Below are 57,671 nucleotides of genomic sequence, written 5' to 3'. Positions count from 1 at the left end.
TTGCAGCGCCGCCCCGACCCGAAAGATATTATGATACGATCCAATCACCCAAATCGCGCCGTTCGGCTTCAGAATTCGGCGCGCAGCGGCCAGCCATTTCTGGGTGAACTCATCATAGCTTTCAAAGCTAGCAAATTGGTCCCAAGCGTCATCAACCGCGTCGACAAGACTGTTGTCGGGGCGATGCAAATCGCCGCGCAGCTGAAGGTTATAGGGCGGATCGGCGAAAATCAGATCGACCGAGCCTTCCGGCAACCCATTCATCACATCGATGCAATCGCCGCGCACAATCTGATTGAGAGGCAGCGTTGCTGCTCCGGATTTGGTCTTGGTCATCTTAGCTGCCTCTGGTCTCGACGCTTTGTGCGTCGTTGATTTGGCCCTAAAATGTGTCAAAGGCGAATCACAGTCAATTTGTTTTTTGTAATCAGGCAGTTAGAGATTTCTCTGGATACAAGATATTGTGGACAGGTCGGAAGCTTTGTCTATGGTGTGGGGTCACCCCCAGATCAAGCAGTGCTTTTTTATGCACAGGCGTCGGGTAACCGGCGTTCTTCTCCCAGCCATAGCCGGGATACGACTCGGCCAACGCACACATGATCCGGTCGCGGGCCACCTTCGCCACGATGGACGCCGCAGCAATCGACAGCGCCCGCGCATCCCCTTTCACGATCGTCTCTGCTGGCACGGTCAACCCGGAAGGCGCACGATTGCCGTCGATCAACAAATAATCCGCAGGCTGTTGCAATCCCGCGATGGCACGGCGCATGGCCAGAAATGACGCCTGCAAAATATTGATCTCGTCGATCTCAGCGACCGAGGCATGAGCGATGGAGACATCCGCGGTCTGCATCAATATGTCGAAAATTTGCTCGCGCGCGCGACCCGTCAACTTCTTGGAATCGTTCAGACCCTCTGGGCAAGCCTGAGGATCAATCCAGACCGCCGCTGCGGTGACCGGCCCCGCCAAAGGGCCGCGGCCGACCTCGTCCACCCCGACCACCCGGCAAGCCCCTCGGGCGATGGCGGCAGTTTCAAAACTGAAATCGGGCTTCAGAACTCCAGCCATGGCAGCGCGTTTCCAATCATTCCCGGCCCAGCAATGAAAACCGCCTTGGCCATGCCGGGCTTGGTTGCAGGTGGTGACCCCGACAGGATTTGAACCTGTGACCTACCGCTTAGGAGGCGGTCGCTCTATCCACTGAGCTACGGGGCCATCCACCGGTCTTTTCACCCGTTGCGACCATCTGCGCAAGCCATTCACGCCCGACTTCGGCGTTTCGCGGCACGCTGGCGCGCAATTGGCGCAATGGTTCATTGAAGATCAACCCCGAAGGGCGCTAGATACGGTATAGGATTTGGAGAAGACACCAAATGACAGCAGATCTACGGCGCCCCCTAACCCTTCGTGACGTTTCGGAAGCCTCAGGTGTGAGCGAGATGACCGTCAGCCGGGTTCTGCGCGGCCAAGGCGAAGTGTCCGCCCAGACCCGCGTACGCGTGCTGGAAGCCGCCCGTGCCCTTGGCTATGTCCCCAATAAGATCGCCGGGGCGTTGGCATCTCAGCGGGTTAATCTGGTGGCTGTCATCATCCCCTCCATGTCCAATATGGTCTTCCCCGAAGTGATGATGGGCATCAGCGAAGTTTTGGACGAGACGCCGCTGCAACCCGTTGTGGGCCTGAGCCATTACAAGCCCGAACGCGAAGAGGCCGTCCTGTACGAAATGCTATCCTGGCGCCCGTCCGGGGTGATCATGGCCGGATTGGAACATTCCGAGGCATCGCGCGCGATGATGCGCAATGCGGGCATCCCGATTGTCGAAATCATGGACACAGATGGCGAACCGGTGGATGCGATGGTGGGCATCTCGCACCGGCGTGCCGGACAGGAAATGGGCGAGGCCATTGTTCAATCTGGGTATAAGCGCGTGGCCTTTCTCGGCACAAAAATGCCGCTGGATCACCGGGCCAGAAAACGCTTCGAAGGGTTTACACAGGCTTTGGCCAAGGCGGGTCTGGAAGTGGTCGATCAGGAATTCTATTCTGGCGGATCGGGTTTTGAAAAAGGTCGCGAGATGACCAAGGCCGTGCTTGACCGCACGCCCGATGTAGATTTCCTGTATTACTCCAATGACATGATCGGTGCAGGCGGGCTGCTTTACTGTCTCGAAATGGGATTTTCCGTGCCGAATAGACTGGGACTGGCCGGGTTTAATGGCGTCAACCTGTTGCGGGGCCTGCCCAAGCACCTGACCACGATGGATGCCTGCCGACACGAGATCGGCCGCCAAGCGGCCCAGATCGTCGCCAGCCGCACAGAAAACCCAAAACTTCCCGGCGGCGAACGCATCATCCTGACGCCAGCGATCACGCGGGGCGACACGTTGCGCGTGGCGGACCAATGAGCGCGCCCAGCCCGGACCAAGTGGCGGCCCTACCCTATCGCCCTTGCGTCGGCGTGGTCCTTATCAACGCCAATGGATTGATCTTCGGCGGCCAGCGGATCGACACGCCAGAGGCATGGCAAATGCCGCAAGGCGGGATTGACGAAGGCGAAGACCCCAAGGCTGCGGCGCTGCGCGAATTGCAAGAAGAGACCGGCGTGACGCCTGATCTTGCCTGTATCGAGGCCGAGACCCCCGATTGGATTCCCTATGATCTGCCGCCGCATTTGCAGGGCAAGGTCTGGAAGGGCCGCTATCGGGGACAAACGCAAAAGTGGTTTTTGATCCGGTTTCACGGTCGCGACGATCAGATCAATATTGCCTTGGAGCATCCGGAATTTTCCCGCTGGAAATGGATGTCCGCACCGGCGCTTCTGAACGCAATCGTGCCTTTCAAGCGGGCTACCTATGCGCAGGTCTTTTCGGCATTCCAGACCCAACTGACCGGACCGGCCACACGCTAAGCCCATCGGTGTCCTTGGCGTCAGGACACCGGGATCCAAACGCTATGCCCGACCAGCGCACAAGACGGTACGCTGAGTGACAGCATTTCGGGCTCCGGTGCCTGCGCGGTTTGTATTGTGGCCTTAAGGCTTCGACCGCAGGTGTCTTGTGTGATCGGCACTGACAATCCGATCTCGTCGGCACCGGTCACCAACAGGTCCAGACCAGGAAGATCCGCGCGGCCGGGAAAGCCCAGCTGGCGCGAAGTATTGCCATCGTTATCCTGCAATACGCCCCAGCGCGGCTGATCGGTCCAAAATACCGCGACAGAGCCAGATAAAGAAGCTGCGCCATTCGGCACCGATCCCGTTAGCTGCTGAGGTCCGGTATCAACGCGGATGTCTGATATCCCCGCAATGCGTGGAAGGGCCAAAAACAACGTGCCGTCCTGCGACAGTTCTTCGGGGATCAGAATCGGCCCGTATCGCACATCGATCGCGGCATAGGGACGGCATGGAAATGCCACATGCAAGTCAAGATCACTCGCGCCGGCAGCCGTGATCACAATCTCTTCGGCGCAATCCATGTTTTCGGATTGGGCCAGAACCGGCGCACCTAAGCCCAGCCAAATGAGGGCGGCAAACGCCGCGCCTCGCATCGGATCAGGCCAAACGCCCATGGCAATGCTTGAACTTCTTGCCAGAGCCACAGGGGCAAAGATCGTTCCGCGCCGGGGTGCCCCACGTCTCGGGCTTGGCTTCGTCAAAGCCTTCTAACGGGGTGCCAGAAGCAAGATCAGACGGGCCAACAGATGCAGGTGTCGGTGCCGGGGCTGGATCGTCCGCCGGAGGGGTCATCCCCTGCTGCGCCATCATTTGGCGAATCATCGCCGCGCGCTCTTCTTCGCTGATCGGACGAATCTGGGACAGTTTCTGGGTCACTTCTTCGCGCAACCCGTTCAGCAGACCCTCGAACAACTGGAATGACTCGTTCTTATATTCGTTCAACGGATCGCGCTGCGCATAGCCGCGGAAGCCAACGACAGAACGCAAATGCTCCAGCGTCATCAAATGATCACGCCACTTGCCGTCGATCGTTTGTAGCAAAATCTGCTTTTCGATGTTGCGCATACTGTCCGGACCGAAAGCTGCGGTCTTTTGCGCCATGAATTCGTCGGCAGCCTTGTAGAGGCGGTCGCGGATGACTTGATCGTCCACGCCTTCTTCTGCGGCCCAAGCCATGACAGGAACATCAATTCCCAGCTTTTCGATTGCCGCTGCATACAGCCCTTCGGAATCCCACTGATCGGCATAGCTTTTCGCTGGAATGTGAACCGCGACCAGATCGTCAATCACCTGATGGCGCATGTCTTGCGCGATCTCTGCGACGTCTTTGGACTCCATGATTTCCATGCGCTGACCGAAGATCACCTTGCGCTGGTCGTTCATCACGTCATCGAATTTCAACAACTGCTTACGAATATCGAAGTTCCGGCCCTCGACTTTTGCTTGCGCCTTCTCGAGGGATTTGTTGACCCAAGGGTGAACAATCGCTTCGCCCTCTTTCATGCCGAGCTTGCGCAACATGCTGTCCAGCCGTTCAGACCCGAAAATCCGCATCAGATCATCTTCCAGCGACAGGAAGAAGGACGACTTGCCAGGATCGCCCTGACGGCCAGAACGTCCCCGCAACTGGTTATCGATCCGGCGGCTCTCATGGCGTTCCGAAGCAAGAACGAACAAACCGCCCGCTTCTAGAACCTGTTTCCGCTCATCCGCGTGTTCGGCTTCGATCCGAGCGCGCACTTCATCGGGGTGGACTTCGGGATCGGCGGCGAGAGCCTCCAGAACCTTCAGCTCCACATTGCCGCCAAGCTGGATATCGGTACCCCGACCCGCCATGTTGGTTGCGATCGTCACTGCCGCAAGCTTGCCGGCATCAGCCACGATCTGGGCCTCTTGCTCGTGCTGCCGTGCGTTCAAAACATTGTGCGGGATGCCAGCTGTCTTCAGCATCTCGGACAAGGCTTCGGATTTCTCGATCGACGTGGTGCCAAGCAGCACCGGCTGACGCCGCTCATAGGCCTTGCCGATCTCTTCGACGATGGCCGCGTATTTTTCAGTGGCGGTCCGATATACCGCGTCGTGATCATCCACCCGCGCAATCGGTTTATTGGTGGGAATCTCGACAACGCCAAGACCATAGATCTCGGCAAATTCATCAGCTTCGGTCAGCGCGGTGCCGGTCATTCCGCCCAATTTATTGTACAGCCGGAAGTAGTTCTGAAAGGTCACACTGGCGAGGGTGACGTTTTCGGGCTGAATATCCGCGCCCTCTTTCGCCTCAATCGACTGGTGCAGGCCGTCGGACAACCGCCGCCCATGCATCATCCGGCCAGTAAATTCGTCGATCAATACGATCTGGCCGTCGCGAACGATGTAATCCTTGTCGCGCTGGAACATCTTGTGCGCCTTCAGCGCCTGCGTGATGTGATGCACAAGTGTCGTCGATTCCGGATCGTACAGGTTCTGGCCTTCCGGCAGAATCCCGACCGATGCCAGTTCACGTTCGATGAATTCGTTGCCATCCTCAGTAAAGGTGACGTTACGGGTCTTTTCATCCAGCTCAAAATGTTCGGCTGTGAGGGACGGGATCAGCTTATCCACCACCTTGTACAGCTCAGACCGGTCTTGCGACGGCCCCGAGATAATCAGCGGTGTCCGCGCTTCGTCGATCAGAATGCTGTCAACTTCGTCGACGATGGCAAAATTGTGACCACGCTGGGACATTTGCGACAAATCGGACTTCATGTTGTCGCGCAGATAATCAAAGCCCAACTCGTTGTTGGTGGCATAGGTAATGTCTGCGCCATAGGCCGATTTCTTTTCGGCGTCAGGTTGCTGCGGGTAGACGACCCCGGTCGTCATCCCAAGGGCGCCGAACACCTTGCTCATCCATTCCGCGTCACGCTTGGCCAAGTAGTCATTGACCGTGACCACATGCACGCCTTTGCCGGTCAATGCGTTCAAATAGGCAGGAAAGGTTGCCACAAGGGTCTTGCCCTCGCCGGTCTTCATTTCCGCGATATTGCCTTGATGCAGGAAAATGCCGCCGATCAGCTGTACGTCAAAGGCGCGTAGGCCAAGCGCCCGCCGCGCCGCTTCGCGACAGTTGGCAAACGCTTCTGGCAGCAGCGCGTCGAGCGATTCACCATTTCTGGCCCGTTCTTGCAGCGCGGCGGTCTTGGCCTTGATGCCCTCATCGTCGAGGGCCTGAAACTCTGGCTCGAGAGCGTTGACCTTAGCCACCAACGGCCTGACAGATTTCACTTTACGGTCGTTCGGCGTGCCGAAAACCTTCTTCGCAAGTGTTCCTATGCCCAGCACCGTGTTCTCCGCTTTCCTGGCTTCTGGCCGATGGTGCGTGCCGATCCCTTGCCGACATCTGCCGCACACCCTAGAAAGGCGACCAGAACGCCTCTCCTTGCTCGTCACTCGCGATGTAAGGGGCGGTATAGGCAGTGTCAACGTCGCCGACCCACGCGACTCAATCCAAAGGAAATTTCATGGACAAGCGTCTGTCACTATTTTTGGCCCCTGTTGTCGTTGCCTGCACCCTTGCTGCGTCGCAAATGCAGGCTCAAGACGCGGCCACGGCAGACACGGTTGTGGCGACGGTCAACGGCGAAGTGATTACAGCAGGTCACCTTGCCTTGTTGCGTGCCCAGCTGCCGCAAGAGTTCCAGTCGCTGCCAGATTCGGCGCTTTTTGATGGCCTTCTGGACCAAGCGATTCAACAAGCTCTTCTGGCACAGCAGGTCGAGGAAATGGGTCGCGCTGCCGAATTGGCCCTTGAAAATGACGCCCGGGCCATGCGCGCAAATATCGAGATTCAGCGCCTGCTGTCGGCCGCAGTGACACCGGAGGCCCTGCAAGCCGCCTATGACGTCCGCTTCGCCGAAGCCGCACCCGCGACTGAATATAATGCCGCACATATCCTCGTCGAATCCGAAGACGAGGCGCTGGCACTGAAGGCAGAACTGGACGGCGGCGCCGATTTTTCGGAATTGGCCCGGCAGAAGTCCACCGGCCCATCTGGCCCCAATGGCGGCGATCTGGGATGGTTTGGCGTTGGTATGATGGTCCCGGAATTTGAAGAGGCGGTCATCGCCCTAGAGCCCGGACAAGTGTCGGATCCTGTGCAGACCCAATTCGGCTGGCATGTGATCAAACTGGTCGAAACACGGCTTCAGGACACGCCCCCCCTGTCGGAAGTTGAAGGCGAACTTGTTGAGCAGATCCAACAAGACGTCATTGCTTTGCGCCTCGAAGAGTTGGAAACAGCATCTGAGGTGTCGCGCGCAGAGCCGGGAACCATTGCAGCCGATTTCCTCAGCGACCCTTCCTTTTTGGACCAGTGAACCCGCGATGCCGAACCTGAAAAAAAACGATCGCTCCCTGCGCCTGAAAATGGCCAAGGCCCGGAAACTGCAACGGGCCTCAAGACCCGTTGCGAAACAAGCGCCGCAAGTTTCGCCGCTGGCGCCGGCGGGTGGGTTTCCTGACCTGCCGCCGATTGCGGGATTGCGGCTGGCCGCTGCGAAAGCCGGTGTCCGCTATCGCGGACGGCTGGATGTGATGTTGGCGGTACTGGATCCCGGGACTGTGATGGCAGGCGTGACGACCCGCTCAGCAACACGGTCTGCCCCAGTGCTGGATTGCGAGGACAAGCTGTCCGCCCCAGATGATGGCACCGCGCCCGCCGCAATCATCGTCAATTCTGGAAACTCGAATGCGTTTACAGGCAGCAACGGCCGCGAGGCGGTTCGCGCCATTGCTAAGGCGGTATCGACAGCGACCGGCGTGCCCGAACGGCGGGTCTTTTCGTCCTCGACCGGTGTGATCGGCGAAGCCTTGCCCTATGACCGCATCGTCAAAGCGCTGGACGGGCTTGCGGCGGATCTGGCCCCAGACGCGCTGGAACTGGGCGCACGGGCCATCATGACCACAGACACCTTCCCAAAGGCCTGTGGCGTCACCCTGTCGCTTGGCGGCGAAGACGTGCACATTGCGGGCATTGCCAAAGGTTCCGGCATGATCGCGCCCGACATGGCAACCATGTTGGTCTACATCTTCACCGATGCAAAGATCGCCCAGCCCGTGCTGCAAGGGATGCTGTCTGAATTGACGAACCGCACCTTCAATTGCATCACCGTGGATAGCGATACCTCGACCTCGGACACATTGCTTTTGGCCGCCACGGGCAAGGTGGGACCGCAGATCGAAGCCGGAGGAGACGATTATTCGCGTTTCCGCGACGCATTGCACGGGGTGATGCGCGATCTCTCTCATCAGGTTGTACGTGACGGCGAAGGCGCAACCAAGTTCCTAGAGGTTCGGGTCACCGGCGCAGCATCTGACGCCGAGGCCAAGACTGTCGCTATGGCAATTGCCAACTCACCGCTGGTCAAGACAGCGGTCGCCGGTGAAGATCCCAATTGGGGCCGGGTTGTGATGGCAGTCGGAAAATCCGGTGCTGCCGCAGATCGGGATCGTTTGTCGATCTGGTTCGGGGATCACATCGTCGCCGAAAATGGCTGGGTGTCGCCCAGCTATAACGAGGCAACAGGGGCCGACTACATGAAAGCCAGCGACCTGTTGCTGCGCGTCGACTTGGGGTTGGGGGCCGGGACAGCGACAGTCTGGACCTGCGATCTCACCCATGCCTACATCACGATCAACGCCGACTATCGGTCGTGAGTCTCGTACTGGTTGCAGCGGTCGTTCTGGTAGATCCAGACGGCCGCATCCTGTTGGCCCAGCGACCCGAGGGTAAAGATATGGCCGGGTTATGGGAATTCCCGGGCGGCAAAATCGAACCGGGCGAAACCCCTGAAACTGCTCTGATCCGTGAATTGCAGGAAGAATTAGGCATCGACACTTGGGCAAGTTGCTTGGCGCCCTTGACCTTCGCATCGCACAGCTATGAGCGGTTTCACTTGCTCATGCCGGTTTTTATCTGCCGGAAATGGTCGGGGATTGTGACCGCACGTGAAGGTCAATCCCTCGCTTGGGTCCGTCCGAAGGCTCTGCGAGATTATCCGATGCCCGCAGCTGATCTTCCGTTGATCCCAAGGATCCGGGACTGGGTTTAACCCCATGATTCGCGGAACACCCAAAATCCGTGGCGCCAACTCCGAAACACAGACCTGCCAAATAATTGTTCTCTAAATGATGAAAGATTGGTCGTTTTAGAGGTATTTGTGACGCTTTTGTTAGTGATTTATGAATATCTATTAACTATGCTGAAGGAACTTAGAACGCTTTTGGGGAAGAGGCACATGCTGAGCACAATCATGATGGGTACATGCATTTCCGTGCAGGGTACATTCGTTAAGGCCTTGAACAACGGCAGGATAGCTGTGCAGGTCGGACAACGGGTTTTTGAGGGCGTTCCGGTCGGAACAAAAGCCGTCTGATCCCAGCGGGCGTTAAAACGTCCGATAACGACACCGGTTAGCCGCGTGCCATTTTGGCCCGCGGCCTTTTTTTTGCGCGCCGGTCTGGCCCATTTTCAACAGCCACCTGCGATACGCAAACGGGCTGCCGAAGCAGCCCGTTCAATAGATAGGGTAGTAGGGTCCGAAGATCAGCCGAGCGTACGCTCGACTTCTTCGCGCTCGAAGATCTCGATCACATCGCCTGGGCGAATATCATCGTAGTTCTCAAACGCCATGCCACATTCCTGACCTGATTGCACTTCCGGGACTTCGTCCTTGAAGCGCTTGAGGGTCTTGAGCGTGCCTTCGTGTACCACAACGTTGTCGCGGAGCAGGCGGACACCAGCGGACCGGCGAGCGACCCCTTCGGTGACCAGACAACCCGCCACTTTGCCGACATTCGAGACTTTGAAGACCTCTTTGATGTTCGCATAACCGATGAAGGTTTCGCGAACTTCGGCCGACAACAGCCCGGATGCGGCGGCTTTCACATCATCCACAAGATCGTAGATCACCGAGTAGTAGCGGATCTCCACGCCCTTCTGATTGGCGCTGTTGCGGGCAGAAGCATTGGCACGGACGTTAAACCCGATGACCGGTGCGCCTGATGCCTCGGCCAAGCTGATATCCGATTCCGTGATCGCGCCCACACCTGAGTGCAGCACACGGACACGAACTTCGTCGTTGCCAATCTTTTCCATCACTTGCACGATGGCTTCGGCAGAGCCTTGCACATCGGCTTTCACCACGATCGGCAATTCAGCCACGGTTTGGTCGGCTTTCGCCTTCGCCAGCATCTGTTCCAGTGTCGTCGCTGCACCCGCAGCAGCCCGCTTGTCTTTCGACTGCTGCTCACGGAACTCAGCGATTTCACGCGCTTGCGCTTCGGTGTCGACGACGTTCAGAACGTCCCCGGCTTCCGGCGTGCCATTCAGACCCAGCACCTCGACCGGAACCGACGGACCGGCTTCGGTGACGCGATCGCCTTGATCGTTGATCAACGCACGAACCTTGCCCCACTGCTGACCGACAACGAAGATGTCGCCTTGGCGCAGGGTGCCGTTCTGAACCAGAACCGTCGCGACCGGGCCACGCCCGACATCCAACTGTGCTTCAATCACAGCACCGACAGCCGAGCGCTTCGGGTTGGCACGCAAGTCAAGAAGTTCCGCCTGAAGCGCAATGTTCTCAAGCAGTTCATCCAAGCCTTCGCCGGTAGCTGCGGAGACTTCCACATCAAGAACGTCACCAGACATCTTCTCAACCACGACTTCGTGCTGCAACAGATCCGTCCGCACCTTGGTCGGGTTGGCCGACGGCTTGTCGATCTTGTTGATCGCCACGATCATCGGCACACCGGCCGCTTTTGCGTGGTGGATCGCCTCAACCGTTTGCGGCATCACGGCATCGTCTGCAGCAACCACAAGGATCACAATATCCGTGACTTGTGCGCCGCGGGACCGCATCGACGTAAACGCAGCGTGACCCGGCGTATCGAGGAAGCAGAGAACCTGACCACTATCGGTCGTAACCTGATAGGCCCCGATGTGCTGGGTAATTCCGCCCGCTTCGCCGGCCACAACTTTGGCGTGCCGGATCGCATCCAGCAACGACGTCTTGCCGTGGTCAACGTGGCCCATCACCGTGATAACCGGAGGACGCGACACGAGATCCTCGTCTTTGTCCTGAACCGTATCAATCACGTCTTCGACGTCGGCGTAGGACACGCGCTGAACGCGATGGCCGAACTCTTCGATGATCAGTTCCGCCGTGTCGGCATCGATCGCTTGGTTCTGGGTGACCATCAGACCGCTTTGCATCAAGGCCTTGACCACGTCGGCGACCCGTTCGGCCATCCGGTTGGCAAGTTCCTGAACCACAATCGTGTCGGGCAGTTGCACATCACGCACGATTTTCTCGCGGTTTTCCTGCCCCATATGCTTGCGGCGTTCGCGATCTTGCTTGCGCTTCATCGACGCCATTGACCGTTGCCGACCGCCTTCGCCACCACGAAGCGCCTGGTTCAGCGTCAGCTTACCCGAACGCCGTCCATCGCCTTGCGATTTCGGCTTCGCTGTCCGGGCATCCCGTTCCTGGTCAGTTTCGCGCCGACGCGGAGTCGCCAGACCGGACCGTGCCGGGCCGGAACGCGACGCGCCGTTGGGATCAATACCCTGCACGTCCGCAGCATCTGCAGCGGCTGACGCTTGGGCATTTGCCTTGTTGGCCTCAGCCTTAGCGGCCGCGGCTTGTTCTTTTTCTTTACGCGCCTTTTCTTGGGCTTCTGCCTCAAGTTTGGCCTGCGCCCGTTCTTCGCGTTCGCGCTCTTCGCGCTCTTTCGCTTCGATCTCGGCGCGGCGACGCTCGCGCTCTTCGGCGCGACGCTTTTCCTCGGCTTCGCGAGCACGGGCTTCATCAGCCTCGTTCGCCTTCGCCGCTTGAAGCGCCTTCATCCGGCGCTCCATCTCGACATCACTGATGCCAGCCGGGCGCCGTGACGGATCACCGCCTCCGGTCACAGAGGCTTTTCCGCCACCCGGTTTCGGGACCACGACCCGCTTGCGCTTGGTTTCCACCACAACATTCTTGGTTCGGCCATGGCTGAAGCTTTGCTTCACCTGACCGGAACGCGGCCCACCGCGCACACCAAGTGTTTTCTTGCCGTCACTGTCGTTCATATGGTCGTCGTACCCTTTCCGGCGGGGCGGTCCCCGTCGTGCGTTTCACGCATGGCTGCCAGCCGTGAGGCTTCCTCTACAACACGTGTTGTGAGTCCACCACCCGCAAGCGCACCATGTATCACTTTTTCACGGCCGAAGGCCATGCCCAGTTCGGTCGCACTTAAACTTACTATCCATCGATCCGGTCCATCCGGCGGACGCAGCTTTGTCTTTCCACGTTCCGACCCGTCCGACGCCTGAATCAGCACTCTCGCTTCTCCGGACGTCAACCAGGATTTAACTTTCTCATAGCCCGCAATAGCTTGTCCGGCTTTGCGTGCCAGCGACAGCAGGTCGATAACCCGCTGAAGCAACCCGTTTTCGACCATCGCAATTAAGTTGTCCGGCACGGTGACGGGCTTGCGCGCGCCACGGCTGAACACTTTTTTCGCAACGGCCCGTTCCATCACCGCCCGATCCGACGTGACCCAGAGACCCCGTCCGGGAAGCCGGCCAAGGATATCCGGCACCACAACATCCTCTGGTCCGATCACAAAACGAATCAAACCCGACTTGCCGCCGCTCTCGCCGGTCACGAGGCATTTCCGTTCCGGTTCGTCCCGGTCCTTGCTGCGCCCGCCCCTGGTCATACTTGCGTTCCCTCCGTTCCGGATCAGGCTTACGCCCAAATGTCCTTGGCGGTGGGCTCGGCGGTATCGGCCTCATCAAGATCGATATCGTCGTCTTCCTCGTCCGCTTCGACTTCCAGATCAGCGGGATCAACCCAGCCGAGTTGTACCCGAGCGGTCATCACCATGCGCTGTGCTTCTTCCAAGCTCACCTCGAAGGTTTCCAGAAGGCCGGTATCCTTGACCCGCTGACCATCGACGGTGGTCCAGCCACCGGCCAATTCCCAGTCGGCGCAGGTCGCGAAATCTTCCAGCGTCTTCACGCCATCTTCGGCCAACGCCACTACCATCTGGGGTGTCAGGCCGTCAAAGTCAATCAGGCTGTCCTCTGCGCCCATCCCGCGAGCCTTTTCTAGGGCTGCGGTATTCAGGGCTTCAAGGTGGTCGCGGGCCCGGGCCTGCAACTCGCCGGCGGTGCCTTCGTCGACACCGTCGATGACCAAAAGTTCATCCACATCGACATAGGCCACCTCTTCCAGCGAGGTGAAGCCTTCCGAAACCAGAAGCTGGGCGAAGAACTCGTCCACGTCCAGCGCTTCCATGAACAGGCCCGTGCGCTCTGCGAATTCCTTTTGACGGCGTTCGCTTTCCTGCGCTTCGGTCATGATGTCGATATCAAGACCGGTCAACTGGCTGGCAAGACGCACGTTCTGACCGCGGCGGCCAATGGCGAGGCTCAGCTGGTCATCCGGCACAACAACTTCAATGCGCTCGGCTTCCTCGTCCAGAACCACCTTGGTGACTTCTGCCGGCTGCAACGCATTCACAAGGAAGGTCGGCTGATCTTCGTTCCATGGAATGATGTCGATCTTTTCGCCCTGAAGCTCGTTCACGACGGCCTGAACCCGGCTGCCGCGCATCCCGACGCAGGCCCCGACCGGATCGATCGAGCTGTCATAGGAAATCACGGCGATTTTGGCGCGGCTGCCCGGATCCCGAGCAACGGCTTTGATTTGGATGATGCCGTCGTAGATTTCCGGCACTTCCATTTTGAACAGCTCGGCCATGAACTGCGGATCAGTCCGGCTGAGGAAAATCTGCGGCCCGCGTGGTTCGCGGCGCACGTCCTTGATGAACACCCGGATCCGGTCGTTCGGACGATAGCTTTCACGGCCAATCTTTTCGTTCCGGCGCAACACGGCTTCGCCCCGACCAATGTCGACGATAACGTTGCCGTATTCCTCGCGCTTGACCACGCCGTTGATGATGGTGCCCGCCCGGTCCTTGAATTCTTCGTATTGCCGGTCGCGCTCGGCTTCCCGGACCTTCTGCAAAATCACCTGCTTCGCGGACTGCGCAGCAATCCGGCCCAGTTCGACCGGGGGCACGATTTCGACATAGGTGTCGCCGATTTCCGGATTCGCCATGTACTGCTTGGCCTGCACGACCGTCAGCTCGGCTTGATAGTTCTCAAGATCGTCATCCGCCACAACCGTCCGCACCCGGGTGAAATTCGCCACACCGGTTTTGCGGTCGATCGACACGCGAATGTCCATTTCGGCACCGTAGCGCGACTTGGCGGCCCGGGCGAGACTTTCTTCCATTGCTTCGACCACCAAGCCCGGGTCAATCATCTTTTCGCGGGCGACAGCTTCCGCGGTTTGAAGAAGCTCAAGCTGGTTTGCGCTGGTTATTGCCATGGGATCAGTCCTGCTCTTGGTTGGCGGTTTTGGGCTTGGTGCCGTCATTCGACGGCGATCCGTCATCGGTCTGGATTTCGTCGAACTGACTTTCGTCGATGACACCCGAGGCTTTGCGCTGGCGTAGCATCTCAGAAACCAAGGCGTCGGTCAGAATCAACTTGGCATCGCTCAGCCAGTCAAATTTCAGGCCAATGGTCCCTTGCTGAATGGTCAGCAGAATTTCATCACCTTCGACCCCAGCCAACTCGCCGCGGAACCGGCGCTGGCCATCGATCAATTCGGTGGTCTCGATCCGAACCTCATAGCCTTCCCACATCTCGAAATCTTTCAAGCGGGTCAACGGACGGTCGATGCCGGGGCTCGACACTTCAAGGGTATAGGCTTCGACCAAGGGATCCTCGACATCCAGCGTCGCTGAAACAGCGGTGGAAATCTTGGCACAGTCATCGACCTCAATCCCGCCTTCGGGTTTTTCGGCCATGATCTGAAGGGTCTTTTCCTTGCCGCCCATCAGGCGCACGCGCACAAGTTCATAGCCCAGATCCTCGATCACCGGAGTGATGATCGCGGCCATGCGCTGATCGATGGCGGCTTTTGCAATTAGGTCATTCATCGGCTGATCTCGAGTAAGGAACAGACATCGGGTACGGGCGGCGGCATATATCGTAAGCACAAAAAAACGGGCACGCGGCCCGTTGGTCGTTCCCGGTGGAGCGTCGGACGATTCCGCAGCGCCGCTATTGGCAGCGGTCATACCCCTGTCGTTCCAGCATTGCAAGCAAAATCCCGAGGCCGCATTTCATCAGCTCGGCTTCCGCGGGGGCGATCCTGCGATGCGTCCGGGTTACAGGCCCAGCACCCGGCGTTGCGGCCTCAGATCATCCATCACCCGGACAAGCTCTGCGCTGATCCCCGGTTCGGACAGGGCATGCCCCGCGTTGGGAACAAATTTCAGCGTGCATTTGGGCCAAGCATTCGCCAAATTCCACGCCGCAGCGGGCGGGCAAATCATGTCATAGCGGCCCTGAACGATGGTTCCCGGCGTATCCGCAAGCACCCCGACATTGGCGAGAATCTGACCGTCCGTCTCTAAAAACCCGCTATTGATGAAATAATGATTTTCCAGCCGGGCAAAGGCACGGGCATAATCTGCCGGGCTTTCCCCGGTCATGCCATCATTTCGCACCGAGGCCAGCGCGTTTTCCCATGCCGACCACGCCCGTGCGAACCGGGTCTCGACCGCCGTGTCGCCGGAAAACAGCCGCCGATGATAGGCACCAATCAGATCATCCTGTTCGTCCTCGGGCACCAGCCGGGTGAACTTGTTCCAGACATCGGGCCAGAACTGCCCAGCCCCACCGCCGTAAAACCATTCCAGTTCGGCCCTGGTCATCAAGAAGACGCCGCGCAACACCAGATAGGCGACGTGCTGCACATGGGCCTGTGCATAGACCAACGACAGGGTCGCCCCCCAACTGCCGCCGAACACAATCCAGCGCGGAATATCCAGCGTTTTCCGGATCATCTCGATATCCGCCACCAGATGCCACGTCGTATTGTTCTCAACGCTGGCATGAGGGCGGGATCGGCCGCAGCCGCGCTGATCGAACAGCACGATCCGATACACTTCGGGATCGAAATACCGCCGCATTGCAGGACTGCACCCGCCACCCGGACCGCCATGCAGCACGACAACCGGCATTCCGTCCGGGTTGCCGCATTGCTCGACATAAATGCGATGACCGTCGCCCACGTCCAGCATCCGCTGATCAAACGCATCAATCGGCGGGTACAGATATTGGGAAAGGTTCTTTTGACCTGCGAATTGCTCCATAACTGACCTATATAACGCGGAACTGGCTCCGACCATATGGGGCGGACAAGAAAAGGAACGCTGAATGACTGCCGCATCTCCCTTGGATCAAACCACGGTCGATTCCGCCGAGATCGCCAAGTTCGAAGCGATGGCCAGTGAATGGTGGGATCCGAACGGCAAATTCAAGCCGCTTCACATGCTGAACCCTTGCCGCCTTGACTATATCACCAACCAGATTGCGGCGGAATATGGTCGCGACCTTACTGCGCCGCTGCCGTTTGCCGGGCTGCGCCTGTTGGACATCGGCTGCGGTGGCGGGCTGTTATGTGAGCCGATGGCCCGGTTGGGGGCGACCGTGGTCGGGGCCGACGCCGCGCCGCGCAATATTCCAGTGGCCCAACTTCATGCCGATCAGAGCGGGCTGGACATCGACTATCGCCACACCACCGCCGAAGCGCTTGCCGAGGCAGGCGAGGCCTTCGACGTCGTCCTCAATATGGAAGTGGTGGAGCATGTGGCCGATCCGAAGGCCTATTTGACCGCGTGTCAGCGCCTGCTCAAGCCCGCCGGGTTGATGATCACCTCAACCCTGAACCGCAATCCGAAAAGCTATGTCATGGCGATTATCGGGGCCGAGCACGTGATGCGCTGGCTTCCCAAGGGCACCCATGACTGGACCAAATTCCTGACCCCGGAAGAGTTGTTTTCCTTGCTGACCGAGGCCGGCTTGACCCCGGTGGATCGCAAGGGCTTTGTCTTCAATCCGCTGAACTGGTCATGGTCTTTGTCGGCGCGGGATCTGTCAGTGAATTATGTCACGGCCAGCCTGAAACCGGCCTGATGGTCGTCAGGGGCCTGTAAACGCCCGATCGTGATCCAGTGATGGCACCCGTCCCCGCGCGCGGTCAACCTCTGTCAGATCAAGGTCTACGAGGGTTACGCCCGGCACGGTGCCGCCATCGGCCAGAACCTCGCCCCATGGCGACACCACCAGACTATGGCCGTAGGTCTGGCGCTGCTGTCCAGCACTGGCCGGGTGTTGCCCGGTCTGGGCCGCAGCCAGTACAAAGCATCCGGTCTCGATCGCCCGGGCGCGCAACAGCGGCTCCCAATGCGCCGCACCGGTGACCGGCGAAAACGCCGACGGCACGATGATGACCTGCGCCCCAGCCTGCGCCAACCGGCGATACAGTGCGGCAAATCGCAAATCATAGCAGATGCTCATCCCAATCGCGGCCAATGGGGTCTTGGCCACAACCGCCGACGACCCGGGCCGATACCCCGAGGATTCGGCATATTTCTCGGTCTCAGAGAGGGTCACATCGAACATGTGAATCTTATCGTAACGGGCCGCAATTTCGCCATCAGGACCAATCAGAAACGACCGGTTGGCAAACCGACCATCCGGATCGCCGGTCTTCACCGCCAAGGAACCCGCCGACAGCCAAACCCCATGGCGCGCGGCCAAGTTGCGCAGCCCAGCCAGCACCGGGTCATCCTGCTCAAGGGACAACACCGCCATTTGGTGACGGCGATTGGCGGACAGGCAGTTGGTCACTTCCGGGGTCAGCACCAAGTCCGCCCCTTGCGCCACGGCGGCATCGACCAACGCCGACACCGCCGAGAGGTTCTCGGCGGGTTGGTCAGAGCTTGTCATCTGCACAAGGGCGGCGCGCATGGATCACCCAGCCAGAAGCGGGTCCAGCTTTCCTGACCGGTCAAGATCGAAAAGATCATCGCATCCACCCACATGGGTGTCGCCCACGAAGATCTGCGGCACCGTATGGCGGCCATTGGCCCGGCCCATCATCTCTTGCCGGCGGGCAGGATCGCGTGCCACGTCGATTTCAGTAAACGCCACATCCTTGGTGGTCAGCAGCCGTTTGGCGGCATGACAAAAGCCACAGGTGGGCGACGTGTAAATTTCAACGGTTTGCATGATCTCGTGTCCTCATTACTGGTTCTGCTAACACTTAGGTATCCCGAACAACCCGCGCTAGTGTCAACACGTTGACCTGAGCCGCCCCAGCCCGCACACAGACCTCTGCACAAACGCTCAGTGTTGCGCCTGACGTCATCACATCATCCACCAGCAGAACGGACCGGCCATTGAGCAGCCGCCCGTACCGGTCCGTGACCTTGATTGCCCCGTCCAGATTGGCATATCGCGCCTCAACCCCCATTCCGTCCTGTACCGGGGTTGCCCGCGCTCGCCGCAACAGATCGGGGACACAAGGCAGGCCCAACCGCTTGGCCAGCGCCAACGCCAAAACCGCCGCCTGATTGTACCGCCGCCGCAACAGGCGCCGCCAATGCACCGGCACCGGCACCACAAGGGTATCCGCGTCCAACAGCGGCCCGGCCCGCGCCGCCATCCAGCCAGACACGGCTGGCACCAGATCCAGGCGATCGCCGTGCTTCAGCGCCAGCACCAACCGCCGCGTTCCACCGTCATAGACCATGACAGACCGGCCTTTGCGCCAAGGGTGTTCGACCGCGCGGCAATCATCGCAACGAATCGGTATTCCGGGGTCTTCACCGATCAGCGGTGCACCACATTGATCGCAGGCGACCCCCAAGATGAACGGGGTGTCGCGCCAGCACGCGCCGCACAAGCCGCCGCCCGACTGTACCAATGCGCCGCAGAGCAGACACTGCGGTGGGAAAATCCGATCAAGAAGGTTAGTTTGTGGCAGATCACCGTTTCCTGCGCCCATCTCGCCCCACTGCCCGTTCAAAGGACCCGCCATGGCCAGCGCCCCACCGACCTTGACCGATCAAAGCGCCCTTTGGCGCAACCGGCGTCGCGCCTTTTCCGGGCCCAGCCCCGCGCTTTTCCTGCATGAGGACGCGGCCTGTGAGATTCAGGAAAGACTGGACGAGGTTAACAGGGTGTTTACATCCCCAGCGATTGTCACCGGATTTCCCGAAATCTGGTCTAAAGCGTTTCCAAAGGCCACGGTCGTATCAGACACAGATCTGATCGACCTTACCCCCGGGGCGCATGATCTGGTGATCCACGGTCTGGGGCTGCATTGGGCCAACGACCCGGTCGGGCAACTGGTCCAGTGCCGCCGGGCCCTTGCGCCGGATGGGTTGTTCCTTGGGGTCATGTTCGGCGGCCAAACCCTGCACCAATTGCGCCGCTGCTTGGCCGAAGCGGAAATTGCACTGACCGGTGGCCTATCCCCCCGCGTCGCCCCCATGGGCGAGATCCGCGATCTGGGCGCCCTGCTGCAACGGGCTGGGCTGGCCCTGCCGGTGGCCGATAGTCTGCCGCGCACCGTCACCTACCCGTCGGCTCTGCACCTGATGGCCGACCTGAGGGCCATGGGGGAAACCAATGCTCTCACAGCCCGATCGCGCCGATTCGCGCCCCGGACGCTGTTCGCGCAGGCCGCAGCCCTTTATGCCGCGCATTTTGCCACCCCCGATGGCCGCGTCGAAGCCACCTTCGACATGGTGACCCTAACCGGTTGGGCACCGTCGTCGGATCAACCCAAACCCTTACGCCCCGGCAGTGCCGCCGCCCGGCTGGCAGATGTTTTGGGGGCGCAAGAGCATGCGCTTCCTGACCGCCCCAACGATTGACCCCGCCGGAATTCTCCCTATGTCCGCAGAGATACCCATGTACAAGGATCGACACCGCAATGCCGCAAGATGTGCACGCGCAGCCAGCCCCGATAGCCGCGACGCAGCCCGGGGCGCATCTGCCCAACAATCACCCGCCCGTCGCGCGGCCCAAGATCGGAGTTCTGCTGGCCAATCTGGGAACGCCGGACAATTACGATTACTGGTCGATGCGCCGCTATCTAAGCGAGTTTCTGTCAGATCGCCGGGTGATCGACTACAGCCCGTGGGTCTGGCAACCGCTGTTGCAACTGGTGATTCTCAGCAAACGGCCCCAAAAATCTGGCGCAGCCTATAAGTCGATCTGGAATCACGCCGCCGGGGAAAGCCCGTTGATGACAATCACCAAGGCACAGACCGCCAAGGTTGCCGCCGCGATTGGTGAGTTGCACGGCGCCGATGTAGAGGTCGATTTCTGCATGCGCTACGGCAATCCATCAACCAAATCAAAAGTCCAAAGCCTGATCGACAAAGGCTGCCGGAAGATTCTGTTCTTCCCGCTGTATCCGCAATACGCAGGTGCCACGGTCGCCACCGCCAATGACGCGTTCTTTCGCGCCTTGGAGGCGCCGAAATGGCAACCGGCCGCGCGCACCGTCGCCCCCTATTTCGACCGTCCCAGTTATATTGATGCTCTGGCCCAATCGGTCGAGCGCGCCTATGCCGAAATGGCGGTCAAACCCGACGTTCTGGTGGCCTCATATCATGGCGTGCCGGTGCGGTACTTGACCGAAGGCGACCCCTATCACTGCCAATGTCAAAAAACCTCGCGCCTGCTGAAAGAGCGTCTGGGCTGGGCCGACACCGACATTGTCACCACCTTCCAATCCAAGTTCGGCCCGGAAGAATGGCTCAAGCCTTATACGGTGGAAGAGGTCGCACGCCTTGCTGCGGCCGGGCAGAAGCGCATCGCGGTGATTGCGCCAGCGTTTTCGGCTGATTGCATCGAAACCCTTGAAGAAATTAACGAAGAAATCCGGGAAAGCTTTGAACATGCAGGCGGCGAAAGCTTCACCTATATTCCCTGCCTGAACGATGACAGCGCCCATATTGCAGCATTGGTCGAGGTGATCGAGGACAACCTGACCGGCTGGCTTTAAACGTGTCCACATTGGGCGGGATCACACCCGCCCAAACGCAAAAAGACGGAATCCGAAGATTCCGTCTTTCCGTAGTCTTTGCAGATCAGCTAAAATTAGCTGGCAGCTGCAACACCGACCAGAGCAAGCAGCAGAACCGGGATGATCCAGCCGCCGTCGGAACCGGCAGTTTCTTGTTCGATGATTACAGGCTCGACCATCGGCTCAGCCATGCTTCCAGCGAAAGCATTCGTAGCGGCAACCGACAGCACAGCGGCGAGTGCAAGTTTCTTCATATTAGCCTCCAGATAGTTGCCGCCCATCAGAATATGAGGTGAGGGTAGCGGACGACGGGAATTTCTACCTCGTACTTTCGGTATTGCCGCGCAATTGGAAAAAACGCAACAGATGTTGAACTTCTGCTGCGATGTGATGCATTTAGGCCTCAGATCAGCAGCACCTGAGTGCCAACATTTGTCAGCGAAAACAGCTCTTGAATGTCTTCATTGTAAAGACCGATGCAGCCATTCGATGATGGCCGCCCGATCTTGCGCGTGTCGTGGGTGCCGTGAATACGGTAATATTGCCACGACAGGTACAGCGCGTGGGTGCCCAACGGATTGTCCGGTCCCGGCGGCACATAGGGCGGCCATTCGGGGTTGCGCTTGATCATCGACGGGGTTGGTCGCCAGCTGGGCCCAACGACCTTCTGGGTCACAGACGTCCTGCCCAGCCGGGTCAGATCCGCGGTTTCGGGCACGCTGGTGGGATAGATTTTGAACACGCTCTGATCCTCGGACCAGTAATGCAGCGTGCGCGCCTTCACATCGACCAAGATCGCCCCGTTGTCGAGATTGGCGAAATATGGCTCCCAGTGATGCGCCCGGAAGCCCGAGATATTCCGCGTTGCGTTCTCTGCGGTCGGCACCACGGCCGGCGTCACCAAGGATGTGCTGCTCTGAGCCCAAGCCCCAGACGCAAGCCCGGTTGAAACGCCGCCTGCCAGTGCGGCACCCGTGGCAATAAAACGCCGCCGGGACAGGGGTGAGGTCGATTTGGACATGGACGGTATCCCTTTCTATATGGGGTTACAGGTTATATATGGCTCAAAGGCCTCAATCGCAAATCAAACCTGTATGTGGGGGACTGGTTCAGTTTGTAACACTGTCCAAGCCGCGATATGGCTGCGCCATGCAACTGGAAGGCCCCAAATGAATCGCCGTGGTTTCTCATTAACGTTAGTGGCTCTGGCTGTGTCCGCCTGTGCCCCAACTGGTCCCGTCACAGATCAGGCAGGCGTCTACAAGATCAGATCGAGTGACACGGCTGACATTCAGTACCGAATGCTCGATTCGGTCAATTCTCTGCGTGCGGGCGTCGGCGCACAGCCCTTGACGCTGAATGCCCAACTGACTGCAGCCGCCGAATCGCATGCCCGTGATATGTCGCGGCAAAACCGCGCTTGGCCGTTCGGGTCGGACGGCTCCTCCCCCTACGAGCGGGTCAATCGCGCCGGGTATACCGGATATTTGGTTGGTGAGGTCTATGCGCAGACCTTCGAAACAGAGCTCGAAGTTTTGGCCGCGTGGGTTCAAGACGGTGCATGGGGGGATGAAATTCTGAACAGTCAGGCCAACGAGATGGGATTCGCTTGGACCCAAGACCCGTCGGGCCTGATCTGGTGGGATATCATTCTCGGCGATAACAGCCTGGTCCAGCCGTCAATCTAACGCGCCTTCCCCGCCCGAATGACAGGTCTCTGTCTTCGGGCGGGATCGCGGATGCAGCGCCAACGCATCAGCATTGGCACTGCCTTCTCGGAAGCAATCAGGGCGCGATGTAGATCGGCGTCCCGTCCTTCACCATCGCATAGATCTCTTCCATTTCAGCATTGGTGACCGCAATACATCCGGCGGTCCAATCCGCAGCAGAGGTCCGGCGCTTGGCCTCGCCATGGATGAAAATATCGCCTCCCGGATCGACGCCTGCCGCCTCGGCCTTCGCCACATCCTGTTGGTTTGGATAAGAAATTCCAATCGACAGGTGGAACTGACTGTTCGGATTGCGGCGATCGATCAAATAGTACCCTTCCGGTGTCCTACCATCGCCACGCACCGTTTTCGGCCCGTCCGGCGCAAACCCCAAGTCCATGTCGTAAGTCTTGATCACGTCGATACCGCTGAGAAGGTAAAGCTTGCGCCGTTCTTTTGATACATAAAGCTGAGTCACTTCAGGGCCCCTGTAGGCCTTGAACTTGGAATTGCCACCCTGACCCGACTGATCAGAACGGCCGCATCCGGCGACGGCAAGACCTGCCACGACCAGAATCCCGTAGATGAATGCACGCATTTTGCTGCCTATTTTTTTATACTGCCTAAGCAGAATGGTACGGAAGAACACCGACCCTCGGAAGATGCTATCGCCCAATAGACAACAAAATTTAAATCTGTCACTAAATTGCAGTGCAAGTCGCGGCACCCCTTTCTTCGTGGCGGACCAAGACGTCCCGCCTAGCTTCGGGACAGTTGTGCGGCCATTTCCACATGCGCAGACCAACGGAACTGATCCACAACCTGCACCCAATCCAGCGTGTAGCCCCCTGCCACCAACGTCGCCAGATCCCGTGCGAATGTCACAGGGTTGCACGACACCATGGCAATGCGCGGCACCGTTGACCGGGCCAACTCGGTGACCTGAGCAGCAGCTCCGGCCCGCGGCGGATCAATCACCACCGCCCCAAACCGGGCCAATTCGTCCGGCAAAAGCGGACGCCGGAACAGATCTCTGGTCTCGACCGTCAGTGCATGCAAGCCGCCAACGCCGCGCCAACCGGCCGCCAATGCCGCGGTCATCGCCTCATCGCTCTCAACGGCCTTCACGTCGGCCTGACTGGACAATGGCAATGCGAAGGTGCCGCAGCCCGCGAACAGATCCGCAACACGGGACGCCGAACCCACGGCTTCTGTCACCGCGGCCAGCAAGGCCGCTTCACCCGCCAGGGTTGCTTGCAAAAAGGCCCCCGGGGGCGGAACCACCCGGGCGGCTCCGAAATGCAGAAACGGTGACTGCGCCATCAGAATGACTTCGCCGTCCCAGCTTAGCCGCGCGATTGGATGTCCGGCAATCGCCTGCGCCAATCCGGCCTCAAGATCGCGGTCCAGCGGCTTGCCACCGGTCACGGCCACATCAGCGCCCGCTTCCGTGTCCGTCACGGCAAAGCTGATCTCGCCCTTCCGGGACCCTGCCAGAATCGTCAGATCCTCCAGCACCGGCAACAGTGCCCGAAGCGCGTCAGTCAGAACATGACATTCCGGCACCGCCGTCAGGGTGCCCGACTGACGACCGTGAAATCCGACCACAGCGCCTTTCTTGGTGCGTCTGCCCGCCAAAGTCGCCCGACGCCGCGACCGTTCGGGCGAGGTCTGGATTGGCCGCATCTCCGCCGTAAGCCCCTGGGCCGCAAGAGCCGCCGCCACCACCGACTGCTTCCAGTCGGCGACAAAACCGTCTGTCGCATGCAGCAAGGCACAGCCACCGCATGTTGCGTAATGCGGACAGCGCGGTCGAATCCGCAGTTCAGAGGGGGTGACAATCTTCGGCGCGGCGATCTTGTCGCCGAGAACATTGCCCTCAATCACCTCACCCGGAAGGGTGCGTGGCACAAACACAGGTCCTTCGGCGATCCCGTCGCCCAAATGGCCCAGCCGGTCGATGGTCACGGTGCGGATCATAGCGACACCAAAGGGTATGCAGCGGTCATAGGCGTCGATCCTCACAGGGGTACGGGGTCAGCCCTTGCCTCTACCTGACCAAGGCGTCCGAAGAAAGCCCCACCAACAATCGCTGCGACGGCGAAAAGCTTGACCTGTGTCACTCGGCCGCCTCGGTATCCACAATGAAGCCACCGGACTGACGCTGCCAATACCGGGCGTAAATTCCGCCTTGCTCCAGCAACGCATCATGGGTGCCCTGTTCGACGATGCGCCCGGCCTCAAGCACGATGATCCGGTCCATCTGCGCCAAGGTCGACAAGCGGTGCGCGATGGCAACGACGGTTTTACCCTCCATCACCCGCTCTAGCGCCGACTGGATCGACGCCTCGACCTCACTGTCCAATGCGCTGGTCGCTTCGTCCAGCACCAGAATCGGCGCATCCTTCACGATGGCCCGGGCCAGAGCAATCCGCTGCCGCTGCCCACCCGACAGTTTGACACCGCGCTCGCCCAGATGCGCATCATAGCCGCGCCGCCCCTTATGGTCTTCCAAACCGAGGATGAAGTCATGCGCCTCGGCCTTGCGCGCCGCCGCGATCATCTCGGCCTCGCTGGCATCGGGGCGACCATACAGGATGTTGTCCCGGGCCGACCGATTGAACATCGCGGTTTCCTGCGTGACCATGCCGATCCGGCGCCGCAGGCTTTCTTGAGTCAGGTCGCGCAAATCATGGCCCCCAACCGAAACCCGCCCCGTCTCGGGATCGTAAAGCCGCAGCAACAACGCCACGAGCGTTGACTTGCCCGCCCCCGACGGACCCACGACACCCAGCTTCTCGCCCGCGCCAACCGATAGGGTCAGATCCATGACCCCGCCCGTATCGCGGCCATAGGCGAACGTGACATTGTCATAGCCGATCGGCCCGGCCTCGGCGGACAGTTCCACTGCGTTGCCATGATCGGTCAGCCCATGCGGCGGGGTCAGGGTGTGCATCCCGTCCTCGACCTCGCCCAGATTGGAATAAATGCCCATCAACGTGAAGCTGACCCAGCCGGTCATTTGCGCAATGCGGATCGCAATCGCACCCGATGCGGCAATATCGCCTGCCGTGGCCAGCCCGTGGGTCCATAAGATCAACGCCCCGCCCACCAGCAGCACCGGCAACAGACCCGCCAAAGCCATCAGGGCAAACCGAAACAGCGACGACAACCCGCCGAACGCCAAGGCCCGCTCGCGGAAGCGGCCCATCGCATCCAGCGCCACCCGATCCTCATGTTCGGCATGGGCAAATAACTTGACCGTCCGCATGTTGGTCACCGTATCGACGACCTGCCCGGTCACCAGCGCCCGCGCCGCCGCCCGCCCCATGGAGCTGCCGCGAATCCGCGGCATGAACCACGTGATCAGCGCCAGATAAGCGACCAGCCACACCATCAAGGCCAAACCGATCCAGCCATCGATGGTCGCCAATAACAGCGCCGACGCCACCAGCGAGGCCAGCGCAAAGCAGATGACGTTGATAAATTCGGCCGTAACATCCGTAACAGCACGGGCCGTCTGCATCTGTTTCTGCGCTATGCGCCCGGCAAAATCATTGTCGAAAAAGGTCACGGCCTGCCCAAGGGTCCAGCGGTGCAACCGCGACAACACCAAAGGTTGCACATTCGGACCGATCAGGATGCCGTTCGCCGCCGCCGACAGCCCAAAGACCAGCGGCCGAAGCAGCACGAAAAAGACCAGACTGCCCGCCACCAATGGCCACTGGCTTGAGAAAAAGCTGTCCGGCCCCGAAGACAGCGCCGCGTCGATGACCCAGCCGAGGATCACCGCCGTGACCACCTCCAGCGCTCCCGCCAAGGCCGAGATACCAGCCGACCACGCCAACACACCGAATGCGCCCGACAAGGCCCAGCGAAAGAACGCCCCCAATTGCCGGGGGGGTGGCCCCTCTGCCGGACGGAACGCATCAATCCAACTGCCGATCCGGGTCACATAGCGCATTCCGCTGCCTCCTTCGCTGGGTCTGTTTTCAGGAAACCGCCCGATTGATGCGCCCAGAAACCGGCATAAATACCGCCCCGGGCCAACAGATCGTCATGGGTTCCTTGTTCTGCAATCTGGCCATCATCCAAGACCAGAATCCGGTCCATCCGCGCGATGGTCGACAGCCGATGCGCCACCGCGATCACGGTCTTGCCCTGCATCATCCCATAGAGCGTTTCTTGGATGGCGGCCTCAACCTCACTATCCAGCGCACTGGTGGCTTCGTCCAACACCAAGATCGGGGCGTCTTTCAAGATCACGCGGGCCAGCACGATCCGCTGCCGCTGACCGCCGGACAGTTTCACACCACGCTCACCAACTTGGGCATCATAACCGCTGCGCCCTTCGGAATCGCGCAGTCCCAGAATGAACTCATGCGCCTCGGCCTTCTGGGCGGCGGCGATCATGTCGGCCTCGGTTGCGTCTGGCCGCCCATAAAGAACGTTGTCGCGGACCGAGCGGTGCAGTAGCGAACTATCCTGCTGCACAACGCCAATCGCCGCCCGCAGGCTTTCTTGCTGGACCGCATCAATCGGCTGACCGTCGATCTCGATCCGGCCCGATTCAGTATCGTAGAACCGCAGCAACAGCTTGACGAGCGTCGACTTTCCGGACCCCGAGCGCCCGATCAAGCCAATCTTTTCGCCCGGGTTCAAGGTAAAGCTAACATCCTGCAATCCCCCCGCGCCGCGTCCGTAATGATGGCTCAAGTTCGAGACCGTGATCTTGCCCTCCGTCACATCCAACGGCGGTGCGTTCGGCCGATCCAGCAGTGCAATCGGCTGTGCGATCGTTTCCATACCCTCGGCCACGACCCCCAGATTGCGAAACAGGCTAGAGACCGCAGCCATGATCCAGCCCGCCATTCCATTCAGCCGCAGGGTCAGCGCCACAGCGGTGGCCACCACGCCAACCGTGGCCGACCCATGGCTCCATAGAAACAACGCCCAGCCGACCACACCGACGATCAACACCCCGTTCAGAACGGTCAGCGACACATCCATGATCGTGAAGATCCGCATCTCACGGGAAAAGGTCTGGCGTGTCCGTTCGATCGCCTCATGTGCAAAGGCCAGTTCGCGCCGGTGATGGGCGAACATCTTGACCGAATGGATGTTGGAATAGGTGTCGACAATCCGCCCTGTGGTCATCGAGCGCGCATCCGACGCCGCTTTTGACGCGGGGCCCACCCGGGTCATCGTCCAGCGGGTCAACCCGGCATACAGCGCCAGCCAGACGATCAACGGCACCGCCAGTCGCGGATCGGCATCGCCCAGAATCAGCGTGGCGCCGATGAAATAGGCGATCGCAAAGGACAGAGCATCGAACACTTGGAACACGGCTTCACCGGCCGCTGGCGGGGCCTGCATAATCCGGTTGGCAATCCGGCCCGCGAAATCATTCTCGAACCACCCCACCGACTGGCGCAGCACATGGCCATGCGCCCGCCACCGAAACAGCGTTCCGAAATTGGGCAAAATGGCGTTGTTCAGCAGCAGAACCTGAAGCCCCTGCACCACAGGGCGCAACACCAAGATTGCCAGCGTCACAAGGATCAATTCGACACTATGGGCCGCCCAGAACGCCGCAGGCCCGGCTCCGCCCAGCAAATCGACCAGACGGCCCATATAGTAGATCAGCCCGACCTCGCCCGCCGCCACCAGTACCGACAACAACCCTGTGGCGATAAACACCCCACGGAAGGGCCGGGAATAATTGCGCAGAAACGGCCACAACCGTCGCGGCGGCGTGTCCTGTTCGGCATACGAAACGTAGGGATCCACAAGGGTTTCAAAAAAACGGAACATGGGGGAAATGGCTCTGACTGGCAGGGGCGACACCGTTACCTAGCGCGTTTCCCCGGCAAGGGAAACCTCAGCCAAGGCAAGGGCGCGCCACGCGGCACAGCACCGCCATATCCGGCCAGTCGGTGCCGGATTAAAGGTCACGCCTCCTGCGCACAGCGGCTCTTTCGCGCAATCTGGTCGCCGCGACTGTAACACCCCCGCGCCACGGGGGAACACACGCGCGGATCAATCCAGCGCCAGTAACCCGTCCCGGTCAAGCGTCAGGTCCGACGCGATCCAGTGCTGCTGCAATTGCTTCAGACGCGCGCCAAGCGCCGGGCCGGTAAAAGCGGGCATCAAATCAGACGCCGAGATCGGAAACTGCGCTGCGGCCCCCCGGGCCACGGCTTCAGCCCAGCCAAATGGCAGCCCTCCCCCAATCAGCGCCGCCCGCAGCACCCCAATATCCCACGCGACAGCCGCGCCAAAACGCCAAGCTAGCGTGGCCGCGCTTGCCCCGTCAGACACGCCCGCGCGCAACTGCGCCCCGGTCCGCGCATCCGCCCGACTGAGACGAAGCCGCTGCGCCGGGTCCGGCCCGCCCAAAGCCACCATCCGCCGTAGCGGATCCGGAGCGAGGCCAGCCTCCGTCTCCAGCGCGACAAGCACCGTCAGCCCGTCAGGCACAGCCCCCGGCATCACCCGCGCCAGCACGCCAGACTGCGCCATGGCCGCCACGGCAGGTGCCGGATCGGGCGCCGCCAACAGCTTGCGCAATTCCTGCCAGATCCGTTCCGCAGGCAGCCGATCAAGGCCGTCCACCCCGGCCGCACAGGCCGCAAGCCCCTCGGCGTCTATTCCCTCAGCCGGATCCGCATACCAAGCATGAAAGCGAAAGAACCGCAGGATCCGCAAATAATCTTCGGCAATCCGCGCAAGTGCGTCGCCAATGAACCGTACCCGGCCCGCCTGCAGGTCTTCCAGTCCGCCAATCGGATCCAAAACCTGACCGCAGCGATCAGCATAAAGCGCGTTCATGGTGAAATCGCGCCGCTGCGCATCTTCGTCCATTCGCGTGGAGAACTGCACCACTGCGCGGCGACCATCAGTCTCGACATCCCGGCGAAAGGTTGTGACTTCAAAGCCGCGCCCACCCGAGACCACCGTGACCGTGCCATGCTCGATCCCGGTCGGAACGGCTTTCAGACCGGCAGCCTCGACCGCCGCAATCACCGCCTCCGGCACGGCATCGGTCGCCAAGTCCAGATCACTGGCGGCACGACCCAACACCGCGTTGCGGACACAGCCGCCGACGAACAACACCCGGTGCCCGGCCAGCGCATCAAAGACCGCCTGCACCTGAGAATCGTTCAGCCATGGCGCGGTTAGCCGGGTCACCGTGCGCTCCGCTCTGCCAGCATCCGCAGGATCCGCGCGGTCGCGCCCCAGATGTAATAGGGTCCGTACGGCACCGTGTAATACAAGCGCCGTTGCCCCCGCCAACGGCGGCCTTCGATCCGAAAGCGGGAAGCATCCGTGACATGCGCCAAAGGAACGGTAAAGATCTCGGCGACCTCGCCCAGCTCAGCCACAAGGCGGAATGGCGCAGTAATCTGCGCCACCACCGGCACCACGTCAAATCCGGTGACGGTTTCATGACTGGGCAAACGGCCTAAAATGTCCACCAAGCCCGAGGGCAGGCCGACTTCTTCGCGGGCCTCGCGCAGCGCCGCGGCTTCGGGGCCGTCATCATCCGGGTCCAGCTTGCCGCCCGGAAAGGCGATCTGTCCCGGGTGATGGCGCAACCGGGACGACCGTTTGGTCAAAAGAACCTGCCAACCTGACGGGTCATCGATCAGCCCGACCAGCACCGCCGCTTTGCGCAGCGCCCGCCCTTCAGGCGGAACGCTGCCCGGGTTCAGATCGTAATCCGACGACCCAAATGCAGGGTCAACCGGGCCTGCCAGCGCGATGCGCAGAGGCCCGATCGGATCATTCCCGGTCATCGGGTCCGTCGGCCGTCGGTCCACCCGGCTGCTCGGTCGCAGCCCCATCCGGTCCAGTCTTCGCTTCAAAACCGACGGTCTGTGGGTCAATCTCGTAATGCGCACCGCAAAACTGGCAATCCGCAGTAACGATGCCTTCGGGCGTGGTCATGTACGCGATGTCTTTGGCCGAGTAGATCGACAGGCTTTGACGGACCCGATCCTCGCTACATGTACAGCCGAATTGCACCGGCTGCGGATCGTAGACGCGCGGTTGCTCTTCGTGGAAAAGACGCACCAAAAGCTCGGTCGGTTGCACACTGGGGCCAACCAATTCCAACGCATCCACCGTGTCCAGCAGTACGTTCACCCGGTTCCAGTTCTCTTCCTGAGTCGCGTCCAACAGGTCGTTCGAGGCCAGCAACCCACCCTCGCCAGAGCCACCGCCAGTGGCATAGGGCGAGGCTTTGGGCATATGCTGCAACATCACACCACCGGCGCGCCAGCCGGACCGGCCACCCGCCTCTTGCGAGGTGCCAAACGACAACTCGAACCGGGTCGGAAGCTGCTCAGACTGAGCGAAATAGGTTTCCGCGCAGGCGCGCAACGATCCGCCGGCAATCGGGGTGATGCCTTGATAGGGCGTGGTGCCTTCGCCTTGATCAATCAGAACGGCGAAATAGCCCTTTCCGATCTGCGAAAACGGATCCGCATCGGTCAATGCGTCGGCATCAAAACTGGCATAACCCCGCACCCGGGCCGGCTCTCCAGAAGCCGAGGGGCCATAGTAATCCGTTGCAATCAGCCGCGCCGGTCCGTTGCCACGCACCTGCAATGACAGCTTCCAGCGCAGATCGATGGTCTGGCCAATCAACGCGGTCAGCAAGGCCATCTCGGCCACGAGGGCCGCAATTTGTGGCGGATAATTGTGCTGAGCCAAGACGTTGTCCAGCACGCCATCCAGCCGCGCGACCCGGCCGCGGATATCGGCACGGTCAAGTTGAAAAGGAAGGACGGTGTCGTCCCAAGCGATTTTTGTTCCAATGGTCATGGGGTTTCCTTTGCCCGTTGAGTTGGGCATACCGCCTCCATATAGGCACGACAACCGGAGGTCCAAGACCGATGCGCAGATTTGGCGATCCTGCTGTGACCGGTACAGTCTATACACGCCGCCCCGGGGCCTATGCGGTGTTGCTGCGCGGCGGTGATGTTTTGCTGACCCACCAGATGTCACCCGTGCCTGAATTTCAGCTTCCGGGCGGCGGGATCGACCCCGGAGAGCACCCGGTGCACGCCTTACATCGCGAGGTGTTCGAGGAAACCGGTTGGCGGATGGCGGCGGCGCGGCGGATCGGCAGCTATCGGCGGTTTACCTTCATGCCCGAGTACGATCTGTGGGCCGAAAAGGTCTGTACCATCTACCTCGCGCGGCCAGTCCGTCGGCTGGGACCGCCGTCTGAACCCGGTCACACCGCCGTCTGGATGCCCATAGAGACCGCGGCGACCAAGGTGGCCAGCCCCGGCGATCGGGCCGCCCTGCGCCGGGTACTGTCCGGGGTCGTCTAAACCCAAATCGCGCGCCGATCATCCGCCCGCCCCACGATATTCAAACAGCACAGCCGACACGTCGTCGGGAAAATTGTCATTGCCGTGAAAGACGATCAGGTCGCGGACTAAGGCCTCTAAAAGGGCAGGGCCGGTGGCGGCGTGGTTACGGGACAGCATCTCAACCAGCCCGTCATCATCCAGCATCGGGCTTTGCACCCCTGGGCATTCCGTGATCCCGTCAGAACACATCAGCAGCCGATCCCCCGGGTTCAGACGGAACCGAAACTGGTCATACCGTGCATTTTCAATCAACCCAACCGGCAAGCCGCCATGGCCGTGAAACTCAATCCGTCCGTCCTTGCGTTGCACCAATGGATGCGGGTGCCCGGCCTGCGACATGACCACTTCGCCGCTGTCCAGATCCAGAACACCGATGCAGATCGTGAAATAGTGCTCGGTCTCGATGGACGATGACATCAGATTGTTGAACCGTTGCACCACATCTTTTGGCGGCAGAACACGGTACCGATCATCGGCCACATGGCTCAGGGCAATATTGTGTTCCGGCGCGCTGGTCGACAGGTGCCCCGCAAGCCGTGCCGTCATCAGCGCCGATGCGATCCCATGCCCGGACACATCCAGCGAATACAGCCCCAACTGGGTTGGGCTGGCGCGAAAGACACCGGCCAGATCGCCGCCAACCCGTCCGCTGGCCCGCAGCAACAAAGACACCGACCCGGCGTCGAATTCCAGATGGCGCTCGCGCATCAAGGATTGCTGCAACTTGCTGGCCTCGACCAGATCGCGGTCGATCTGATCATACAGCACCTGCAATTCGGTCAGAGTCTCACCAATCAGACGATTTTTTCGGGTCAGTTCGTGCTGCATGGCGATGATCCGCCCTCCGGCCCTGATCCGGGCACGCAGTTCATCCCCATTCACTGGTTTGCTCAGGAAATCATCGGCACCGCGATCCAACCCTTCGGCGATCTCGGCCTGTTCGGTCTTCGATGTCAGCAGAATGAAATACACGTAATCTCGGTCACACCGCGTCCGCAGCGCCATGCACAGGTCCGGCCCGGTCATGCCGGGCATCATCCAATCACTGACTACCAGATCGAATGTCTGCACCGCGGCCATTTCCAGCGCGGCCTCACCGCTTGCGGCCTCGGATACCCGATACCCCGACCGCCGCAATTGCGACGCCAGCAACAAGCGCTGCGCCCGGCTGTCATCGACCACCAGAATGCGCATGTCTTCGTCAATATCTGCGGCTTCGGCGGGCCGTCGCCGCACTGCTTGCATGATCCCGCCTCCCACATCTGCACCAGTGGTGGCATGCCCGGCTTAAGAATGCATGAAGCCCCGCATTCGACCGAAATCGGCAATCCTCCGTTAAGGCGGTTCGTTTAACGTCAGGGAAGATTTTAGCAGCACAGCCGTTAAAGGATCGGATATGAATTGGGCACGAGTACAAGACCTTCGACGAGAGGTCGGCGAAGACGCGTTTTCCGAAGTCGTGGCGTTGTTTTTGGAAGAAACCGAATCGGTGGCGCAAACACTGCGCGCGCCGTCACCCGCCACTCCGCTGACGCCGGGTGATCTGGAAGATTTGATGCATTTCCTGAAAGGTGCCGCCCTGAACCTTGGCTTCGACGAATTGGCCCGCCTGTGCCAAACCGCCGAAGTCGACGCCCGCACGGGCACCAGCGCCGAAATCGACATTACCCCAATTCTCAACGCCTATGATCAGTCCAAATCCGACCTTTTGGCCGGACTGCCGCGCCTTGGCGCCGTCGCCTGAGCCTTGAGAGGCTAGATCAGGAACTCGGACAGGGTCTGGTTTTGGGTGATGTCTTCATAGATGAATCCCTTGGCATCCAGCCGAGCGAACAAATCGGTGAAATTCGCCGCCTCGGCGGTTTCAATCCCAATCAAGACCGACCCGAAATTCCGGGCTGATTTCTTTAAGTACTCGAACCGGGCGATATCGTCATCTGGCCCCAGCAACGACAGGAACTCACGCAGGGCCCCCGGACGTTGCGGCAGGCGCAGCACAAAGTACTTCTTCACCCCGGAAAACCGCAGGGCCCGTTCCTTCACCTCTGGCAACCGCTCGAAATCGAAGTTCCCGCCCGAGGTCACACAGACCACGGTCTTGCCTGCGATTTCGCCCGCCAGATCGGTCAGCGCATCGACCGCCAAGGCTCCGGCTGGCTCCAACACGATCCCTTCAATGTTCAACACTTCGATCAGGGTGGCGCATATTCTGTCTTCGGGCGCGGTCAGGACCTGTGCCAGCGGCACATCGGACAAGGCCGCATAGGTACGATCGCCAATCCGCGCCACCGCCGCCCCATCGACGAAATTATCAACCTTCTTCAGGGTGACCGGGCCGCCCCCCGCCAGAGCCGCCGTCAGACTGGCCCCGCCGGCCGGCTCAACCAGCCGCAGCGCCACATCCGGGGCCGCCTCGGCCAAGAACATCCGCACACCCGAGGCCAATCCGCCGCCACCAACCGGCAGAACCACCACATCCGGCGCCGCCCCCAATTGATCCAGAATCTCCACCGCGACCGAGGCCTGACCCTCAATCACATCATCATCATCGAACGGCGACAGGAAATGCCCGCCGATCCCCGCACAATAGTCCTGCGCGGCGGCCAGCGTATCGTCGAAATAATCCCCGACCAGCTTGATCGTGATCGCCTCGCCCCCGAAGGTCCGGGTTTTGAGGATCTTCTGCTGCGGCGTCGTTACCGGCATAAAGATTGTTCCGCGTACGCCGAAGTGGCGGCAGGCAAACGCCACGCCCTGCGCGTGATTTCCGGCGCTGGCACAGACGAACTGGCCTTGATCGGGGGTGTCCGCCCGCACCTTGCGCATGGCGTTGAATGCGCCCCGAATTTTATAGGACCGCACCGGTGACAGATCCTCGCGCTTCAACCAAATATCGGCGTTGAAGCGGCGGGACAAAAACTCATTGCGCTGCAAGGGCGTCGGCGGAAACAGCGCACGCATACGGGCGGTGGCGGCAAGGGCCGCGTCGGAAAAACTGGTCATGGCTCAGAAGTGCCCCGATTGCGTGCCCTTGGCAAGCGCGTCTTCGGGCAGCAGGCAGTCGGCACCGCCCCGACCCTGCTGCTGTGGCCTCCTGTGCGCGGTGCCCATCATCCTCCTACAGCATCAGGACCCGCTTCTGGACAAAATAGCCGTAAAGCGTGGTCAAGACGCTGGCGGCCACCACGGTGCAGAGTACCTGAAACACCGCATTCGCAACGATAAACAGCGCCGTGGGCAACACGAACGCCAGCAAGATCATCGGCAACCATGCCACCAAGCTGGCCACCACGCCCCACAACAGCAGGCCCAGACACAGCCCGGTCTGGCCCCGGGTTGCCTCCCACGCGCCGCGCAGCCCCAACCGCTGTCCAATCGCGGCGGCAGGCAATGCCACCGACAACCTAAGCACGAACGGATACACCAAGACCACGCAACCAACCGCCAACAGGAAAGACAGCGCCAACCCAAAGGCCGAATCACCGAACAGGGTCAGCACCAAAAGCACAGCCAATCCGACGACAGCGGTGGCGGCCACGCTGGCCAAAACGATCAAGATCAACTGCCCCAGATACCCAAGCACCCGGTCCATCGGCACCGTCGCCGAGAACCGGCCGGGCCGTTCTTCCAGCAGAACATAGCGATGCCACGCCACCAGCACCCACAAGCCAATCGCCGATTGCACGATGCCCGCCAGAATCAACAGCGGGGAATTGACGCTGACGATCTCGGCCTCCACCGCAGCGGCACCTGAGGGCGCGTCCGTAGATGGGTCAAGCGCCGAGAAATCCATCACCACCGGATCTGGGCTGATCCCAAACAGCCAAAGCGCCAAAGGCACAAGCGCCGCAAACGCGATCATCGGCGCGCTCAGCCGCAGGACATCGCCCAGATTGGTAACGACCATCATGATGGCGTGGCGCAAAATTCGGAAAGACAGCATCGAGGACCCTTTTCATCGCTTCCTTCCCGGACCCTACTGCAGCCAGACAAGGCTGCAAAGCGTGCGGTTGGGGGCGAGTCCGATCCTGAAACGGTCCGATCCAAGTCCGACGAAAGTCCGATAAAAGTCCGACGCACCGTTCGGTGGGATTTGGCCCTGTGTTGCGGGATCCTTGCCCCCTCGTCGAAACGCCGCTAAACCCGGGTCCGACCCAGTTTCCGGAGTACCGAAATGTCCGCCCCCAAGAAAGTTGTCCTCGCCTATTCAGGCGGCCTCGATACCTCGATCATCCTGAAATGGCTTGAGATCGAATATGGTTGCGAAGTGGTGACCTTCACCGCCGATCTCGGCCAGGGCGAAGAACTGGAACCAGCGCGCAAAAAAGCAGAACTGCTTGGCGTTAAACCAGAAAATATCTTCATCGAAGATGTTCGGGAAGAATTCGTGCGCGATTTCGTGTTCCCGATGTTCCGTGCTAACGCTGTTTATGAAGGGCTCTATCTGCTGGGCACCTCCATCGCGCGGCCGCTGATTTCCAAGCGCCTGATCGAGATCGCGGAAGAAACCGGCGCCGATGCCGTCGCCCACGGCGCGACCGGCAAGGGCAACGACCAGGTCCGGTTCGAACTCTCTGCCTATGCCCTGAACCCCGACATCAAGGTAATCGCGCCGTGGCGCGAATGGGATTTGTCCAGCCGAACCAAACTGTTGGAGTTCGCCGAGACCCACCAGATCCCGATCGCTAAGGATAAACGCGGCGAAGCCCCGTTCTCGGTTGACGCGAATCTTCTGCACACCTCGTCCGAAGGCAAGGTTCTGGAAAACCCGGCCGAAGACGCGCCCGATTATGTCTACCAGCGCACCGTCGCCCCGGAAAACGCCCCGGACACCCCGGAATTCATCGAAGTCACCTTCGAAAAGGGTGACGCCGTCGCCATCAACGGCGAGGCCATGAGCCCCGCCACAATTCTGACAAAGCTCAATGAATTGGGCGGCAAGCACGGCTGCGGACGCCTTGATCTGGTCGAAGGACGCTTCGTTGGCATGAAGTCGCGCGGCATTTACGAAACGCCGGGCGGCACCCTTTTGCTCGAAGCCCATCGCGGCATCGAACAGATCACGCTGGACCGTGGCGCCGCGCACCTGAAAGACGAACTGATGCCCCGGTATGCCGAGCTGATTTATAACGGCTTCTGGTACAGCCCCGAGCGCGAGATGCTCCAAGCGGCCATCGACCACAGCCAAAAGCACGTGACGGGAACAGTTCGCCTCAAGCTTTACAAGGGTTTGGCACGGACCGTCGGGCGCTGGTCCGATCATTCGCTCTATTCGGAAAGCCACGTCACGTTTGAAGACGATGCTGGTGCCTACGATCAGAAAGACGCGGCAGGCTTCATCAAACTCAACGCCCTCCGCCTGCGTCTGCTGGCGATGCGGGACCGTCGTCTCGGTTAATCCGACACCCATATACCCACGGCTGGCCTATGCTGGCCGTGGATTGCTTTTTAAGCGTCGTCGCCGCTGATCCACAGCCGCGCCTCGGCCATTTCAGAATTGCCAAAGACATGGACCCGACCCGGAATCAACGGGGCGAATACCCGGGTGCCATGCCGAATCCACTCCAGATCCGACACCACCGCAATCTTGGAGAAGGCGCTAAGATTCATCATTCCTACCCGCGCATCGCTCCAAACCGCGCCGGGGGTCATTGATTTGAACTCTGGCCCGATCTGGTACAGACATTTGACCTTCGGGTGATCCTGCAACTTGCGCTCAATCAGCGGCACGATTGTATCGTGGTAATCCTTGGCGCTGATGACGCCACGTACAGAGATTCCAATTACATCCGGTGGCAGGTCCGTCAGGATCGTGACGTGATTGGGCGCATCCATCGGCGCGGCGACCCATTCCAGTGCAGCATCCAACGCCGATCCGGGAAACACCCGGATCTCGGCAAACAGGAAGTGCTTCGCAATTTTCGGCGCAACATCCAGAACGCGTGAATCCGACACCAAAGCAATCTTGGCAACCATTTTGTGGTGGTCACGCAAAAAGGACAAATGCCCAACGAGAGCCGAAAAATCCCGCCATCCGGGGAATTCGGCCGCATGCACAACGAGGTTCGGGATCTGATCGGACTCATTCACCATCGTATTGAATGTCTCGGTCAGCCTGTCGAAATCATCCCGAGCAAGCTTTCCGGATGGCTCCACGATCAGGCAATTCCGGCCGTCGTCACGGGTAATGGTCATCATGTGCTCTCTCCTCTTCCTGACACAAACATAGGTGCGGTCAGCCAATTTTTGAATGATCCATCCCACGCTGGCAGCTTCTGGCCTTTTCCCCAGCCCGATATTGCGGTTACACCCAGCCCGGGTCACCCGAGGAGAGTTCATGACCAAATCGCCCCCCCGCGCATGGCAACGGATGCTGTCTGGCCGCAGACTTGATCTGCTGGACCCGACGCCGATGGATATTGAGGTCGAGGATATTGCCCACGGACTGGCCTTCGTGGCCCGCTGGAATGGCCAGACAATCGGCGCACACGCCTACTCCGTCGCCGAACATTCCTTATTGGTCGAAAATCTGTTCGGTCGGATTGCCCCGACGGCTCCGGCCAAATGGCGCTTGGCGGCTCTGCTGCATGATGCGGCAGAATATGTCATCGGCGATATGATCTCACCGGTCAAATCCGCCATCGGCCCCAAATACAGCGATCTTGAGGCGCGTTTATCAGCGGCGATCCATACACGGTTCGGCCTGCCCGCCGAGTTGCCCGAACAAGTCAGGAAACAGATCAAGCGGGCCGACCGGATCTCGGCATGGATGGAAGCCACGCGTATCGCGGGATTTTCTGAAACCGAGGCTGCCAAGTTCTTTCGACCGCCCCCTTCAACCTTAATTGAAGGGCTAGACGTGACGTTGCGGCCTCCGACCGAATGCCGGACGGCCTTTACCGCCCGCCACGCGACCTTGCTTGGTCAGTGTTAGTGTCGTAGCCCGTTGCGCTCAGCGCGGGCTGCGTTTGGCGAGGATACGTTGCAGCGTCCGGCGGTGCATGTTCAGGCGGCGCGCGGTTTCGGATACGTTGCGGTCACAGAGTTCATAGACCCGCTGGATGTGTTCCCACCGGACCCGATCCGCAGACATCGGATTTTCCGGCGGCGGTGGCAATTCATCCAATCGGGCCAAAAGGGCCGAGGTGATGTCATTGGCATCGGCCGGCTTCGACAGGTAGTCGGTCGCGCCGATCTTCACCGCAGCAACTGCCGTGGCGATGGCACCGTATCCGGTCAGGACTACAACCCGGCAATCAGGTCGTTTGGCGCGCAAAACTTCGACCACATCCAGACCGTTACCGTCTTCGAGGCGCAGGTCTACCACCGCATAGGCCGGAGGCCGGGCTGTTGCGATCGCTTTACCAGCGGCCACGGAGCCGGCATTTTCGACCACGAACCCGCGTTTTTCCATGGCTCGGGTCAGGCGTTTCAGAAACGGTTCATCGTCGTCGACCAGCAAAAGTGTCGGGTCGTCCCCAATATCCCCAAGGTCCTGTTCCGACATGTCCATCTCCGAGTTTGGTTTCCGCCGGGTCTATCCCGTCACGTGTCGCGCGTCAATTTCACTCAGAGCGACGACTTAACTCTGTTTTATGAAACAGCCAGCACGATCTGCGATCTGGGTCGGCGTCAGGTCACGTCGGAAGACGTCTACAAAGCCAACTTCCGGTAGGACGAGGTAGGTGAAGGTCGAATGATCGACCAGATAATAAGGGTCGCTTTCCGGTCCTTGAACCTTAAAAAACGTCTTATACGCTTGGCTTGCGCCCTTAATCTGCGCAGGCGTGCCGGTCAACCCGATGGCCCGGTCATGCATGGCCTCGGCATAGGTGCCCACCACCTCGGGCGTGTCCCGCTGGGGGTCGACCGTGATGAACACAGGCGTGGCCGAGATGCCACGTTCTGCCAGAATGTCGACGGCTTCAGCATTGCGCATCATGTCCATCGGGCACACGTCCGGGCAGAACGTGTAGCCAAAATAGATCAAGGCCGGCTCTGTGATGACTTCGGCCTCCGTGACCGCCTGCCCTGAGGAATCGATTAAGGTAAACGGCCCTCCGATCGCGCCACCGCTGCTGCTGCCGCACGAGGCGAAGGCGTCAGTCTCACGGGGCAACAGAACAAAGACCAAGCTGCCTCCCAACAGGCACAGGATCAAAACCGCAGCCGATATGGCGACAAATCGGGCCATTGAAACAATCCTTTCGCCTTCCTCACAAGGATCCTATTCTGATCCTGCCGTGACTTAGCAGACGGCCGCGAAACAGACCACCTGACGCAATCCCGGCGACCAAGGGGCCACACCGATGCCCAACCGTATGAATTACCCATTCGCCCCCGAGGCACGCAGCCATTGGATTCGATTGCGAACCTTGGTTGTCCTGCGCTGGATCGCCATCTCGGGGCAGTTGATCACGATCACCGTGGCGCAATACGCCTTTGCCCTGAACCTGCAATTTGGCCTGTGCTACTTGGCTGTGGGCGCATCGGTCATTTCCAACCTCTTTGCCGTCTATATTTTTCCTGAGAACAAGCGCCTAAGCGAAGGCGAAGTTGTGTCGATGCTGCTTTTCGACATCTCGCAACTCAGTTTCCTCCTGTTCCTGACCGGAGGCCTGAACAATCCCTTCGCTCTTCTGATCCTCGCGCCCGTCACGATCTCGGCCTCTGCGCTTCAGTTGCGGTCTACGGTGCTGCTTGGCGGCGTCGCTTTTCTGCTGATTACCGGGGTTGCGATCTTCAACTTCCCGCTGACCAACCGTCTCGGCGTGGTCATGGATATGCCGCCGGACTTTCTGTTGGGGTTTTGGGTCGCTATTGTAATCGGCCTTGTTTTCATTGCCGGATACGCCCGCCGGATCAGCATAGAGATCAATGCGATGTCTGATGCGATCCTGGCGACGCAGATGGCCCTGGAACGCGAGCAGAAACTGACCGACCTTGGTGGCGTGGTGGCCGCCGCCGCGCATGAGCTTGGAACACCTCTCGCGACCATCAAGCTGGTCAGTTCGGAAATGTACGACGAATTGGAAGACCCGGACCAACGGGCCGATGCCGGTCTGATCCGTGACCAGGCCGATCGCTGCCGAGATATTCTGCGATCCATGGGCCGGGCCGGGAAAGACGACAAGCATATGCAATATGCCCCGCTTGAAACCGTGATCCATGAAGCCGCAGAGCCCCATACCGAGCGCGGCAAAAGAGTTCGGTTTTCCATAGCCCCGACGCTGGATGGCGAAAGCCTGCAACCGCAGATCAAGCGGCAACCGGAAATCATCCACGGGCTGCGCAACCTGATGCAAAACGCTGTCGATTTTGCGGATAGCACCGTCTGGGTCGATGCAATGTGGACCAGCGCCTCCATTCGAATTCGGATCAGTGATGATGGTCAGGGCTATCCCGCCCACGTGATCGGACGCCTTGGCGACCCCTTCCTGCGAAGCCGAAAGTCGGACTCCGAGGTCGCGAAACGGCCAGAATACGAAGGGATGGGCCTTGGATTGTTTATCGCAAAAACGCTGCTAGAACGAACCGGCGCCGAATTGACGTTCTATAACGGTTCTGACCCCTTCCTAAACTCGGAAGAGCGCCCAGACCGCTCAGGCGCCATCGTCGAGGTTCATTGGCGGCGGGAACGGATTGCGACGCGCGAAGATGAAAAAATCGGGGCACTTGGCCTGAACCAACCGCTGGCGCCATAACTGACCTTTCCTGATTTTAGGTTTAACTTATCCTTAACGGTCCTCATTAAAGATAGTTAAGGGGCTTGCCGTGCCGGGGGGCCGGGACTTGCCGTGTGGTTAGCATGTTTGACTTTCACACTCATATTGCCAGCGGACTGATCGCGTCTGTGTCTGCAACCTTGGCAGTCTTTGGCCTCTATCACAGGTGGCGGCGCAAACATTTATCCACATTGGACACAGGCGACACCAAGCCGGAAGACGAAATCGTCTTTCTGTTCGACAATCGCACGCTTGTTGATGCCACCCTGAACGCGCGGGCGCAGATTCCTGCGGAACCCGCTTCAGCCGACGACTGGACCCGGTTTGTCGCGGCTTATTCGCAACGATTTGAAGGCCTAGAGGCGAAATTTCATAATCTGGACAGCGGCGAACATGCCGAGATTTACGAAGACGCCGATGATCCCGACAGCCTGAGGCTGCAGGCGCGACGGGTGGACGGATTATTGCGCATTGTGCTGATCGATCCGGTCGAACATCGACGATCAGATTTGATAGCGCATTTCAGCCTAGCCGCGATGCGAGCCGAATTGACAACCCTGCGCGCCATTGCCGAAAAATCACCTGTCCTGACATGGAAGCAGCGACAGGATGGCACCATCGTCTGGGCCAACAGCGCTTACTTGGATCTGATCCGCAGCGTGGCGGGCGAGGCCGCATTGTTCGCTTGGCCACCCCCTGACATTTTCGCGGAGGCGCACTTTGCCCAAGCCACATCGGATCTGACGCGCCGTGTCCCAATCCCCGCCGCGTCGAAATCGGACAAGTTGTGGTTTGATGTGGTCGTTTTGCATGGCGACGCCGAAAACCTGTGCTTTGCAAGTCCAGCTGACAGGGTCGTCCGCGCAGAATCAGCGCTGAACGAATTCGTGCAGACCCTAACCAAGACCTTTGCCCATCTGACGATCGGCTTGGCCATTTTCGACCGAAATCGCCAGTTGGCCTTGTTTAACCCCGCGTTGATCGACCTGACTGGCCTCCCGGCAGAGCAACTCAGCGGTCGCCCCAGCCTGCATAGCTTCTTGGATGCCCTCCGCGATCGGCAACGCATTCCCGAACCAAAGGATTATAAAAGCTGGCGGCTGCATATCGCCCAGCTTGAAGCCGGGGCCGAAAATGGCACCTATGAGGAGGTGTGGCATTTGTCATCCGGAGAGACCTATCGCGTCACCGGGCGGCCCCATCCCGACGGAGCCGTCGCCTATGTCTTTGAAGATATTTCCCTCGAAGTCTCGATGACGCGAAGCTTTCGGTCGGAAATCGAAATCAGCCAATCCGTGCTCGACAATATCGACACCGCAGTCGCGGCGTTTAGTCGGGACGGCGCGCTCAGCCTGTGCAACCAATCCTACACCTCCCTGTGGACCTCCGATCCGGAAACATCGCTGGCATCGGCCAGTTTCGGGCAGGCTCTTGATCTGTGGCAATCCCGCTGCCGTGCCGATGAGGCGTGGGACGACATCGCAAATTCGGTTCTGAACAGCACCGGACGGTCGCCTTGGGCAGGAAAAGTCGTGATGCAGGATGGGACGGTTCTGTTGTGCCGGGTCCGGGCTTTGACGGCGGGCGGGACGCTTGTATCCTTCGATCGCCTTGACCAGAACAGGGATCAAGCCCTCCCCAGCCAACGTGCGATTGCCTGACCGGCAGGCAATCGCACCAAACACCGCGCACCCAGTCCATTAAAATCTGGAACAGATCGCGACACGATGGCCCCAATCCGTTGCCTCGTATTTCCCAGTGGCGCCACTTGACGTTATGGTTCAGCGAATCGTGGCGATCCGTAGTATCCGAGGCAACATATTGATAAAACTAAAGTCTATCTGGGAATTTGTGAAAGGTATGAATCGCCGGATCACCAGCGCCAATGTGCCATTGGTCGCGGCAGGAGGCGCCTTTTTCACGATGCTCTCCATGTTTCCCGGCCTTGCGGCGTTCGTCGCGTTGCTGGGGTTCTTTGTGGACCCGACTGTTGTGGACGACCAACTTGCACTGCTGAAAGATTTTGTTCCGGCGGATGCCTTCGACATTATCGCGACCCAAGTCCGGCAGCTTGCTTCGACCAATACCAGTACCCTCGGCTGGGCAACGGCGATCTCAACCATCGCCGCCCTCTGGTCGGCCCGGCGCGGGACGGACGCTTTGATCAAGGCAGTCAACGCGGTCTATGACGCACCCATGCGGGGCGGGATTCGTGCGGCTGTGACCGCGCTTGCCATCACGTTCGCCATGTTAATTGTGGGATTGGTGGCAATTCTCTCATTGGTCGTTCTGCCGATTATCCTTGCTTTCCTGCCCCTCGGCGACTTCACATCGATCATTATCGGGTTTGCTCGTTGGGCCGTAGCCCTGTTGGTCGTTTTCTCTGGCATCTGGGTTGTCTACCGGTTCTCACCAAATATTCCCGACAAAAGAATGCCTTGGATCACGCCCGGATCGATCCTAGCCGTTCTGGTCTGGGGCGGCGCGTCTTGGGGGTTCTCTTATTACCTGACCAACTTTGGGGCATATAACGAGGTATATGGGTCGATTGGTGCGGTCGTCGCTCTTTTGATGTTTCTTTACATTACGATTTTCATCGTGCTGCTGGGGGCAACGTTGAACGCGGAACTGTCCCAGTCTACCGGCGTTGGCGTGCTTCGCTCCGTCGCCCCTCTTGAGACCACACCCGAGATAGCGCCGCCCGTTACGCCCGAACTGCCCCAGCCCGAGCACGAAACGCCCGTCACTGAAACGAATGGTAAGCAGACGTGAAAGCACGGGGCCTTTGCGAAACGGGCCTTTCTGGATAGAAGCGACGGAAACGAAATGCACAGGGCCCCGATATGACCGAACGCCGTACCTCTTTGATAGTTCTGGCCGCCGGGATGGGGTCGCGCATGGCATCGGACCTGCCCAAGGTCCTACATCCGGTTGGCGGGTTGCCCTTGCTGGCCCATGCGTTGGAGAGCGGCAAGGCGTTGTCCCCCGAAGTCGTGGTGGTCGTCACCGGTCATGGCGCTGCAGAAGTGGCGGCTGCGGCCCAAGCCCACTGCCCCGGTGCCGAGATCGTGCATCAGGCCGAGCAACGCGGCACGGCCCATGCGGTCGCACAAGCCAAAGACGCCCTTGCCGGGTTCGAGGGTGATGCAATTGTGCTCTATGGCGACACCCCCTTCATTTCACCAGACACCCTGTGCGCGATGGCAGATGCGCGGGCAGCCGGGGCCGATCTGGTCAACCTCGGCTTCATCGCCGCAGACCCGGGCCGCTATGGGCGATTGATCGTCGTGGATGGCCGTCTGGACCGGATCGTCGAATTCAAGGACGCTACCGAAGACGAACGCCGAACCACGCTGTGCAATTCTGGCGTGGTCATGGCCCCGGCATCGCTGCTGTTCGACCTGATTTCACAGGTCTCAGACGACAATGCTGCCGGCGAATTCTACCTCACCGACATTGTCGGTCTGGCCAATGCGCGCGGGTTGCATTGCGCCGCCGTCACCTGCGACGAAGCCGAAACCCTCGGCATCAACACCCGCGCAGAACTGGCCCGGGCGGAGGCGGTATTCCAAACTCGCCGCCGGTCAGAGATGATGGCGGCAGGGGTCACCCTGATCGCCCCGGAAACCGTGTTCTTTGCGGCAGACACCGTCATCGGGCGCGACACTGTAATCGAACCGAACGTCATTTTCGGCCCCGGGGTCTGGATTGATGGTCAGGTTCGCATCCGCGCCTTCAGCCATCTGGAAGGGGCACGGGTTGGTCGTGGGGCCAGTGTCGGACCGTATGCCCGATTGCGGCCCGGCGCAGAACTGGCAGAACAAAGCCATATCGGCAACTTCGTCGAGGTCAAAAATGCGCAGATCGGCCAAGGCGCAAAAGCCAACCATTTGACGTACATAGGCGATGCCACCGTGGGGCCGGGCAGCAATATTGGCGCCGGGACGATCACCTGCAATTATGACGGGGTTATGAAACATCGAACGACCATTGGGGCGCGGGCCTTTGTCGGCTCCAACACGCTGCTGGTCGCACCCGTGTCGGTCGGAGACGACGCGCTGACTGCCGCCGGCTCGGTCATTGTCACTGATGTTCCAAACGGTGCCTTGGCTGTGGCCCGCGCCAAACAAGCCATCAAGCCCGGCCTTGCCATCCGCCTGCGTGACCGGTTGCGCGCGCTTAAATCCGCCCAAAAGGGAAATTAACCAGATGTGTGGAATTGTTGGAGTCCTAGGACAGAATGAGGTCGCGCCGATTTTGGTCGAGGCCCTGAGACGTCTCGAATATCGCGGCTATGACAGCGCCGGGATCGCAACGGTGCGCGACGGCGTACTTGAACGGCGTCGCGCGGTCGGCAAGTTGGTGGAACTGTCCGATCTGCTGGTTCACGATCCATTGGCCGGAAAATCGGGCATCGGACATACCCGCTGGGCGACGCATGGCGCACCCAACGTGACCAACGCCCATCCGCACAAGGCCGGGCCGGTGGCCGTGGTTCACAATGGCATCATCGAAAATTTCCGCGATCTGCGGGCAGAACTGCGTACCTTTGGCCTGACCAGCCACACCGAAACCGATACGGAAACTATCGCATTGCTGGCCCAGCACCATATGGCGCAGGGGCTTGGTCCGGTTGAGGCCGCGGCCCGCACGGTCGATCGGTTAGAGGGGGCCTTCGCCTTGTGTTTCCTCTTCGAGGGCGAGGACAATCTTCTGATCGCCGCGCGTCAGGGATCCCCCTTAGCCATCGGCCATGGCGACGGCGAGATGTATGTTGGGTCGGATGCCTTTGCGCTGGCGCCGATGACAGACCAGATCACCTATCTGGAAGAAGGCGATTTCGCTGTCTTGACGCGGGCCGGGGTCAAGATCACCGACCAGAACGGACAAGCGGCCAATCGGGCTGTGCGCGTGCTTCAACTGGACACCGCAGCCACCGACAAGGGCGGCCACAAATATTTCATGGCCAAGGAGATGGGCGAGCAACCGACGGTCATCGGGGAAACCTTGAACGCTTATCTCAAAGACGGCGAAATTGTGCTTCCCGGCGGCGGCTTGGATTTCTCCACCCTGTCGCGCGTCACCATGGTTGCCTGTGGCACCGCCTCCTATGCCTGCCTGACCGCGAAATACTGGTTCGAACAACTGGCCCGGCTGCCCGTCGATGTCGATGTCGCCTCGGAATTCCGCTACCGGGAACCGCCACTGCCCACAGACTCACTGGCGCTATTTGTCAGTCAATCGGGGGAAACAGCCGACACACTGGCCGCATTGCGATACGCTGCATCCCAAAATGTGCAGGTGGCGTCGGTGGTGAATGTCACAGAAAGCACCATCGCGCGGGAAAGTGACATCGTGCTGCCGACCCATGCCGGGATCGAGATCGGGGTCGCGTCAACCAAGGCTTTCACCTGCCAGCTCATGGTGTTGGCACTTTTGGCGCTGAAAGCCGCCCAGCAGCGCGGCACCCTGTCAGAGGAAGCTATTCGCGTGCATCTTGACGCGCTGCGCGCCCTGCCCGGCTTGGTCAATCAGGCCCTGTCCGTGAGCGCCGAGATCGCGACGCTCAGTCTTGAATTGGCCGAAGCCCGGGACGTGCTGTTCCTCGGACGTGGGGCCCTGTTCCCCATCGCTATGGAAGGCGCCCTCAAGCTCAAAGAGATCAGCTATATCCACGCCGAAGGGTATGCCAGCGGAGAGCTTAAGCATGGTCCAATCGCACTGATCGACCCGACAGTTCCTGTGGTCGTCCTATCGCCGCACGACCGCCTGTTCGGCAAGACCATATCGAACATGCAAGAGGTCATGGCCCGGTCCGGGAAGGTGTTGCTGATCTCTGATCAGGCCGGGCTCCATGAAGCAAGCGACGGGGTCTGGAAAACGATCCGAATGCCCACAGTGGATTCCGTATTTGCTCCGATTGTCTATGCGATCCCGATGCAAATGCTGGCCTTTCACACCGCCGTTGCCAAAGGCACAGATGTCGATCAACCACGAAACCTCGCCAAATCCGTAACTGTAGAATGAAGCACTGTTGCAGAACGGTGCTGTTGTCCCTCAAAAATAAAGTCTGGACACAAAAATTATGTTTGAATACAAAAAAAGTTCGGACAGATTAGAAGCCGTGCTAGCCTCACCGTCGGAGGCACGCATGGCACGCGGTGGTCAAACTTGGGATGAAGCGAAGATTTCGCGGCTTTACTCGCAAGGAGCGGACATCATGTTGATTGTCACTGAGAACTGACCCAGCAGCCGCAGAAATTGTCACTGAGAACTGACCCATGGTGAGACCTTGCCCCTGACGGGATTTGTCGGGGGTTATTGGAGTGATCGACATGGGATTTTTGAGCGTTATTCGACGGTGGGCTCTTCGGGACCATATGCCTATCCGCGAGATTGCACGGCGAACTGGCCTGTCTCGCAACACCATTAAGAAATATCTTCGGGCGGAGATTACGGAACTCAACTTCCAAGTACCGGTGCGCCCAAGCAAGCTGGATCCATTTGCGGACAAATTGTCCGGCTGGTTCGTGACGGAGGCGCGGAAATCACGCAAGGACCGGCGCACGGCGAAACAGATGCATGCCGATCTGGTGGCCCTTGGGTTTGACGGATCTTACGAACGGGTCGCAGCCTTTGTGCGGGCATGGCGTGCGGATCGGCAGCGTGCAGAGCAGACGACGGGGCGCGGAACATTTGTGCCTCTGGTCTTTCAACTCGGCGAGGCATTCCAGTTCGACTGGAGCGAAGACTGGGGTCGCGCACGGTCTGCGCGCCTTCGGCACGACGTGGGCGGTGAGCGCACCAAGTTTCAGGTTGCTCATATCAAGCTATCGCATAGCCGAGCCTATCTGGTGCGGGCTTATCTGCTGCAGACGCATGAAATGCTGCTCGACGCGCACTGGCATGCCTTTCGTGTCTTCGGGGGTATTCCGAACCGCGGCATCTATGACAGCGGGAATTGTCCGCCAATGGTCCGAGGACAATGGACGCGAATACGGCGGTGGATCGTGTGCGCCGTGGCAAGCAGCGGGATGTAAATGCTCGTTTCCTCGCCATGACCAGCCACTACCTTTTCGAACCAGCGTTCTGCAATCCAGCGGCCGGGTGGGGCGAGCCGTTGTGCGCCATTGGTTCAAGAACAATGGCGAGCGGCCAGGTGGAGAAGAACGTCCGCGATGCGCGCCATCACGCCATCACGCCATCACGCCATCACGCCAAAGGCGTGCTTGCAGCACGACGTTTCTGGCAAGTCATGCCTGCCTTCGCGACCCTTGATGAGCTGAATGATTGGCTTGAGGAGCGCTGTCTGGCGCTCTGGCAGAGACAGCGCACGGGACATTGCCCGGTAGTATCGCTGAGGTCTGGGTAGCGGAAAAATCGTCACTGATGTCCTTGCCGCCCGCATTCGATGGCTTTGTCGAACAGAGTAAACGCGTGTCGCAGACCTGCCTGATCAGCTTCGAACATGAGGAGGATCAAGAAACGATCCGGGGAATCGTTTCTCCGACGCAAGGCTATAGCGTTCCGGCCTCTTTTGCGAACCGCCCCGTCAGCCTACGGATCTATCCCGACCGGCTGGTGGTCGTGCTGAAAGCACGCCGATGGCGTGACGCGGCTGAGGGACAGATCCTGTGTCAGCATAAGCGGTTGATCCAACGCTCACATGACCTGCCGCCGCGCACCTTCTATGATTGGCGGCATTATCTGGCTGTGGTGCAGCGCAAGCCGGGAGCCCTGCGCAATGGTGCGCCTTTCGTCGAAATGCCCGATCCCTTCCGCAAACTTCAGGACCTGATGCTACGGAACCCGGGCGGCGATCGCGAGATGGTCGATGTCCTGGCTTTGGTTCTGCAACACGTCATGCCGGCGGCATGCTTTCAGCATCACGAACAGGCAGTGCTTTGTGCGGTGGAAATGGCGCTGGACGCAGGTATCCCGACCAAAACACATATCCTCAACCTGTTGCACAGGCTGGTCGACGGCAAGCCTACCGACCTACCGGATGTGACCCCGCCAGCGGCGCTCCTACTGAGCAAGGAGCCCGAAGCCAATGTCGCCCGGCTCACGACGGGTTGCGGATAGGGGGTAAACGCCATGCGTCATGATCCTGCTGGTGCGGCCATCGTCATAATGCTGCGCAGCCTAAAGATGTACGGCATGGCGCATGCCGTGAATGACCTGATGGAACAAGGGCACCTGCATTCGACGCTGCGTCACGCTGAAAGCGTGCCACAGGCACGACGCCGATGCTATCGCAGCTGCTCAAGGCGGAAATGGCCGAACGTGAGGTGCGCTCCATCGCATACCACATGAAAGCCGCCCGTTTTCCAGCCTACAAGGATCTGTCGGGCTTCGACTTTGCGGCCAGCGAGATCAATGAAGCCTTGGTCCGACAACTCCATCGTTGCGAATTTATGGATAGGGCTGAGAATGTTGTGCTGATCGGCGGACCCGGCACCGGGAAAAGCCATGTCGCGGTCGTGCTTGAGGCACGCCTCCAGCGGGACACTTGGGGTCCAAGCCATCGAACATCACCGAAGGAAGGTACACGTCTTCTCGACCGTCGAGTTGGTTAACACGCTTGAACAGGAAAAGGCACAGGGCAAGGCCGGAAAGATCGCCGAGGCGCTGGTTAAGACCGATTTGGTAATCCTCGACGAGCTTGGATACCTGCCGTTCAGTTCACCGGGCGGCGCACTGCTGTTCCATCTGCTCAGCAAACTCTACGAGCGCACCAGTGTCATCATCACGACCAATCTGAGCTTCAGCGAATGGGCCGCGGTGTTCGGAGACGCCAAAATGACCACCGCCTTGCTCGATCGACTCACCCACCGGTGTCACATCCTAGAGACCGGCCATGACAGCTATCGCTTCAAAGCCAGTTCAGAAAACACGACACAAAAGCGCAAGGAGAAAACAGCATTGACCCAGCCATGAAGCAGCAACCATAACATTCGGGCGGGTCAAATCTCAGTAACAAAGCTGGGTCAGTTCTCAGTGACAATCAACAGTACGCGTTCCGCGACAAGCTGGGCTGGCCAGGTGGAGTCCTAGAAGGATCCGGATGGGGAAAGCCGAAGGGGATGCATTGGCGGACCTATCACCGTCTCACCGCCAAACGCGATGCCTTGGCCGCAATTGTGAACTCAGAATTCATCGCCAGATATGGTTCATCTTGGGACATGCACGGACCTTATACTCTGACAGATCTATAGTATCGGGTGGAGAAGGGGGAATTACCGGGGGGACGCAATCGATCAAAAATCAATTTTTTGTTAAAAATCTTATATTTACACAAATTTGATGGTGCACCCGACACGATTCGAACGTGTGGCCTCTGCCTTCGGAGGGCAGCGCTCTATCCAGCTGAGCTACGGGTGCCTTTGGATGCATATACCGACTGACTAAGCGGGTCGCAATTGCAAAGTTGCACCGAAGGCGCACATCTTCATAAACTGGATTCCATACAGCCGCGGACGAAGAAGGGGCATGGCCGCTGGTTAAAGTCGGCACTTCGGTCCGCCCAATGATATTTCAACAAACCACACCGCAGAGAAAGCCGACGATGACCGAAACGATCATCGCGCCGGTTGAGTCCGGCTAGGTGGCCGTCGACATCTTGACGGCGCGCCAATCGGCGTGAATTGCCATGCCCAGCATGAATCGTCGGCGTCAACGGAGGGCTTTTGTCGCCCAAAGCTCTCGCCAGACTGCGGCTGGGCCGAATCAACAACTGGAAACGTCGGAGCGATCATGATCACAATGGGGCTGCGAGAACCCGGCCCGTCAGAACCTCACCACATGTCTCACGTTCCTTCCTAAAACCCCACGGTGTTCCTTCGATCAAGGCTCTGTTATTTGATCGCTGATCTTGAACCGGCGGAGGGTGACCGTGAATTTTTGGCTTTTCAAAAGTGAAACGACCACTTGGTCTTGGGACCAACAACGAGCAAAAGGCGACGCGGGGGAAGAGTGGAGCGGCGTCCGCAATTACCAAGCGCGCAATTTCATGCGCCAGATGCGGATCGGCGACCTCGGCTTCTTTTACCTCTCGCAAAAAGAGAAGGCCGTAGTTGGTGTCGTCCAGATCATCGCCGAAGCCCACCCCGACAGCACGACCGATGATGAGCGATGGGAGTGCGTTGACATCAAAGCAGTTCGGACGTTGGCAACACCTGTGTCGCTGCAGCAAATCAAATCCGATCCGCGGCTTTCAGAGATGGTTCTGGTGACAAACTCACGGCTGTCGGTCCAGCCTGTGACGGAAGACGAGTGGGCAGTAATATGTTCCTTGGGAGGCGATGCGCCCTCTTAGCCAGAGCATTCCGACAAAGGTCGCCGCGGATTGCGCCGATGGAGCCGGGCCTCTGGACCCGGCATCCCGATTGCCTCCGTTTCGGATCGGTTTTTTACACCCAAGAGGCAGGCATCACCCGATCACCCGGTTCCACGGCAGGACGCTAATGCTGTCGAACAAACCGACTTTCCCGTAGGGATCCGCGGCGACCCATGCCTCGGCCTCGGCGGCACTGGCCACGTCCAAGATCACGAGAGATCCGTTCATTTCACCTTCTGCATCCAGAAGTGGGCCTGCCTGCATCACGACGCCCGATGACTTGAGATAGGCGACGTGATCCGGGCGATTGGCCTTGCGCACTTCAAGGGCGCCGGGCTTGTCGTGGCCGATAACAGCATAAAACATCGAAACTTCCTTTGGTGGTGGTCCGTCGGCCGGACCCTAACAAGGCCCGGCGTCCCGGCAAGACAAAGTTGAGTCCGATTAAGATTTCGGCCCTTTTTTTCCCGACCCAAGCAGCGCCGGGCTGTGCGTATCCAATGGCCAACGGGGGCGCGCCGCCAAGGTCATGTCGTCCCGTCCGCCTGCGCGATACCGTTCGAGTCCAGCCCACGCGATCATGGCGGCATTGTCAGTGCATAACGCAAGCGGGGGCGCGGTAAAGCGCACGCCATGCGCCTCGGCAAGCTCAGACAGGGCTGATCGTAGGTATTGGTTCGCCGCAACGCCGCCCGCCACGGCCAAGGCGGGATGGGATGGCTGCGACTCTAGATAAAGGGTCAGAGCGCGCCGGGTCTTTTCGGTCAGCACATCGGCAACTGCGGCTTGGAAACCGGCGCACAGATCGGCGCGGTCCTGCGCGAACAGCCCGCCCTGATCGCGGACCAAGGCATCTCGGGTGCGCAAGACCGCAGTTTTCAAGCCCGAGAACGACAGATCACAACCGGGCCGGTCCAGCATCGGCCGCGGAAAGACAAAGCGTTTGACGTCGCCGCTTTTCGCAGCCGCTTCGACCGCCGGTCCACCGGGCTGGGTCAACCCAAGCAAGCGCGCGGTTTTGTCAAAGGCTTCCCCCGGTGCATCGTCAATTGTACCGCCGAGACGGGTGAATTTCTCGGGTCCATTCACCAGAAGAAACTGGCAATGCCCGCCGGACACCAACAGCATCAGATACGGAAATTCCAGCCCGTCGGTGAGGCGCGGGGTCAAGGCGTGACCGGCCAAATGGTTCACACCGATCAGCGGAAGACTAGCCCCGGCTGCGATCCCTTTGGCGCACATCACGCCAGACAAAACGCCGCCGATCAGCCCAGGTCCAGCGGTCACTGCCACGGCATCAATCCGGTCCAGACCGACACCTGCCGCGTCCAGCGCCTGTTCCACCGCAAGGTCCAGCTTTTCAACATGCGCCCGCGCCGCCAACTCGGGCACCACCCCACCGAAGGCGGCATGCAGCGCATCTTGGCCCATGATGACATTCGACAGAATCTCGGGCGGAGCCCCCGGCGTGTGGCGCACCACGGCCGCGCCGGTGTCGTCGCAACTGCTTTCCAGCCCGAGAATGGTCAATGTGTCCGTCATCAGCGCGTCTTGCGTTTTCTATCTGTGTCCGTGCAGGTTGCGAGCTATCACCGCCCTGAGCGTCGCACAACCGCAGGACCCGCCCCATGCAAGCCGACCGTTTGCTGATAACCCGCCCCCAAGCTCAGTCTGAGCGGTTTGCACAGACGTGTCAGCGGGTGTTCGGCCCGCAGATGCAGATCGTCATCTCTCCGGTTCTTAAGATAGTTCCACGCCGGACCAAGATCGACCTGACCGGTCTGACTGGCCTGATTTTCACCTCCGAAAATGGGGTGCGTGCATTTGCGGCGCTGTCCCACGACCGAAGTCTGCCAGCCTATTGTGTCGGACCACGCACAGCCGATGTGGCCCGCCAGATTGGGTTTCGCGCCACACAGGGCACCGGCGGTGCAGAAGCCTTGGCCAATCAGATCGCTGCAGCCCCCACGCACGGGCCATTGCTGCATGTTCACGGTGTAACGGTAGCCGGGGACATAAAAGGCGTGCTGACGCAACGCGGCATCCCTGTGCGCACGCAAGTGATCTATGATCAGCTCGAATACCCGCTATCAAAGGCGGCTCACGACCTGCTGTCCGAGCCAGCGCCAGTGCTTTTGCCGGTTTTTTCGCCACGAACGGCGACCTTGCTGCTACCCGCCCTTGTCCCTGCCCGCGCGCTTTTGCAAATTGCAGCGATCAGCCCAGCTGTTGCAGTGTCATTACAGAAACTTCACACGGCCCGAATCGACGTGGCGGCGCAACCAGATGGCGCCTCCATGCTGACCTCGCTCATCGGTTTGCGCGACGGTGCAAGTCGGCTTGAGAGATAGGGCCGCTAGGGCTAAGGTCGTTATAACGATATGGAAGGGATGCCGGTTTGAATTCCAGGAAAAAAAACTCTGATCCAAAGGATGCGACCGGGATCAGACACGAGGGCGACGACGGACAAACAGATGCCGCGCCCCACACGAACCTTACGGATCCCGCGCACACGGATCTCACGGAGTCCCCGGTTCCCGAGGATAATCCTGACGGCGAAACGGTGTCCGATCCAGCGTTCGAACCGATGACAGGCGGCGTCGATGTGGTCGAAGATGCGGTGATCATCGGGGAACCATCAGACACGCCGATTGAAGACACCGACCCTGCGCCGTGGGACAGAGCCAGCGATGTGTCGGACCCGGCTGATGTCAAAGCCGAAGAAGACAGCGCAGCGACCGAGGCCGCGCCGATTGCGCCTGACGACACCGTCGATGCAACACCCCAAGATTCCACAGATGAGTCCCCCCAATATCCAGTCGCGGCCCCACCGGCAGCGGCTGAAAAGTCCGGCGGCGGCTTTGTCCCGGCGCTGCTGGGCGGTTTGATCGCGGCAGGCCTTGGTTTTGGCGCCGCGCAATTGACCGGAGGCTTCGGAAACAATCAGGCTGAGATCGACGCAGCGATGGCGCAACAAGCAAGCCAGCTGGCGACATTGGACAAGCGTCTGGACGAAATCGCGACCACAATCGCGAAGCCCGCTGATACCAGTTCCATCGAAGGCCAATTCTCGGCGCTGACCGACCAGCTCAAGTCACAGTTTGGCGACATGTCCACCCGGTTCGACACCGTGGCAGGTACGATTGCCAAGCTGGATAATCGCCTCGGCGATGTGGGAACGCAACTGACCGAGGTCGAAACCCGTCTCGGGTCAGTCGACGATCGGCTGACCGCAGTTGAAAAACGGCCCCTCGTGGAAAGCTCTGAGGCCGCGAAGGCGGCGTTCGACGCTTATGAGCGTGAACTTGAGCAATTGCGTGCTTCGCTCGATGCACAAAAAAGTCTGAACGCAGAGGCTGCGGCGGCTTTGGAAGAGACCGCCAAATCGGCGCAGGACGAAATGGCCGAGATCGAACAGCGCGCCACATCGCTGCAATCGGAAGCCGAAGCCTCGGCCCGTGCCGCTGCGGTCCGCGAAGCGGTCACCCGGCTGAACGCATCGTTAGAACAAGGCACCTCTTTCACCAGCGCCCTTTCGGTGCTGGGCGAAGGTGACACGCCTATTCCAGATGTCTTGACCCAGAACGCCGAAGCGGGCGTCGCTTCAATGTCAGCACTTCAGGCCAGCTTTCCTGCCGCAGCGCGCACCGCATTGGATGCCGCAATCCGGGAACAAGCTGGTACCGAAGATTCGGTGTCGCGGATCGGTGCGTTTCTGCGCACCCAAGCTGGGATCAGGTCACTGGCACCGCGCGAGGGCGATGATCCCGACGCGATCCTGTCCCGAGCGGAAGCGTCGTTGGACAAGGCCGAACTAGAGACCACGCTGACCGAAATCGGCCAGCTTCCGCAATCCGGTCAGCAGGCGCTGGCCACATGGGTCAGTCAGGCCCAGACCCGTTTGGCCGCAACATCTGCGGCCAAAGACCTGACTCAAACCCTGTTGGCCAACTGAGGAGTCTCCCATGCTGTTGTCCCTATTGAAGATCCTTCTCTTTGTGGCCGTCGTGGCCGGCCTTATTTTCGGGGTCGAGTATCTGCTGGAGAATGGCGAGGGTCTGACCATCGCCATCGCCAATACAGAATTCACCCTAGGCCCGGTACAGGCGGTGGTTGCGGTCATCCTGTTGCTGGTCGTCGTCTGGTTGTTCCTGAAACTACTGGGGCTGTCCCTTGCGGTTCTGCATTTTGTCGCGGGCGATGAAACCGCGATCACCCGCTATTTCGCGCGCAATCGCGAACGGCGCGGCTTCACCGCCCTCAGCGACGGGATCATGGCGCTGGCCGCAGGCGAAGGCAAAGAGGCGGTTATAAAGGCCAATAAAGCCGAAAAGCTTTTGGGTCGGCCTGAACTGACCAATCTGATCAAGGCGCAGGCCGCAGAAATGGCCGGCGACAAGAATGCGGCAACCGAGGCTTATAAGAAGCTTCTCGATAATGAAAAAACCCGGTTTGTCGGGGTCCGCGGCCTGATGCAGCAAAAGCTGGACAGCGGCGACACCGAGACGGCGCTGAAATTGGCCGAGAAGGCGTTTGTTCTGCGGCCACGTCACGCCGACAATTCCGATATGCTGCTACGGCTTCAGGCCAAGAATGAGAACTGGAAGGGCGCCCGCAAAACACTGGGGGCAAAGTTGAAATACGGCAACCTGCCGCGTGACCTGCACAAGCGGCGCGATGCGGTTCTGGCGCTGGCCGATGCGCGCAAGCGCTATGCCGAGGGCGATCTGACCGCCGCCCATGACGAGGCCATCGAGGCGGACCGCCTGTCGCCGACCTTGGTCCCCGCAGCGGTTCTGGCGGCCAAGGCCTATGTCGAAATGGGCAAGCCCAACAACGCCGCGAAAGCCATCAAGGTGGCCTGGGCGGCGGATCCGCACCCCGATCTCGCGGCCGCCTTTGCGGCCATCGCCCCCGACGAAACGCCGACCGACCGGATCAAACGGTTCGGCGCGCTCATCGGCAAAAACCCGGTGCACCCGGAAACCCGGATGCTGGCAGCCGAACTGGAATTGGCCGCCGAGAACTTCCCCGGCGCGCGAAAGGCGCTTGGCGATCTGCCGACGACCGATCCCAGTGCGCGGGCGCTGACCCTCATGGCGGCGATTGAACGGGGTGAAGGCAGCGATGACAGCACCGTCAAGGCATGGCTGGCTAAGGCCCTGACTGCGCCGCGCGGACCACAATGGCTGTGTGAGAATTGTGGTCAGCCGCATGGTGACTGGCAGGCAATCTGTATCCGGTGTGATGGGTTCGATACGCTGAGTTGGAAGCAGGCACCTGAAAGCGACACCATGCAGGGCAACTCTGCCTTCATGCTGCCGTTGATCGTGGGCCGCGAAATGGCCCCGAACCCGGTGCCGGATGTGGACTCTGATGGTGTGATCGACGGCGCACCTGTGGCAGACGTCGCGGACGAGACAGACCCGCAACGCACAGCAAGCTAACCTGAAAACAATGCCGGACCGCACGAGCACTTCGGTGCCTGCGGTCCGGCGACTTTAAATGAATGTCGGCCCAAGAATTGGCGGCTCGTCGGTGCACTAAGCAAGTGACAGCCGCAAC

General features: G+C 59.9%; 51 protein-coding genes, 2 tRNA genes and 2 pseudogenes (1 of these 55 running past the window's edge). 24 read left to right on the top strand and 31 right to left on the bottom strand.

What is annotated here, in order from left to right; genetic code table 11:
* The 3 genes from BV911_RS11670 to BV911_RS11660 all read right to left on the bottom strand — a co-directional run.
* Positions 1-336 carry the start of a site-specific DNA-methyltransferase gene (locus BV911_RS11670; RefSeq protein ID WP_086053791.1) on the bottom strand. It extends 759 nt beyond the left edge of the window, so the window shows 336 of its 1,095 coding nt (coding positions 1-336); its start codon is at positions 334-336; its stop codon lies beyond the left edge, outside the window.
* A 91-nt stretch (positions 337-427) separates the two neighbouring features.
* Positions 428-1,069, bottom strand: coding sequence for a ribonuclease HII (locus BV911_RS11665; RefSeq protein ID WP_086053790.1), 642 nt, complete (start codon positions 1,067-1,069; stop codon positions 428-430).
* 71 nt (positions 1,070-1,140) lie between these two features.
* Positions 1,141-1,216, bottom strand: a tRNA-Arg gene (locus BV911_RS11660).
* A 158-nt stretch (positions 1,217-1,374) separates the two neighbouring features.
* Here BV911_RS11660 and BV911_RS11655 point away from each other — a divergent pair.
* Positions 1,375-2,406, top strand: coding sequence for a LacI family DNA-binding transcriptional regulator (locus tag BV911_RS11655; protein WP_086053789.1), 1,032 nt, complete (start codon positions 1,375-1,377; stop codon positions 2,404-2,406).
* On the top strand, positions 2,403-2,909 hold the full coding sequence (locus tag BV911_RS11650; RefSeq protein ID WP_086053788.1) for an RNA pyrophosphohydrolase: 507 nt from the start codon (positions 2,403-2,405) through the stop codon (positions 2,907-2,909). The genes BV911_RS11655 and BV911_RS11650 overlap by 4 nt, the downstream gene beginning before the upstream one ends.
* A 20-nt stretch (positions 2,910-2,929) precedes the next feature.
* Here BV911_RS11650 and BV911_RS11645 read toward each other — a convergent pair whose 3' ends face one another.
* On the bottom strand, positions 2,930-3,568 hold the full coding sequence (locus tag BV911_RS11645; RefSeq protein WP_086053787.1) for a hypothetical protein: 639 nt from the start codon (positions 3,566-3,568) through the stop codon (positions 2,930-2,932).
* Positions 3,552-6,275, bottom strand: a complete 2,724-nt coding sequence (gene secA, locus BV911_RS11640) for a preprotein translocase subunit SecA (RefSeq protein WP_086053786.1) — start codon at positions 6,273-6,275, stop codon at positions 3,552-3,554. Before secA ends, BV911_RS11645 begins: the two co-directional genes overlap by 17 nt.
* A gap of 179 nt (positions 6,276-6,454) precedes the next feature.
* Here secA and BV911_RS11635 point away from each other — a divergent pair, with 179 nt between their 5' ends.
* From BV911_RS11635 to mutT, 3 genes are read left to right on the top strand one after another with little or no spacing between them, the layout of a single operon-like run.
* Positions 6,455-7,309: a peptidylprolyl isomerase gene (locus BV911_RS11635; RefSeq protein ID WP_086053785.1), complete on the top strand. Its 855-nt coding sequence runs from the start codon at positions 6,455-6,457 to the stop codon at positions 7,307-7,309.
* Positions 7,310-7,358: 49 nt separating this feature from the next.
* The gene (gene argJ, locus BV911_RS11630; RefSeq protein ID WP_240512225.1) at positions 7,359-8,648 is read left to right on the top strand and encodes a bifunctional glutamate N-acetyltransferase/amino-acid acetyltransferase ArgJ; all 1,290 of its coding nucleotides are present in this window, start codon (positions 7,359-7,361) and stop codon (positions 8,646-8,648) included.
* A complete protein-coding gene (gene mutT, locus BV911_RS11625) occupies positions 8,645-9,043 on the top strand; it encodes an 8-oxo-dGTP diphosphatase MutT (protein WP_086053783.1) in 399 nt (132 codons plus the stop codon). The genes argJ and mutT overlap by 4 nt, the downstream gene beginning before the upstream one ends.
* A 494-nt stretch (positions 9,044-9,537) precedes the next feature.
* Here the strand turns inward: mutT and infB are convergent, their stop codons facing one another.
* From infB to pip, 5 genes are all read right to left on the bottom strand, one after another.
* Entirely contained in the window at positions 9,538-12,066 is a 2,529-nt protein-coding gene (gene infB, locus BV911_RS11615) for a translation initiation factor IF-2 (protein ID WP_086053782.1), read from the bottom strand.
* A complete protein-coding gene (locus BV911_RS11610; protein ID WP_086053781.1) occupies positions 12,063-12,698 on the bottom strand; it encodes an RNA-binding protein in 636 nt (211 codons plus the stop codon). Before BV911_RS11610 ends, infB begins: the two co-directional genes overlap by 4 nt.
* Before the next feature lie 29 nt (positions 12,699-12,727).
* Positions 12,728-14,377, bottom strand: a complete 1,650-nt coding sequence (gene nusA / locus BV911_RS11605) for a transcription termination factor NusA (RefSeq protein ID WP_086053780.1) — start codon at positions 14,375-14,377, stop codon at positions 12,728-12,730.
* 4 nt (positions 14,378-14,381) lie between these two features.
* Complete coding sequence (gene rimP / locus BV911_RS11600; RefSeq protein WP_086053779.1) at positions 14,382-14,993, bottom strand: ribosome maturation factor RimP; 612 nt, start codon at positions 14,991-14,993, stop codon at positions 14,382-14,384.
* 231 nt (positions 14,994-15,224) lie between these two features.
* Positions 15,225-16,214 (bottom strand): prolyl aminopeptidase, encoded by a 990-nt coding sequence (gene pip / locus BV911_RS11595; RefSeq protein WP_086053778.1) that lies wholly within the window; start codon positions 16,212-16,214, stop codon positions 15,225-15,227.
* Between the two features lie 64 nt (positions 16,215-16,278).
* On the opposite strand from pip, the gene ubiG reads away from it, so the two are divergent.
* Complete coding sequence (gene ubiG, locus BV911_RS11590; RefSeq protein ID WP_086053777.1) at positions 16,279-17,037, top strand: bifunctional 2-polyprenyl-6-hydroxyphenol methylase/3-demethylubiquinol 3-O-methyltransferase UbiG; 759 nt, start codon at positions 16,279-16,281, stop codon at positions 17,035-17,037.
* 6 nt (positions 17,038-17,043) lie between these two features.
* Here ubiG and BV911_RS11585 read toward each other — a convergent pair whose 3' ends face one another.
* The 3 genes from BV911_RS11585 to BV911_RS11575 are packed head-to-tail and all read right to left on the bottom strand — an operon-like array spanning position 17,044 to position 18,913.
* Positions 17,044-17,874 carry a carbon-nitrogen hydrolase family protein gene (locus tag BV911_RS11585; RefSeq protein WP_086053776.1) on the bottom strand — a complete coding sequence of 277 codons (831 nt, stop codon included), beginning with the start codon at positions 17,872-17,874 and terminating at the stop codon, positions 17,044-17,046.
* A gap of 3 nt (positions 17,875-17,877) precedes the next feature.
* On the bottom strand, positions 17,878-18,135 hold the full coding sequence (gene grxC, locus BV911_RS11580; protein WP_086053775.1) for a glutaredoxin 3: 258 nt from the start codon (positions 18,133-18,135) through the stop codon (positions 17,878-17,880).
* A gap of 34 nt (positions 18,136-18,169) precedes the next feature.
* Positions 18,170-18,913, bottom strand: coding sequence for a ComF family protein (locus tag BV911_RS11575; protein ID WP_086053809.1), 744 nt, complete (start codon positions 18,911-18,913; stop codon positions 18,170-18,172).
* Positions 18,914-18,944: 31 nt separating this feature from the next.
* Between BV911_RS11575 and BV911_RS11570 the strand changes: the two genes are divergently transcribed.
* A complete protein-coding gene (locus BV911_RS11570; RefSeq protein ID WP_086053774.1) occupies positions 18,945-19,787 on the top strand; it encodes an SAM-dependent methyltransferase in 843 nt (280 codons plus the stop codon).
* Between the two features lie 59 nt (positions 19,788-19,846).
* The gene (gene hemH / locus BV911_RS11565; RefSeq protein WP_086053773.1) at positions 19,847-20,926 is read left to right on the top strand and encodes a ferrochelatase; all 1,080 of its coding nucleotides are present in this window, start codon (positions 19,847-19,849) and stop codon (positions 20,924-20,926) included.
* Positions 20,927-21,021: 95 nt separating this feature from the next.
* On the opposite strand, the gene BV911_RS11560 is transcribed toward hemH, so the two are convergent.
* Positions 21,022-21,201, bottom strand: coding sequence for a hypothetical protein (locus tag BV911_RS11560; RefSeq protein WP_086053772.1), 180 nt, complete (start codon positions 21,199-21,201; stop codon positions 21,022-21,024).
* Positions 21,202-21,350: 149 nt separating this feature from the next.
* Positions 21,351-21,968 carry a L,D-transpeptidase gene (locus tag BV911_RS11555; protein WP_086053771.1) on the bottom strand — a complete coding sequence of 206 codons (618 nt, stop codon included), beginning with the start codon at positions 21,966-21,968 and terminating at the stop codon, positions 21,351-21,353.
* Between the two features lie 280 nt (positions 21,969-22,248).
* On the opposite strand from BV911_RS11555, the gene BV911_RS11550 reads away from it, so the two are divergent.
* On the top strand, positions 22,249-22,635 hold the full coding sequence (locus BV911_RS11550) for a CAP domain-containing protein (RefSeq protein WP_371588117.1): 387 nt from the start codon (positions 22,249-22,251) through the stop codon (positions 22,633-22,635).
* Positions 22,636-22,732: 97 nt separating this feature from the next.
* Here the strand turns inward: BV911_RS11550 and BV911_RS11545 are convergent, their stop codons facing one another.
* The 7 genes from BV911_RS11545 to BV911_RS11515 all read right to left on the bottom strand — a co-directional run bounded on the left by BV911_RS11545 (position 22,733) and on the right by BV911_RS11515 (position 31,485).
* Entirely contained in the window at positions 22,733-23,254 is a 522-nt protein-coding gene (locus BV911_RS11545; RefSeq protein WP_086053769.1) for a murein L,D-transpeptidase family protein, read from the bottom strand.
* Between the two features lie 161 nt (positions 23,255-23,415).
* Positions 23,416-24,636 (bottom strand): class I SAM-dependent RNA methyltransferase, encoded by a 1,221-nt coding sequence (locus tag BV911_RS11540; RefSeq protein WP_086053768.1) that lies wholly within the window; start codon positions 24,634-24,636, stop codon positions 23,416-23,418.
* A 139-nt stretch (positions 24,637-24,775) separates the two neighbouring features.
* Complete coding sequence (locus BV911_RS11535; RefSeq protein ID WP_086053767.1) at positions 24,776-26,620, bottom strand: ABC transporter ATP-binding protein; 1,845 nt, start codon at positions 26,618-26,620, stop codon at positions 24,776-24,778.
* Positions 26,608-28,470 carry an ABC transporter ATP-binding protein gene (locus tag BV911_RS11530; protein ID WP_086053766.1) on the bottom strand — a complete coding sequence of 621 codons (1,863 nt, stop codon included), beginning with the start codon at positions 28,468-28,470 and terminating at the stop codon, positions 26,608-26,610. Before BV911_RS11530 ends, BV911_RS11535 begins: the two co-directional genes overlap by 13 nt.
* 225 nt (positions 28,471-28,695) lie before the next feature.
* Entirely contained in the window at positions 28,696-29,847 is a 1,152-nt protein-coding gene (locus BV911_RS11525; protein ID WP_086053765.1) for a CCA tRNA nucleotidyltransferase, read from the bottom strand.
* A complete protein-coding gene (locus BV911_RS11520) occupies positions 29,844-30,455 on the bottom strand; it encodes a CoA pyrophosphatase (protein WP_086053764.1) in 612 nt (203 codons plus the stop codon). Before BV911_RS11520 ends, BV911_RS11525 begins: the two co-directional genes overlap by 4 nt.
* Complete coding sequence (locus BV911_RS11515) at positions 30,442-31,485, bottom strand: Hsp33 family molecular chaperone HslO (RefSeq protein WP_086053763.1); 1,044 nt, start codon at positions 31,483-31,485, stop codon at positions 30,442-30,444. Before BV911_RS11515 ends, BV911_RS11520 begins: the two co-directional genes overlap by 14 nt.
* A gap of 71 nt (positions 31,486-31,556) precedes the next feature.
* Between BV911_RS11515 and BV911_RS11510 the strand changes: the two genes are divergently transcribed.
* A complete protein-coding gene (locus BV911_RS11510; protein ID WP_086053762.1) occupies positions 31,557-32,000 on the top strand; it encodes an NUDIX hydrolase in 444 nt (147 codons plus the stop codon).
* An 18-nt stretch (positions 32,001-32,018) separates the two neighbouring features.
* Here the strand turns inward: BV911_RS11510 and BV911_RS11505 are convergent, their stop codons facing one another.
* Positions 32,019-33,287 carry a PP2C family protein-serine/threonine phosphatase gene (locus tag BV911_RS11505; protein ID WP_240512222.1) on the bottom strand — a complete coding sequence of 423 codons (1,269 nt, stop codon included), beginning with the start codon at positions 33,285-33,287 and terminating at the stop codon, positions 32,019-32,021.
* A 151-nt stretch (positions 33,288-33,438) separates the two neighbouring features.
* On the opposite strand from BV911_RS11505, the gene BV911_RS11500 reads away from it, so the two are divergent.
* Positions 33,439-33,786: an Hpt domain-containing protein gene (locus BV911_RS11500; RefSeq protein ID WP_086053761.1), complete on the top strand. Its 348-nt coding sequence runs from the start codon at positions 33,439-33,441 to the stop codon at positions 33,784-33,786.
* Between the two features lie 11 nt (positions 33,787-33,797).
* Here the strand turns inward: BV911_RS11500 and ilvA are convergent, their stop codons facing one another.
* Both ilvA and BV911_RS11490 read right to left on the bottom strand, forming a co-directional pair.
* Complete coding sequence (ilvA, locus tag BV911_RS11495) at positions 33,798-35,045, bottom strand: threonine ammonia-lyase IlvA (RefSeq protein ID WP_086053760.1); 1,248 nt, start codon at positions 35,043-35,045, stop codon at positions 33,798-33,800.
* A 115-nt stretch (positions 35,046-35,160) separates the two neighbouring features.
* A complete protein-coding gene (locus BV911_RS11490) occupies positions 35,161-35,985 on the bottom strand; it encodes a hypothetical protein (RefSeq protein WP_086053759.1) in 825 nt (274 codons plus the stop codon).
* A 231-nt stretch (positions 35,986-36,216) separates the two neighbouring features.
* On the opposite strand from BV911_RS11490, the gene BV911_RS11485 reads away from it, so the two are divergent.
* Complete coding sequence (locus BV911_RS11485) at positions 36,217-37,440, top strand: argininosuccinate synthase (RefSeq protein WP_086053758.1); 1,224 nt, start codon at positions 36,217-36,219, stop codon at positions 37,438-37,440.
* 50 nt (positions 37,441-37,490) lie between these two features.
* Here the strand turns inward: BV911_RS11485 and BV911_RS11480 are convergent, their stop codons facing one another.
* The gene (locus BV911_RS11480; protein WP_168184050.1) at positions 37,491-38,240 is read right to left on the bottom strand and encodes an STAS/SEC14 domain-containing protein; all 750 of its coding nucleotides are present in this window, start codon (positions 38,238-38,240) and stop codon (positions 37,491-37,493) included.
* A gap of 139 nt (positions 38,241-38,379) precedes the next feature.
* Between BV911_RS11480 and BV911_RS11475 the strand changes: the two genes are divergently transcribed.
* On the top strand, positions 38,380-38,976 hold the full coding sequence (locus tag BV911_RS11475) for a YfbR-like 5'-deoxynucleotidase (protein WP_086053756.1): 597 nt from the start codon (positions 38,380-38,382) through the stop codon (positions 38,974-38,976).
* Positions 38,977-38,994: 18 nt separating this feature from the next.
* Here BV911_RS11475 and BV911_RS11470 read toward each other — a convergent pair whose 3' ends face one another.
* Both BV911_RS11470 and BV911_RS11465 read right to left on the bottom strand, forming a co-directional pair.
* Positions 38,995-39,549, bottom strand: coding sequence for an ActR/PrrA/RegA family redox response regulator transcription factor (locus tag BV911_RS11470; RefSeq protein ID WP_086053807.1), 555 nt, complete (start codon positions 39,547-39,549; stop codon positions 38,995-38,997).
* Positions 39,550-39,624: 75 nt separating this feature from the next.
* On the bottom strand, positions 39,625-40,236 hold the full coding sequence (locus BV911_RS11465) for an SCO family protein (protein ID WP_086053755.1): 612 nt from the start codon (positions 40,234-40,236) through the stop codon (positions 39,625-39,627).
* A gap of 115 nt (positions 40,237-40,351) precedes the next feature.
* Between BV911_RS11465 and regB the strand changes: the two genes are divergently transcribed.
* From regB to istB, 7 genes and pseudogenes are all read left to right on the top strand, one after another.
* Positions 40,352-41,746 (top strand): sensor histidine kinase RegB, encoded by a 1,395-nt coding sequence (gene regB, locus BV911_RS11460; RefSeq protein ID WP_086053754.1) that lies wholly within the window; start codon positions 40,352-40,354, stop codon positions 41,744-41,746.
* Between the two features lie 104 nt (positions 41,747-41,850).
* Positions 41,851-43,428 carry a PAS-domain containing protein gene (locus BV911_RS11455; protein ID WP_086053753.1) on the top strand — a complete coding sequence of 526 codons (1,578 nt, stop codon included), beginning with the start codon at positions 41,851-41,853 and terminating at the stop codon, positions 43,426-43,428.
* A 199-nt stretch (positions 43,429-43,627) separates the two neighbouring features.
* On the top strand, positions 43,628-44,539 hold the full coding sequence (locus tag BV911_RS11450) for a YihY/virulence factor BrkB family protein (protein ID WP_240512223.1): 912 nt from the start codon (positions 43,628-43,630) through the stop codon (positions 44,537-44,539).
* A gap of 71 nt (positions 44,540-44,610) precedes the next feature.
* Positions 44,611-45,972, top strand: a complete 1,362-nt coding sequence (gene glmU, locus BV911_RS11445) for a bifunctional UDP-N-acetylglucosamine diphosphorylase/glucosamine-1-phosphate N-acetyltransferase GlmU (RefSeq protein ID WP_086053751.1) — start codon at positions 44,611-44,613, stop codon at positions 45,970-45,972.
* A gap of 4 nt (positions 45,973-45,976) precedes the next feature.
* Positions 45,977-47,794 carry a glutamine--fructose-6-phosphate transaminase (isomerizing) gene (glmS, locus tag BV911_RS11440; protein WP_086053750.1) on the top strand — a complete coding sequence of 606 codons (1,818 nt, stop codon included), beginning with the start codon at positions 45,977-45,979 and terminating at the stop codon, positions 47,792-47,794.
* Positions 47,795-48,102: 308 nt separating this feature from the next.
* Positions 48,103-49,852, top strand: a pseudogene (gene istA, locus BV911_RS11435) (IS21 family transposase).
* 12 nt (positions 49,853-49,864) lie between these two features.
* Positions 49,865-50,707 (top strand): annotated as a pseudogene (gene istB / locus BV911_RS11430) (IS21-like element helper ATPase IstB).
* A gap of 367 nt (positions 50,708-51,074) precedes the next feature.
* Here the strand turns inward: istB and BV911_RS11425 are convergent.
* A tRNA-Arg gene (locus tag BV911_RS11425) sits at positions 51,075-51,151 on the bottom strand.
* A gap of 511 nt (positions 51,152-51,662) precedes the next feature.
* Here BV911_RS11425 and BV911_RS11420 point away from each other — a divergent pair.
* Positions 51,663-52,085 (top strand): EVE domain-containing protein, encoded by a 423-nt coding sequence (locus tag BV911_RS11420; RefSeq protein ID WP_086053749.1) that lies wholly within the window; start codon positions 51,663-51,665, stop codon positions 52,083-52,085.
* 114 nt (positions 52,086-52,199) lie between these two features.
* Here the strand turns inward: BV911_RS11420 and BV911_RS11415 are convergent, their stop codons facing one another.
* A complete protein-coding gene (locus BV911_RS11415; RefSeq protein ID WP_086053748.1) occupies positions 52,200-52,472 on the bottom strand; it encodes a YciI family protein in 273 nt (90 codons plus the stop codon).
* 78 nt (positions 52,473-52,550) lie between these two features.
* The gene (gene tsaD, locus BV911_RS11410; protein WP_086053747.1) at positions 52,551-53,648 is read right to left on the bottom strand and encodes a tRNA (adenosine(37)-N6)-threonylcarbamoyltransferase complex transferase subunit TsaD; all 1,098 of its coding nucleotides are present in this window, start codon (positions 53,646-53,648) and stop codon (positions 52,551-52,553) included.
* 86 nt (positions 53,649-53,734) lie between these two features.
* Here tsaD and BV911_RS11405 point away from each other — a divergent pair, with 86 nt between their 5' ends.
* The 3 genes from BV911_RS11405 to BV911_RS11395 all read left to right on the top strand — a co-directional run bounded on the left by BV911_RS11405 (position 53,735) and on the right by BV911_RS11395 (position 57,553).
* A complete protein-coding gene (locus BV911_RS11405; RefSeq protein ID WP_086053746.1) occupies positions 53,735-54,457 on the top strand; it encodes a uroporphyrinogen-III synthase in 723 nt (240 codons plus the stop codon).
* A 212-nt stretch (positions 54,458-54,669) separates the two neighbouring features.
* On the top strand, positions 54,670-56,061 hold the full coding sequence (locus BV911_RS11400; protein WP_139840072.1) for a COG4223 family protein: 1,392 nt from the start codon (positions 54,670-54,672) through the stop codon (positions 56,059-56,061).
* A gap of 10 nt (positions 56,062-56,071) precedes the next feature.
* Complete coding sequence (locus BV911_RS11395; protein WP_086053744.1) at positions 56,072-57,553, top strand: heme biosynthesis protein HemY; 1,482 nt, start codon at positions 56,072-56,074, stop codon at positions 57,551-57,553.
* Positions 57,554-57,671: the final 118 nt, after the last annotated feature.

The organism is Pseudoruegeria sp. SK021, assembly GCF_002119405.1.
GTDB lineage: Bacteria > Pseudomonadota > Alphaproteobacteria > Rhodobacterales > Rhodobacteraceae > Meridianimarinicoccus.
Note: the sequence above shows the minus strand (reverse complement) of the source record. Positions and strands in the feature narration are given on the sequence as shown.

Coding starts and splice junctions, on each gene's coding strand:
- BV911_RS11570 (WP_086053774.1), top strand. CDS start 18,945: ATGGCCAGCGCCCCACCGACCTTGACCGATCAAAGCGCCCTTTGGCGC.
- BV911_RS11505 (WP_240512222.1), bottom strand. CDS start 33,287: ATGCAAGCAGTGCGGCGACGGCCCGCCGAAGCCGCAGATATTGACGAA.
- tsaD (WP_086053747.1), bottom strand. CDS start 53,648: ATGACGGACACATTGACCATTCTCGGGCTGGAAAGCAGTTGCGACGAC.
- pip (WP_086053778.1), bottom strand. CDS start 16,214: ATGGAGCAATTCGCAGGTCAAAAGAACCTTTCCCAATATCTGTACCCG.
- BV911_RS11415 (WP_086053748.1), bottom strand. CDS start 52,472: ATGTTTTATGCTGTTATCGGCCACGACAAGCCCGGCGCCCTTGAAGTG.
- BV911_RS11455 (WP_086053753.1), top strand. CDS start 41,851: ATGTTTGACTTTCACACTCATATTGCCAGCGGACTGATCGCGTCTGTG.
- BV911_RS11500 (WP_086053761.1), top strand. CDS start 33,439: ATGAATTGGGCACGAGTACAAGACCTTCGACGAGAGGTCGGCGAAGAC.
- BV911_RS11585 (WP_086053776.1), bottom strand. CDS start 17,874: ATGCGCGCCGCCCTTGTGCAGATGACAAGCTCTGACCAACCCGCCGAG.
- glmU (WP_086053751.1), top strand. CDS start 44,611: ATGACCGAACGCCGTACCTCTTTGATAGTTCTGGCCGCCGGGATGGGG.
- BV911_RS11550 (WP_371588117.1), top strand. CDS start 22,249: ATGCTCGATTCGGTCAATTCTCTGCGTGCGGGCGTCGGCGCACAGCCC.
- rimP (WP_086053779.1), bottom strand. CDS start 14,993: ATGAATGACCTAATTGCAAAAGCCGCCATCGATCAGCGCATGGCCGCG.
- BV911_RS11535 (WP_086053767.1), bottom strand. CDS start 26,620: ATGCGCTATGTGACCCGGATCGGCAGTTGGATTGATGCGTTCCGTCCG.
- BV911_RS11465 (WP_086053755.1), bottom strand. CDS start 40,236: ATGGCCCGATTTGTCGCCATATCGGCTGCGGTTTTGATCCTGTGCCTG.
- BV911_RS11560 (WP_086053772.1), bottom strand. CDS start 21,201: ATGAAGAAACTTGCACTCGCCGCTGTGCTGTCGGTTGCCGCTACGAAT.
- BV911_RS11530 (WP_086053766.1), bottom strand. CDS start 28,470: ATGTTCCGTTTTTTTGAAACCCTTGTGGATCCCTACGTTTCGTATGCC.
- BV911_RS11650 (WP_086053788.1), top strand. CDS start 2,403: ATGAGCGCGCCCAGCCCGGACCAAGTGGCGGCCCTACCCTATCGCCCT.
- BV911_RS11520 (WP_086053764.1), bottom strand. CDS start 30,455: ATGACCGGGAATGATCCGATCGGGCCTCTGCGCATCGCGCTGGCAGGC.
- nusA (WP_086053780.1), bottom strand. CDS start 14,377: ATGGCAATAACCAGCGCAAACCAGCTTGAGCTTCTTCAAACCGCGGAA.
- BV911_RS11395 (WP_086053744.1), top strand. CDS start 56,072: ATGCTGTTGTCCCTATTGAAGATCCTTCTCTTTGTGGCCGTCGTGGCC.
- BV911_RS11610 (WP_086053781.1), bottom strand. CDS start 12,698: ATGACCAGGGGCGGGCGCAGCAAGGACCGGGACGAACCGGAACGGAAA.
- argJ (WP_240512225.1), top strand. CDS start 7,359: ATGGCCAAGGCCCGGAAACTGCAACGGGCCTCAAGACCCGTTGCGAAA.
- infB (WP_086053782.1), bottom strand. CDS start 12,066: ATGAACGACAGTGACGGCAAGAAAACACTTGGTGTGCGCGGTGGGCCG.
- BV911_RS11515 (WP_086053763.1), bottom strand. CDS start 31,485: ATGACCATTGGAACAAAAATCGCTTGGGACGACACCGTCCTTCCTTTT.
- BV911_RS11485 (WP_086053758.1), top strand. CDS start 36,217: ATGTCCGCCCCCAAGAAAGTTGTCCTCGCCTATTCAGGCGGCCTCGAT.
- BV911_RS11450 (WP_240512223.1), top strand. CDS start 43,628: ATGAATCGCCGGATCACCAGCGCCAATGTGCCATTGGTCGCGGCAGGA.
- BV911_RS11475 (WP_086053756.1), top strand. CDS start 38,380: ATGACCAAATCGCCCCCCCGCGCATGGCAACGGATGCTGTCTGGCCGC.
- BV911_RS11490 (WP_086053759.1), bottom strand. CDS start 35,985: ATGCTGTCTTTCCGAATTTTGCGCCACGCCATCATGATGGTCGTTACC.
- grxC (WP_086053775.1), bottom strand. CDS start 18,135: ATGCAAACCGTTGAAATTTACACGTCGCCCACCTGTGGCTTTTGTCAT.
- BV911_RS11405 (WP_086053746.1), top strand. CDS start 53,735: ATGCAAGCCGACCGTTTGCTGATAACCCGCCCCCAAGCTCAGTCTGAG.
- BV911_RS11545 (WP_086053769.1), bottom strand. CDS start 23,254: ATGCGTGCATTCATCTACGGGATTCTGGTCGTGGCAGGTCTTGCCGTC.
- BV911_RS11555 (WP_086053771.1), bottom strand. CDS start 21,968: ATGTCCAAATCGACCTCACCCCTGTCCCGGCGGCGTTTTATTGCCACG.
- hemH (WP_086053773.1), top strand. CDS start 19,847: ATGCCGCAAGATGTGCACGCGCAGCCAGCCCCGATAGCCGCGACGCAG.
- glmS (WP_086053750.1), top strand. CDS start 45,977: ATGTGTGGAATTGTTGGAGTCCTAGGACAGAATGAGGTCGCGCCGATT.
- BV911_RS11645 (WP_086053787.1), bottom strand. CDS start 3,568: ATGGGCGTTTGGCCTGATCCGATGCGAGGCGCGGCGTTTGCCGCCCTC.
- BV911_RS11655 (WP_086053789.1), top strand. CDS start 1,375: ATGACAGCAGATCTACGGCGCCCCCTAACCCTTCGTGACGTTTCGGAA.
- BV911_RS11575 (WP_086053809.1), bottom strand. CDS start 18,913: ATGGGCGCAGGAAACGGTGATCTGCCACAAACTAACCTTCTTGATCGG.
- BV911_RS11540 (WP_086053768.1), bottom strand. CDS start 24,636: ATGATCCGCACCGTGACCATCGACCGGCTGGGCCATTTGGGCGACGGG.
- BV911_RS11470 (WP_086053807.1), bottom strand. CDS start 39,549: ATGTCGGAACAGGACCTTGGGGATATTGGGGACGACCCGACACTTTTG.
- regB (WP_086053754.1), top strand. CDS start 40,352: ATGCCCAACCGTATGAATTACCCATTCGCCCCCGAGGCACGCAGCCAT.
- BV911_RS11635 (WP_086053785.1), top strand. CDS start 6,455: ATGGACAAGCGTCTGTCACTATTTTTGGCCCCTGTTGTCGTTGCCTGC.
- ilvA (WP_086053760.1), bottom strand. CDS start 35,045: ATGACCAGTTTTTCCGACGCGGCCCTTGCCGCCACCGCCCGTATGCGT.
- BV911_RS11510 (WP_086053762.1), top strand. CDS start 31,557: ATGCGCAGATTTGGCGATCCTGCTGTGACCGGTACAGTCTATACACGC.
- BV911_RS11665 (WP_086053790.1), bottom strand. CDS start 1,069: ATGGCTGGAGTTCTGAAGCCCGATTTCAGTTTTGAAACTGCCGCCATC.
- BV911_RS11480 (WP_168184050.1), bottom strand. CDS start 38,240: ATGATGACCATTACCCGTGACGACGGCCGGAATTGCCTGATCGTGGAG.
- ubiG (WP_086053777.1), top strand. CDS start 16,279: ATGACTGCCGCATCTCCCTTGGATCAAACCACGGTCGATTCCGCCGAG.